This window comes from Methanoculleus sp. UBA208 (assembly GCF_002498065.1).
Taxonomy (GTDB): Archaea; Halobacteriota; Methanomicrobia; order Methanomicrobiales; family Methanoculleaceae; genus Methanoculleus.
Genome location: NZ_DAFZ01000059.1, coordinates 1 through 49,291 on the forward strand (window position 1 = coordinate 1; position 49,291 = coordinate 49,291).

Genomic DNA, 49,291 nt, shown 5'->3' on the forward strand with positions numbered 1-49,291 from the left:
TTAACGATGATTTTATCGTAGATCGGTAGGACCCGTGATCCGCCGGATAAACGGCCTACGGGGCCGCGACGTGCCTCCGCGCAGATCCCTACACGGTGAAGAGACCCCGTTCACCGGTTATCCTGAACAGGCCCGCCCGGACACCGGCATCGAGCCAGGCATACCCGTAGCTGAACCGTGCGAGGGCGCCGGCACGGTCGCCCGCATCAAGGTGTTCTACGCCTTCCGCGTACCAGGAATGCGCCGCCGAACGGAACCCCTCCGCCCCTGCATGGAGCGGGCTCGCCACGTCCGGGCCCGTCTCGACCATCGAAAGGGCAGAGTAGAGCGTCCGCCGGTAGCGGTGGGTCTTCTCGTCGAGATGGCCGCTCTGCGAGTCCGGTATGCACGCGTCCACCCGGTCGGGAGGGTGGTCGGCGAGCGGTTCGAGCAGCCCGAGGCGCGAGCCTGCATCCAGCCAGCCGAGCCCGTAGGCAAACGCGGCGAGCGCGTTCACCGGGTCGCCCGTCCGGATAAATACCGTCCCGTCGCTGTGGTACGCCGCAGCCATCTCGACCACCTCGCCGGCCACCCGGTAAAGGAGGGTCCCCTCCGGGACGGCGATCCGGGTCCGGGAAAGAGACTCGCCAAAGAGGGCACCGTACTCTTCGAGGGTCATAGGCCGGCAAACATCTCCAGGTACTCGCGCTCCATGGGGTGAAGCTCCGCCGGCACGACGAGGATATGGAGCGGGGGCCCGAACTCCGTCTCTTTGAGCTTCGCGCCGGCTCCGGCGGCAACCACCGGGTGCTCCGACCCCGCCCGGGCGATGCCGACGTAGAGGGCGGGCGGCTCGATGCCGCGCTTCTCCGCCATCTCCTCGAGGATGGCGATCGCCTCCGGGATGCACATGTAGCGGTCCTTCTGGATATCCAGGTAGACGAGCGTATGCAGGTTGAGCGCGAGGTTTGCCGCAACCGTCTCGACGGGGGCCGTCGGGAACCATCCCTTCGCGGGGAACGGCACCGAACAGGACTTCCCGAACCGGTAGTTCTGCAGGCCCGAGAGGCCCGAGACCGCGCTCGATATGGATGAGGCGTGGATGATGGACGTCTCGATCCCGGCGGCGGCGGCCCGCATCCGGAGATCGGCGTGCGTCGTCGAGACCATGGGGTCTCCCCCGGTGAGGAACGCCACCCGGCCCCTCGCGGCGCGATCGAGGATCTCGCGGGGATCCTGTTCGACATCCTCCCGCGCAAGCACCCGGACCTCCTTCTCAAAGAACGCCTCCATGCCGGAGACGTCCGTCCCCATCAGCCGCGATGTATACGCCTCGAGAAAGACGGCATCGGCATTACGGACACATTGGAGGCCTTTCACCGATATATCCCCGAGGTCGTAGAGTCCCAGGCCCACGAACGTCAGCATGGCCGGCTCACGCCCGGGGCAAACTCGAGGGTGGAGAGGCACGGCACCGGGGGTACGGCGCTGCCGGGATACAGTCGCAGAAATTTCATCATTATCTCTGTCGGTGTTCCATCATCGTAGAAGTAACGGATCAGGGGAGCCGCCTCTCCCTCCCCGGGCACCCCCTATCCCAGAAGATGGAACAGCAGGGTTCCGATAAGGAGTCCGAGGGCGACCGTGTATACCGTGATCGCGAGCGTGATCCTGGAGCCGACCTCGCGCAGGAGGACCGTGATCGTCGCGAGGCAGGGGACGAAGAGGACGGTCACGACCGCAAAGATGTAGAGCTGGAGGGACGAGAGCACCGCTCCGAGGTCGGCGGTGCCCGCGAGGATGGCGAGGGTCTCGAACGCCATCTCCTTCCTCAAAATCCCGAAGGTGAGCGCCGTCGCCGAGTACCCGGGAAGGCCGAGGAGCGCCATGGTGTAGGGTTCCACAATCGCCTCAAAGAGCGCCATGATGCCGAAGAACTCGAGCAGCCCGAGAACAACGCTCCCTGCAAGGAGGAGCGGCATCGCGATGAAGAGGAACTCCGAGAGACGCGACCATGCCTTCTTCATCACCAGTTTCGGGTCCGGCCAGCGGAGCGGCACCATCTCCATGATCATGCCGAACCGCTCGCCGGGCGCCACGCGGGAGAGGACGAGCCCTGTCGCGAGGATCAGGCCAAACACGATGGCGTATACGCTGAATGCCGCCCCGAGACCGACGAAACTCGCCACAATCCCGGCTATGATGACGGTCCGGGCCGAGCAGGGGACCATCGTGACCAGGAACGAGGCGATGATCCGCTCACGCCGGGAGTGCAGGAGCCGTATGCTCATGATGGCCGGCACGTTGCACCCGAACGCCAGGGTGAAGGGGATGACCGCTCCGCCGTGCATCCCGACCCGGTGCATCGCGTTGTCGGCGAGGAATGCCGCCCGGGTCATGTAGCCCGAGTCTTCGAGGACGGAGATGATGATGTAGAAGAGGAAGACGTACGGGAACGCTATCCCGAGGCCCGCCTGGAGCGCAAGCAGGACGGATCTCCCCAGTTCTTCGGCGAGCGGAGGCAGCCCGATCCCGAGGAACGGCTGCATCGCGAAGACTTCGAAGAACTCCACGATCAGCCCCTCGAGGAACGATCCCGCGATGAATACAAAGAGGAGCATCCCGATGAGGATGGAAAGAAGGATCGGCATTCCGGGGATGATCCGTGTCAGGATGCTGTCGGGGTCGGTCTGGCGGAGGAGCGCCTCTTCCTTTACGGTGAGGTCGGCGATCCGGTGAGCGAAGTTGTGCCGGTTGGCCGCGATGATCTGGGCGACCGTCATCCGGTGCCGGGACTCGATCTCGTCGGCGATCGTCCGTGCCGCCTCAAGCAACTCCGGGTTGTCGCCGAACCCGAGAAGCGCCCGGATGCTCTCCTTCCGGTCGGCATCGAACATCTTCCCGAGGCTCCGGACGGCTGCCTCTACGTGATGGTCGTACGGGATCTCGACCATCGACGGGCTGGAAGCGGCAAGAGCCGCCGGAATGATCCGGTCGATGTTCTTCCCCTGCGACGCCGCCGTCTGGACCACCTCGACGCCGAGGAGGTCGCGGATCGGGCCGGGGTCGATCTCAATCCCCCGTTTTGCGGCTTCGTCGGCCATGTTCAGCACGACGACCATAGGGAGGCCGTACTCCGCCACCTGGAGGAGCAGGTAGAGGTTGCGTTCCAGACGGGTGACGTTCACCACCACGATGATCGCATCGGTATCCTGCCGCTCCAGGAACCGGCGGACCAGGTCTTCCTCGTCCGAACTCCCTTCCAGCGAGTAGACGCCGGGCAGGTCCACGAGTTCGACCATCTCGCGCTGGAAACAGGTGTTGCCCCGCTGCAGCTCGACGGTGGTCCCGGGATAGTTGCTCACCTCCACCCCGAGGCCGGTGAGCTGGTTGAAGATCAGGGATTTGCCCACGCTGGGGTTGCCGATCAGCGCAAACCTCATGGTGGACACGACTCCACGACGATCGATGCCGCGATCTCGGGGCTGATGGCGATATCGCACCCTTTCACCCTGACGACGACCGACTTGTTCGGGAGTTTCCGCCGGATCTGCACCGTCTCACCGGGGAAGATGCCGAGGTCGAGCAGCCTCCGGTGCCGCCGGGGGCCACGCATCATCGCCACCCGGACGGTATCCCCTTCCTTGCAGTCGAGCAGCAGCGTGGAGGCGTCCCGTCCCCGGCCGCGTCCCATGCGCCCCGGCGGGGGTTGGGCGCCGTTCATATAGGAAGAGAGCCGGTCGATGGTCTCGTCGGAGATCCCGTGCTCGAGCGTGCAGGCCTCCTTGCTCGCCGCGTCCGCATCGACGCCGAGCATCTCCGTCAAAAAGCACTGGAGGACGCGGTGTTTCCGCGCCACCACTGACGCCACCGACGATCCCTTCTCGGTCAGCCTGACGGCGTCGCCGGTTGCCCGCTCCAGGTAGCCTTCCTCGACCAGAGCGGCGATGGTCGTCCCGGCGGTCTCCTTCCCGGTATCGAGGGCTGCCGCTATCTCTGCGAGCGTCGCCGACCGCCCGCCATTTTCCGTGATCGTGAGGATTGCTTCGAGATAATCCTCAAACGTGGAAGGAAGCATGCTACAATTTCTTTCACTTCCACAAGTTTATGGATTTGGGTCCTACCATCGAAATCAGAGTGCGATGAGGAGCGGATCCGCGCCACTTCATGACAGGGACCGAAATCCCGGCCGGCCGTAAGAACGGCGGGCTATAAGCTATCCAGTTCGGAATCCCGAGTGTTGGCAACGGATGCCCACACGACGAGAACAACCGTTAAGTACCAGGGATGGATTCAAGGGGTAGTGATGCTCCATGTCGGTGGAAGAGAATAAGGCAATTGTTCGCAGGTTTATCGAAGCCTATAACAGCCGAAACCTGGATCTGTTCGACGAACTGGTGGCGCCGGATTACGTTGACCACACCCATCACCAACAGGGCAGGGAGAGTTTCAAACAACTCTTTACGCTGGCTTTCGACGCTTTCCCCGACTGGCATGAACGTATCGGAGATATCATTGCCGAAGGGGACAGGGTGTGGGTTTGTGTCAAAGCTACGGGGACCCATACCGGCGAATGGAATCTTTCCGGAGTTCCGTTATCCCCTACCGGCAAGAAGGTAGCAATGACGATGGTCTTCATGTGGCGCATGGTTAACGGCAAGCTTGCAGAGGGGTGGGAAGTCGATGAGGACCGGGGTTTCCTCAAACAACTGGGCGCCATCGAATACACGGAAAAAGGAAAGAAACTCTTTCCGGAAGATGCCGGGTAGGGAATATACCTTCCATGCATGTTCCCTGCCGGGGCCTTCACCGGGGCCGCGGGCATTCCCCGGTCCCCCTGCCGGGGAGGAAAGCGTCCCCATCTCCCCGGAGACGAACCTTCCCGGCGGGCATCAACGGCTATATGGTTTCGCGGCCGATCGATGATCATGGGAGGCCCGGGGAGGCAGGTCACGAACAGGGATGTTGCCGAACGGCTCGCGTTCATGGCCCGTCTGCTTGAGATCGCAGGAGAGGACCGGTACCGGATCGCGGCCTACGAGCGGGCGGCGCGGCAGGTCGAGCGGCTCTCCTTCCCGGTTGCCGGACTCGACGAGGAAGAGCTTACCCGCATCCCGGGCATAGGAGTCCGGATAGCCGGACAGATCCGGGAGATCGCCGCCACCGGGACATTCCGGGAACTGCAGGACCTGGAGGCAACCATCCCCGGGTCGGTCGTCGAACTGCTCGGCGTTGCCGGGGTGGGGCCCCGGACCCTGCACACCCTCTACAAGAGGCTCGGTATCCAGTCCCTCGACGACCTGGAGCAGGCGGCAAAAGGCCACCGGCTCAGGGCGCTTCCGGGGTTCGGCGCGAAGAAGGAGGAGGCGATCAAAAAGGGAATCAGGCAGTTCCGCAGGAGATCGGACCGGATGACACGCCCGCAGGTCGACGCCGTCCTCGAAAGCGTTGCAGCGCTCTTTATGGGCGGGGATTACACGGTTGCAGGGAGTTACCGGCGCGGATCGAGCACCGTAGGGAGGATCGAGATCGTCGCCACCGGGGACCGCAAAACTCTCGTGAACCGCATACCCGCCGAAGCGGTCGCCGGCGAGGTCTCGATCTCGCTTGCCGGTGCCGGAGTGAACGTCCGGTTCACCGAACCCGGCCGGTGCGGCACCGCGCTCCTCTGCGCCACCGGTTCCCGCGGGTTTCTGGACAGGCTCGCCGAGGTGGCGCTCGCACAGGGCTACCGGCTCGGCCGGGACGGCCTCCTGGACTCTTCGGACGGCCGGCTGCACACGTTCGAGAGCGAGGGGGAGGTCTTTTCGTTCCTCGGGATGGAGGCTATCCCGCCGGAGTTGCGCGAGGACCGGGGCGAGATCGAACTCGCCCTCCGGCACGCCCTCCCCGATCTGGTCGACCTCCATGGGGTGCGGGGGGACCTACATGCCCATACCACCTGGAGCGACGGGCACCAGTCGCTCGATGACGTGGCGGAGGCAGGGGATGCCCGGGGCTACGAGTATATCGTGGTCACCGACCACTCCTCGCGGGTGAGCCCCGGGGCCCTTGCAAAGCAGCAGGCCGAGATCGAGCGGACCAACCGGCGGCACGCCTGCCAGCTCCTCTCCGGGACCGAGGTGGATATCAGGAGCGACGGCACGCTCGGGTACGAAAACAGGATCCTTGCCGACTTCGACCTTGTGATCGCCTCGGTCCACTCGGGGTTTGCCCAGGACCAGGATGTCCTGACCCGGCGCGTCCTCACCGCTATGGAGAACGAGCACGTCGATATCATCGGCCATCCCACCGGGCGCCTGCTCGGCCGCAGACCGCCGTATGCGATCGACCTTCTCCGCGTTATGAAGCATGCAGCGGAGACGGGAACCGCCCTCGAGATCAACGCGTCGCCCCACCGCCTCGACCTCGATGATATTTATATCTGGCACGCGAAGAAGGAAGGAGTGAAACTGGCTGCAGGAACCGATGCCCATAGAACTGGCGAATTTTCAAATATGCGCTATGGTATCATGCTGGCACGCCGGGGCTGGTGCGCCCCGGACGATATCGTAAATACCCTCTCGCTATCCGGGTTGCTGGAGTGGACGTCGTGATCTACCGGCTCTACGAAAAAATCCTCCTCCGGGACCTTCACACGCTCCCGGAACAGATCTGCTTCATGATCACCGAGCAGGACATGCTCGACGCTCCGGGCAACCTCTACCTTGCCGCCCAGTGGTGCCGCGACCTCGGGATCGCCAGCGCCATGTTCCATATCAGCACCGCCGACCCGGCCCGGCTGGAGCGGTGCCTCCCGATGATCCGCACGGTCTCCTCGATCGCACGCCTGACCCTGCACTACCGGGACGAAAAGGAGGTCCGCGGGGAAGGCATGGACGTGACGGTGGCTATCGGGAAGAGCGGCCGGGAAGAGATCGCCGGCTGCGTGAGAAGGATGGCCGAGGACGGTGTGGACCCGGCCTTGGTCGACGAAGACCTGCTGGAGTCGTACCTCACCTTCAACTACGAGCCGGACCTCGTCATCAAGACGGGCGGGGACCACCTGACCGACTTCCTCATCTGGCAATCGGTCTACTCCGAACTTTTTTTCCTCGACGTCAACTGGGCGCTGCTCAGGAAAGTGGATTTTCTCCGGGCACTCCGGGACTTCCAGTCCAGGGCGCGCCGGTTCGGGCGGTGACACCCCTTTACGGCTTCGCGCCTTCGCGTGAGGCCGTATCACTATCCCCACAATCAGCTCACGCGAAGCCGCGAAGGACGCGAAGAATGGTTGGTTGTTGGTGACAGGCCCCTTCGCACCTGACGGTGCTCGAACTCCGGCTCGAAGCCTGATGGCTTCTCAAGCTCCGGACGTTGTCCGTCGCACCCTTCGACCCGTCGTTCTTCGCGGCTTCGCGCTCTTCGCGTGAGGCTCCGTTATCACCCCTACTGCCGACTTACGCGAAGCAGGTGGGTTGCTGGCGCTCCCCTTCGCTTGAGATCAGACTGCATGAAAGGTGCCATCAGCCCTGCCGGTCTGTCCGCTCCTTAAGAAGCATGCGCTGGTCGTAGACCCGCATCGCCCGCAAAAGATCGATCTTCCGGAACGCCGGCCAGAACGGAGCGCAGAAGTAGACGGCCGACTCGTGGCCGTTCGCGAGCCAGGGGAGGAAGTTGGACGTCCGGTAGTCGTTGCCGGTACGGATGATCAGGTCGACGGGGGGTATGGGCGCTCCCCGGTTGAGATGGCTCTCGACGGTCGCGGGGTCGATAGCCGCAGGATCGACGGCACCCCGCTTGACCCCGTCGAGGATCGACCGGGCGGCGTGCACGATCTCGTTCCGGCCGCCGTAAGCAAGCGCGATGTTGATGGAGTAGTCGGTGTAGTGCAGCGTCGCCTTCTCCGCCGCTTCGATGGTTGCGAGGAGGTCGTCGGGGAGGAGGGATCTGTCCCCGATCATCCGCACCCGGATATGGTTTTTGTGCACCCGCTCGTCCTTCAGGATCGCGGCGAACTTCTCCCGAAAGAGTGCAAAGAGCGACGCGAGCTCGCTGCTGTCCCTCCGGAAGTTCTCGGTGGAGAAGGTGTAGAGCGTGATATGCCGCATGCCGAGTTCGCATGCCCAGTCGAGGACCTGCTCCGTGGCATCCGCTCCGAGTCGGTGGCCGACCGCCGTATCAAGCCCCTGCTCCCTGGCAAACCGGCGGTTTCCATCCTGGATCACCGCAACGTGCCGGGGAATGTGTTTCACCTGCCACTGCAGGTAACGCTCGTAGAGGGGCTCAATCTTTGATCGCAGCATCAGAGCGGCGTCACCTCGACCACCATGCCACCGTTCGGGTAGCGTTCGACGACGTACTTCCTGCCCGGCAACCCGGCACCGTGATCGGCAAGCACCCACCACGCCATCTCGATTCTTCCTTCGCAGACCACATAGTCATCCTCATCAAAGCCCTCCAGGAATTCGTCGACGGGGCCTGCCGCCTCAAGCACCCCGTACACGACCGTCCCGTCATCCGTCACCTCCTCAAACGGACGCGCAGTATTGGCAGCGATCCGCTTTAACCGTTCCCGTAACTGGACCGAGTCCTTGAAGGCCGACGAGCAGAAGTGCACTTTGGGGTCGGCCGAGAGTTTCTCCGCCCACTGGCGGGCGCCCAACACAGCGTTATGCAGCCCGTCCGCGGGCTCGAGCCCGCGTTCGCGCATGGCGCCAGCGCAGGTCTCCCCCCACTCCAGTTCGTTGATGTTGAGGAAATCGAGAAGCGGGAGGGCAGCGGCAAGGTCCTCGATTCCCGGGAGCGCCGGCACCTCGATGCCGATCAAAAAGCCCATCCGGCGGGCGAGGACGGCTGATTTGGCGAACTCGGTCTTCAGGATGCATGGCCAGACTTCATGGGGCGGGTGCAGCCGGATCTCGTCGACCAGCCCCTGCAGGCGCCGGAGCGCGGGCTCGTCCGGCGCAAGGCCGGTATAGAGGTGGATCTGGTGGTCCGGGCCGAAGTGCTCCTTGAGAAGCCTCGCGCACTCCACCACCCGGTCGAGTTCAAGCAGCGGTTCGCCGCCGGTGATACCGGTCCCAAGAGCGCTCATGCTCTCCGCCACTTCGATGATCTCGGACGGCGACGAGACTCTCCGTTCGTTTGCAAACACTACGTCCCGGCCTTTCCGCTCACGCGAGAGCGGGCAGTACCAGCACGTGCGGTGGCACCGGCCGGTCACGAAGAGGACCATCTTTGCTCCCTGGTGGCAGAGGACGCATCCCGGAGAGAGGAACCGCCCGCCGGGGGGTACTCCCGACTCCTGTGGCATATTGTAGTATATATGGGAGTGCGAAGAAGAAAAGGTTTGACGGTCATGGAGGGGGATTCCAGAGGGAACCGTTTTTTGGAATTCCGAAGTCACCGACTCATCCCGGGGAGCGTCACACCAGACCGTCGGGCCCCCTCACCCTCCCCTCGTCCACCAGCTCCGTATAGTCGTCGAACCAGTAAGCCTCCGGGTTGCTCTTATAGACCAGGAACCGCCCGCGATCCTCTGGGTTTGCCGCCTGGTTGTACTTGAAGTAGGTGTATCTGTCGGTCTTCCCCAGAACCTCAATCTTGCCGGTGGCATGGGAGATCACGAACCTGGCCCGTTTCGCAAGCCCCGAGCAGATCGTTCGGGCTTGCTCGAAGATCCGGTAGGACTCCTCCACCGGGACCGCAAACGTCCGGTTGCCGGTCGTGGGGCGGCACTGGAATACGTAGTAGGGATTGACACCGATGAACGAGAGTTTATTGAAGAGCCCGGCGAGCACCTCCGGGTCATCGTTGATGCCGCGGATCAGGGGCGTCTGGTTCATGACGATTGCTCCGGCTTCCTGCAGGAGAGCAACCGCACGACACGCGGTGTCGGTCAGCTCCCTCGGGTGGTTGAACTGCGCCATGATGTAAATGCGCTTCTCATCCAGGCTGTAGTCCCGGATCATATCCAGCAGCGCAGGGTCGTTCGTGATCCGGAAGGGATCGTATGCAGGCATCTTCGTGCCGATCCGGATGATCTCGACGTGATCGATATCCCGGAGCTGGCGGATTATGTCAAGCAGCCGATCGGTCTCGAGGATCAGGGGATCGCCCCCGGTGAGCAGAACGTTGTTGATCTCCGGATGATCCCGGATGTAGGCAAGCCCCCCGGAGACGTCCTTATTCACTTCGCGCGCATCCTCGATGAAGAGGCGCTTGCGGAAACAGTAGCGGCAGAGGCCGCCGCAGAGGTCGCTGACCAGCAGGAGAGCGGTCTCCCGGTACTTGTGCTGCAGCCCCGGCGCCCGGGTATACCGATGCTCCGATGACGGGTCAAGGTGTCCCCAGGGCTCAAGTTCTTCAACGGTCGGTATGATCAGCCGCCGGATAGGATCGGTCGGGTCGTCCCAGTCAATCAGCGAGAGGTAGTAATCGTTGGATCGGAACGCAAAGAGTTCCGTCACCTGCGCAAGGTCGGCGCACTTCTCTGCATCGATACCGGGGACCATATCGAGCGATGATATGTAGATCGGGTTTTTAATATCATTTATCGGGTTAACGGTATCGTCGATCGAGTTCCGGATATCATATGTCGTGTTCATTGGAATACCTCCTGAGCGACACTCTCCAGTGCAGGATACAATCCGCAACAGTCGGGGACAGCTGCATGAGAGCGGAGATCGAGAACGAGACGATCTGCGCAAAGGGTTCATGAGAGTTTCGCGCACTCATGCAGGAAACCGTCGCTCCGACGTGCGTCATTGAGTGTCGGATTACGTGTCGTATCCAAAAGGGTCCTCAGGATATTTATATCTTCGGTTAGGGGTGCGATGCTACAGGAGAATAGCCCGCCGCCCCCATCAAATGCGGTAGACGCCGTATTACTTCTTCTTCTTGACCATAGAGAGAATGTCCACCACGTATTTTCCTTCCTTTTCCAGTCCGACGACAACCTCGTCCGATCGGGCCAGTTTCTCGAGATTCAGTTCGTACGAACCGGGACTGAGGATACGGATGCTCTCGATCCGCTCGAAGACCTCGATCTCCTCTCTTCGTCGATCCCGCTGGACCTCAAGCACGTCCTCGCCCGTATCCCGGGCAATCTCGTCGATGGTCTTCTCCTTCAGCACGTCGTCGTGCCGTTCGGCCTCACGGATGTAGAGAAACTTCTTCCCGCCGCAGCTCGGGCATCCTTTCAGTATCCTCGTCGAACCGTCCTCGAACTCCCTGCCACATTGCGTACACTTGTGAGGCATATGTCACCCGTAATACCCGTTCATCTCGAGGAGGAGACCCATGCACTGATGAGATCCTTCTCCTTCTTGAGTGTCCTGAGCTGGTTTGCAGGCCCGATCACGGTCAGCCGGGTCTCGGAGCGCTTCCCCCCGAGGATTCTCCCCAGAAAACCGTTCGGGGCATCTCTGATGGGGTAGGTCTCCATCTCGATTCCGGAAAACCCGTCCGGCGCGATCTCCCGCATCGTGATCTCGATGAGTTTGCTCTGCTCATCCGGCGCGAGACCCTTCTCCAGGATAACGATGTTCCCTTCCATGACATCGTCGAGGATCAGGCGGATCTTCTCCATTCCGGTGAGCCGATCCAGACGTTCCGCCGAAATCAGGTCTATCTGTACACCCTGTATCATACCCATCACCCGAAATATGACGTCATATTCTCGTACAGCTCTTCCACGTTGGTCCCTTCAAGGCCGGATATGGCGATCACGGGGTGCTGGGGAAACGCACTCTTGATCCGCGCAGGGGAAGCGTCGGGGAGATCGTTCTTGTTCGCGACGATCAGGACCGGGAGCTTCCGGCTCTCGATGATCCCCACGAGCATGATGTTCACCTGCTGGAACGGGTCCAGCGTGGCATCAAGCATGTAGATGACGCCGTCGATATCCTCACGAAGCCAGTGCATCGCCTCAGCCACGCCCTCGGTTGCCTCCCGTGCCCGCTTGACCGCCTCCTCCTTATCGATGCCGTACTCGACGAACTCGTTATAGTCGATCTTGGTCGTCACGCCCGGCGTATCGACGATATCGATAGTGATCGAACTGCCGTTCTGGCCTGTGATAGTGATATTCTCTTTGCGCCGCACGCGGCGGGTCTCGTGAGGCACCTCGCTGACCGGCCCGACCGCATCACCGACCCAATCCCGCACAATCCTGTTCGCGAGCGTCGTCTTGCCGGCATTGGGAGGCCCATAGATCCCGATGCGGCAGGTCTGCTTCTTAAAGAGTGCCTTCAAGAACCCCGAGATCTTTTTTTTCGTACGAACTAAGAACGTCATTAAGTTCCCTCAGGTAGGCCAATTTTGCCTATACTTAAGTGAGTTGTGGCACTCACAAATAAATATAATTATATGTTCCGTCCGGCGCATCCTCCCTATTTTGGAGACAAACAGCAATCCCGGGGTGTGAGAATTCTTTTATACTGTTGAAACCTAGATAGACTTGCACCCGGAGAATTGGCTCAAATAACGGCCAGATTAGGAGAATCCCATGATGAATAATAGCGATGCCATCCGTTTTGAGACACGCATACCAGTCAGGGAGGTCATGCAGAGCCATCCAACGACCATCGATGTGGGGGAGACAGTCGCCCTGGCGGCGCAGACCATGTGCCGCGACGGGGTCGGCAGTTGTATTGTGCTGCAGAATAACCTGCCCACCGGGATCGTCACGGAAGAGGATATCAACTGCAAGGTTGTGGCAAAAGACTCAAAACCGAGCAGCGTCTCCGTCAGCGAGGTCATGAGCACCCCGCTGATCACGATCAGTGCCGACAAACTGGTCGGGGATGCCGCAGCAATGATGGTGAAGCACCGTGTCCGCAGGCTTCCTGTCGTTGAGGACCAGCTGGTTATCGGGATCGTGACGGTCAGGGATATCCTCACCGTCGCGGCCGAAGTGAACGAACTGCTGGCAGACCTCATCGAGATCAACCGCGAGGAAGAGTACGCCCTGGGAGTCTGCGACCGGTGCGGAAACATGTCAGACGATCTCTCGCGGGTCGACAACCTTATGCTCTGCCCCGTCTGTCGGGAGGAGGAGCAGTTGCTATGAAGGTGGCCGCAAACCTGATGGTGGAGATTCCCACCCTGCGCTACGACGACTACGTCACGAAAGCACGCAGCGTTCTGCGGGACGATGTCTTTCGTGAACTCTACATCGTGGACGAAAAAAATCGCCTGATGGGCTATCTCGACATATCCGACGTCCTGCGGGTTATGGACACCAAGTCGAACGTCACCGTCAAAGGTTTCATCAGGGAGGCCGCCCAGGTCGCCTCGAATACGCCCCTTGCGGAGGTCGGCCTCGCTATAATGAATGCCCGTACAAACAGCGCTGCGGTTGTCAATGAAGACGGTGCATACCAGGGAGGGGTGCTCTTCTCCGAACTCTTCCCCGTCCTGATCTCCCGTCGTGACATCCCCGGCAGGGTCGAGGACGTCATGTCGTGCCAACCCGTCACCTGCGCGCCGGACGACCCCATACACCGCATCTACAGCCTGATCGTTGCGAGCGGCTTTAATGCGTTCCCGGTGGTGCAGAAGAAGGAGGCCATCGGCATCGTCTCCCGCCGGGATCTCCTGCGCGCCGGAAATGTCCGCATATCGGTGAAAAATCAGGCTGATACCACCGTGGAGCGGGTGATGACGACACCCGTCATCTCGGTGACGCCGGATGATTCGCTGGCAACGGCGAGCCGGCTGATGGTCGACCACGACATCAGCATCCTCCCGGTCATCGACGAGAGAAAGAGGCTCGTCGGCGTTATCGACCGCCATGACGTCCTCGCTGGCCGCATCCCATGAGGACGTCTCCGGACACTGTAATTCCAGAGGAGTGAGACCATGCAACCGAACCCCAATAATTCAGATAAGAAACCGGCTGACAGGCTCCTGAAGATGCCGGGCAAACGCGACCGCGGACCGGTCGACTTCAAGACGAGAATCGCAGAGTATGAAGGCGAGATCATGGCGATCGCCACGAGGGACGTTGTTACGGCACAGCGGACCACAACGATCATCCAGGCGGTCGAGATCATGACCAGGGCAGGGTTCCGCAGGCTGCCGATCGTCGATGCGGGAACGCACCGCCTCCGGGGGATCGTGACCGTCAGCGACATCATCGACTTCATGGGTGGCGGCGACAAGTTCAACCTCGTACAGGTGAAGCATGGAGGGAACTTCCTCGCGGCCATCAACGAGGAACTCCGCGAGATCATGACCCCGCACCTGGTTACCATGCCCGTTGCCGGGAGCATCGCCGATGCGGTCGATATCATTGTCAACAAAAACGTCGGCGGGATCCCCATCATCGACCCCGAAGGAGAACTGAAGGGCATCGTGACCGAGCGTGACGTGATGAAGGTGCTCACCACCGAGCACTCGGGCCGCAGGGCGGAAGATATCATGAGGTCGCCGGTACGCGTCACCAGTCCCGACACCCCGATCGGCAACGTCTGCAAGGAAATGGTGAAGTGCAGGTTCAGGCGGCTTCCGGTCGTTGTCGACGACGTTCTCTGCGGCATCGTGACCGCCACCGATATCATGAGCTATCTCGGGAAAGGCAAGGCCTTCGAGCAGCTGACGACCGGGGACTCCGCCGAGGTTATGGGGGCGCCGGTACGGTCGCTTCTCTCCGGGGAACTTCACACCACCACAACGGACCGGAATATCCACGACATCGCCCTCGAGATGATCCAGCGGCATGTAGGGGCGTTCCCTGTCATAGAGGATTCACGCCTTGTCGGACTTGTGACGGAATACGACCTTGTGAAGGCATTTGCAGAGGGGTGAAAAGAGCATGCGTGCCATCGATGTGATGTCCGCTCCGGTGTATGTCGTTGCACCGGCCGATAACGTCGCCTATGCGCGAAACCTTATGCTGAAGCACCACGTGTCGAGACTCCCCGTCATGGAAGGGGACGAACTCCGGGGCATCCTTACCAAGAAAGATATCGCCTACCGGCTCAGGCAGACGGAACCGATGTGGCGACGGCGCCCGATCGACCGGATCCCGGTCAGTATCCTGATGGCACCAAAGCCGATCACCGTAAAACCGGAGACCAGCATCCGCGATATCGCAGCCATAATGCTTGATAGGGATATATCCGGACTGCCCGTGGTCGATAACGGCAAGATGACCGGCATCGTGACCAAACTGGATGTTATGCGTTCGGCCCGTGTACGCGGGCTCTCTGCCCGGGTCAGCGATATTATGGAGGATGCGGTCACGGTCAACCGGTACCACTCGCTGGACCATGTCATCGACACGATAAAGGGAAAAAACGATAAACTTATTGTCGTTAACGACAATGGAAGCCTTGCCGGCATCATTACGGAGAGTAACCTCGCATTTTATGAGTATCATGACGAGCGGATGAACCTGCCCAGAAAAGACGTTACACACCTTCGGAAAGAGGAGCCGGCAGGGCAGAAACGCTTCAGATACGTCGTCGAGGTATCGGCAGTTGCAGAGGACATCATGAGCCGCCCGGTCATTACCGTCCCCCCTGATGCATCACTCCAGGATGCTGTCGGGTTGATGCTCGCAAACCAGATCAACAGCCTCGTGGTCGTGGATGACGGTGATGTCCAGGGTATGCTCAAGAGAGATGATATCATCAAGGAAGTGGCAAAATGAGCGACAGATTTCAGGTACTCGTTAAAGACGTGATGGCAAAACCGATCACTATCGCGAAGTCCGCCTTTGTCAGCGAAGCGCTCGAAAAGATGCTCGGTGAAGGCGTCGACCCGCTCATCGTGACCAACAACGGCACGGTCATCGGCACGACATCCCGGGCAGCGATCGCCGAGACGCTCGGGAGCAGGAAGACCCACGCGCTGAAGGCCACATCCATCCATGTCGCGAACACGGTCGAGGAGAACTTCACCTCCGCATACCCGGACCAGAGCATCGATGTTCTGGTGCCGCTGCTCCAGCACTACAAGCTGGTCGTGGTCTTCGATGCCGAGCACCGCCTCATCGGACAGGTGACGGCAGGGGACATCCTGAAGGTGCTCCGGCCGGCGGGCGGCATCCTGGACGTCATGGAACCGGCACACACCATTCAGGGCGAGGAGCGGGCCGTCCACCTCCGCCGGAGGATGCTCGACGGCGAGATCGACCGGTTCATCGTCGAGGACGGGGACACCGTTCTCGGTATCGTCACGGAGACCGATGTCGCAAAGGCGCTTCACGCACTCAAGGATCTCGTGGAGGGGACCCACCAGGACTACCGGATCAGGAACCTCCTCGTGCGGGACATCATGAGCGCGCCCCTGATCTCGATGGACGCGGATACGGACGTCTCCGACGTCATCGACCTGATGCTCAGGAAGAACATCAGTTCCGTCCCGATCAGGCAGAACGGCAGGATTACGGGCGTCGTGACCCGGAACTCACTCGTCCAGGCCCTGTGAAGGGGCCAGATACTACTACCTTTTTTGCGGGCGGCGGGGCGGCCGCGGGTTAAATTCAGGAGTGTAAGGCTGCGGGAACTCGTTGAGGGGGGTTCTTTGGATGTCCTTCAGGCCATCGCCCATCGCGTACACGGATTCCCATCGGATATCGCCACGCACTGCCCCCGCCCCCTTGGGGCGGGGAACGACTGCCGGGAGCGTAGCGAACGGCAGGAGTTTGAGCACTGAAGGTGCGGAGTGCGACGGGCCGTAGGGCCGGAGCATGAGCACCGGAGGTGCAGAGGAGGAGCGCGAAGCGCGGGAGGGGTGGGGGCGAGGGGAACGGACCCTCAACCAGATCCAAAGCACCTAAGATGGGCACCGGAGACAGGGGAGGGGGGCGAGCCCCCCTCCCCGTCAGCCCCACCTCGCACCTTCGGTGCTCGAACTCCGCTCCTCGAAACCCTGCGGGTTTCTCGAACTCCGTCCTTTCAGGACGTCGTTCTCCGGAGCGTCGTTCCCCCAACGGCGATACCCCCACGGTCCAGTGCACGGGGCTTTGTCCTCGCATCTTGAGCACCCATGCTCCTGCAAGAAGACCATAGCCACCCCTCAACCCGGCCCCCGGAACAATCATCCTCTCGTACCCCCACCGCGACCCGCCCCTCCGAACCATCCCATAATGCTAGTGCCGAAACCTTCATCCGCCCCGCTCGCTCGCACCTGACGGTGCTCGAACTCCCGCCGTTCGTAGGCGCACCTCCGGTGCTCCTGCTCCGCTCCTCACGGAGCATCGCACTACGCTCCCGGCAGTCGTTCACCGAACCGGTGCCAATCATTAATACTTCACAGCCAGAAACGGGTAACAGGATTTTCCATGAAACCAACGCAGCCAGTCAAACCGAACAGGGATGTAACGGCCCTCCTTGAGTCCATGAGCAGGACCGGCTTCCAGGGAAGAAAACTCGGGGAGTCGCTCGGCATCTGGACCAGGATGGTCAGGGATCCGGACTGCACGATATTCATGGGACTATCGGGCGCGATGATCCCGGCAGGCATGCAGAATGTACTCATCGAACTCGTCAGGCACCGCTACATCGACGTCCTCGTCTCCACGGGTGCGAACATCTTCCACGACACCTGCGAGCACCTCGGCGTGCGGCATTACCTCGGCCACCACCACGCAGACGACACGGCGCTCTTTGCGGAGGGGATCGACCGCATCTACGACGTTTTCGCATATGAAGAGGAGTTCCGGGGCATCGACGCGGAAATCGCCCGGTTCGCCGACGGAATCGCACCGTTCCGGGGTTCGTCGCGGGAGTTCATCCGGCTCCTGGGGGAATGGCTCCGCGAGCACAGGCCGGAGGGACGGTCGCTCATCGCCACCTGTGCCGAGCACGGCGTCCCGATATTCATCCCCGCCCTCGGCGACTCATCCATCGGCATCGGCCTCGTGATGGCGCGCCGGCGCGGGGTCGAGATCGATATCGATCAGCTTGCCGACACCGACGAGATCACGCGTATGGTCGAAGAGTCGCAGAAGACCGGCGTCATCTACGTCGGCGGCGGCGTGCCGAAGAACTTCATCCAGCAGACCCAGGTCATCGCCTCGATCCACGAACAGCACCTCGGCGGGCACGCCTACGCCATCCAGTACACCACCGACGCCCCCCACTGGGGCGGACTCTCGGGGTGCACGTTTGAGGAGGCAATCAGCTGGGGCAAGGAAGCACCGGAGTCGCCACGTGTCCAGTGCTTCTGCGACGCCACGATCGCGCTGCCCATCGTCGCCTCGGGGCTGATCGGGAGCGGGGTCGAGCGGGCTCGCCGCTCTCCCTGAGCACCACAATTATTATTAGGCAATCATACCAAAATTAATAGGCACAAGTCATAGAATGCTGTGTCTGGAGCAGCACCTTGCGTGTTGCGAGTATCGAAAGATGCGAAGTTCTATGTTGAGGTAGCCAAGCCTGGTATGGCGCAGGTTTGCTAAACCTGTGTCCCCCTGGGACTCGAGGGTTCAAATCCCTCCCTCAGCGCTTTCACCGACAACGTCGATGATGAGGCGATCACATGGATGATGAAGAGATAAAGTACTTTGTTCGAGTCAGGAACACTGATCTCGACGGCACCAAGGCAGTGCACATCGCACTGACCGGGATCAAGGGCATCGGTCCGCACACGTCGCGCACCATCACCGCCCTTGCCGGCGTGGATCCTCATGCCGTGCTCGGCAAGCTGGATGACGAATCCGTCGGACGGATCGCAAACGCCGTCGACACGTACACCGAACAGGTGCCCGACTGGATGGTAAACCGCCCAAAAGACGTCTACACCGGAGAGGTCCGCCACCTCCTCGGAACCGATCTCACCATGATGAATGACGACGACGTCAACCGCATGAGAAAGATGCGCAGCTACCGCGGCATCAGGCACGAGACCGGGCAGAAGGTCCGCGGCCAGCGCACCAAGTCCACCGGAAGAACGGGCACGACCGTCGGCGTCAAGAGGAAGAAAGATTAAGCGGTGATTGAATGGGATATCCAGGAAAAAACCACAAGCAATACGCGACGCCCAAGCGGCGGTTCGAGAAGACCAGACTCGAGGACGAAAAGCGGCTCATCATCGATTACGGGCTGCGGAACAAGCGCGAACTCTGGAAGGCCCAGAGCGTACTGCGGAAATACCGTGCTGCCGCCCGCGAGCTGGTGGCACTGCGCTCAGGTGGCCTCAGCACGGAGGACTACCTGATGAAGAGAGACCAGCTCGTCAACCACCTGTACCGCTACGGTCTCGTCGGCGAGAACGCCGATGTCGGTGACGTCCTCGCGCTCAAAGTCGAGCAGCAGCTCGACCGCCGGCTTCAGACGCTGGTTCTCCGCAGGGGGTTCGCACGATCCCCCAAGCAGGCGCGCCAGTTCATCACCCACGGCCACATCGCGATCTCCGGTCGCCGGGTGACCGTGCCGAGCTACCGGGTCGCGAGAGCCGAAGAGCAGGAGATCAGTTACTACGGCCCCTCCCCGTTCATGAACGAGGTTCATCCCGAGAGAAGCCGCATCGCCCGCACAGGAATGAGGTAACATCATGGCAGAAGAGAAATGGGGCATTGCACACATCTATGCCTCCTTCAACAACACCATCATCACCGTCACCGACCTCTCCGGAGCGGAGACAGTCACCAAGAGCAGCGGCGGAATGGTCGTAAAACAGGACAGGAACGAGAGCTCCCCATATGCCGCCATGCAGATGGCAATCCAGGTCGCACAGAACGCACGCGACAAGGGGATCACCGGCGTCCACGTGAAGGTCCGCGCACCCGGCCGCGGCAAGCAGCGGAGCCCCGGGCCAGGCGCCCAGGCAGCGATCCGCGCCCTTGCCCGTGCAGGGATGAGGATCGGCCGCATCGAAGACGTCACCCCGGTGCCTCACGACAGCATCCGCGGCAAAGGCGGCCGGAGAGGAAGGAGAGTGTAATGGAGATAGCGTTTTCTCGACTGGACGAGAGAGTCGCCAAATTCACCCTGAGCGGCATTTCAACGTCGTTCGCCAATATGCTTCGGCGGGCGATGATCAGCGAAGTGCCGACGCTCGCCATCGAAGATGTCCGCATCTACGACAATACAAGCGTTCTCTTCGACGAGATGCTGACGCACCGCCTGGGGCTCATACCGCTCCGAACCGACCTGAAACGCTATAAGCCGCGCAGCGAGTGCACCTGCGAAGGCATCGGGTGCCCGGTCTGCACCGCGACCTATACGCTCTCCGTCGAGGGGCCCGGGACCGTCTACTCAAACGACCTGATACCCCAGGACCCCGACGCCGCACCGGCAGAGGAGAAGATCCCCATCATCGACCTCGACCGGGACCAGAAGGTCGTGCTCGAAGCATACGCCATCGTCGGCAGCGGAAACGAGCATGCCAAGTGGCAGGCGACGACCGCCTGCGGTTACAAGAACTACCCGGTGATCGCCATCGATGAACGGTGCGACGGGTGCGGCATGTGCATCGACGAATGTCCGAGGAACGTGCTTGAGACAGCACAGGGGAAAGTCCGGGTCATCGAAGAGCGCCAGGAACTCTGTTCCCTCTGCAGGCTCTGCGAGCGGGCATGCCTTGCCGGCGGGATCGGCGATGAGCCGGCCATCCATATCGGTACCGATGCGGAGAGATTCATCTTCGTGGTGGAAGGCGACGGCTCGATGCCCGTCCGCGAGATCATCGAGAGAGCGCTACAGTATATCCAGAAATCATCAGACGACCTGGTAGACGTGATGAACGAGATAACGGGAGAGGGGACTGAATGAAGAAGACAACCGAGAATAAATCGAACCCCCGGCTGACCGCCCTCATCGTGACGCTCAAAGATGCGTCACGCGCACATGAGGCGAACATCTGGCGCGAGATTGCAAAGAGGCTGGATGCACCCCGGAAGAACTATGCAGAGGTGAACCTCAGCAAGATCGACCGGTACGCGAACGAAGGCGAGACGATCCTGGTGCCGGGCAAGGTGCTCGGCAGCGGTGTGCTCAGCCTGCCGGTGACGATCGCCGCCCTGGATTTCTCCGAGGCTGCGATGAGCAAGATCACCGGTGCCAACGGAACGTGCATGACTATCGAGGACCTCGTTCGGGACAACCCGAAGGGGAGCAGGGTACGGATCCTCAGGTGAGGCGAATGGTTACAGTTATCGACGCAGACGGATTACTGCTCGGAAGAATGGCCAGCATCGTCGCGCAGCGTGCGCTCGCCGGCGAGGAGATTGCCATCGTGAACGTGGAAAAAGCAATCGTCTCCGGAAACCGGGCGCATGTGCTCGCGAACTACACCACAAAGCGCGAGCGCGGATCCCGCGAGGGGGGCCCGTTCTTCCCGCGCAGGCCCGACCATATCGTCAAGCGCACCATACGGGGCATGCTCCCGTACAAGCGCGAGCGCGGTATCGCCGCGTTCAAGCGGATCAAGACCTATGTCGGCGTTCCGGTGGAATTCTCCGGGATGGAGACCGAAACGCTGGAGAGCGCCCACATCGACCGGCTGAGCAGCCCAAGGTATATAACAATCGGGGCGATAAGCACCAACCTCGGAGCAAAATACTAAATGAGGTGATGGAATGGCAAAGATCATCAATACAAGCGGTAAGAGAAAGACGGCAATCGCCCGGGCGACCCTGAAACCCGGCAGCGGCCGGGTCCGCATCAACTCCGTACCCCTGGAGATCTACGGGAACGAGCTGATTCGCATGAAGATCGCCGAGCCGCTGCTGCTGGCTCCGAACTCACTCGACGGTGTCGATGCGGCGATCGATGTTTCCGGCGGCGGTACGATGGGGCAGGCCGAGGCGGTTCGGACGGCGCTTGCGCGCGGCATCGTGGAGTGGCACAACGACCCGCAGATTAAGGACGCTTTCCTCGCGTACGACCGGACTCTGCTCGTAAATGACTCGCGGCAGAAGGAAACCAAGAAACCGCACGGCTCCGGCGCACGGGCAAAGTTCCAGAAGTCTTACAGGTGAGGAAAAGAGATATAAGGAATACAGGACCATTATTATGATACCCGTACGATGTTTTACATGCGGTAAAGTCATCTCTACAGCCTGGAAGGAGTTCGAGGAGCGGCGGGATGCAGGCGAGGATCCAAAACGGATCCTCGACGATCTCGGCCTGGAACGTTACTGTTGCAGGCGGATGCTGCTGACGCACAAGGTAGTAGTGGAGGACCTGAATCCGTACCAATGAGGGGTCGTGGGGTAGCCTGGCCATCCTATGGCGTTCGGGATGCTGTGACCTGAGTTCAAATCTCAGCGACCCCATTTTATCATTAATGATTTTGAGGCTACACGATGGAATCGTATACCCGATATGAACGAGCGCGAATTATAGGGGCTCGTGCTCTTCAGATATCGATGGGTGCACCGGTTTTGGTCAAAACGCCAAAAACAGAGCCGCTCGAGATCGCACTTGAAGAGTTCGAGCGAGACGTGATCCCTATAACGGTGAAGAGAAAGTAGTGATCTGATGACGACCATCGAACAGATTATCTTAAGAACAATCCTCGATAGCCGTGGAAACGAGACCGTCGAGGCTGAAATCCACACGGATTGCGGCTTCGGGCGGGCTTGCGCCCCGAGCGGCGCCAGCACCGGAACCTATGAAGCGAAGGTGCGGCCGCCGCGCGAAGCTGTCGAGGACGCACGGAAAAACCTGATTCCATCGCTCATCGGTGAAGACACCCGCGATCAGATCACATTCGACGCACTACTCAGAGAGAACGACGGAACACCCGACTTCAGTTCAATCGGTGCAAACGTCGCCGTAGCACTCTCGCTTGCGTGTGCAAAAGCGGCTGCATCGTCTCTCGATCTGGAACTCTTCCGCTACCTTGGCGGTGCATTCGCCGGCGAGACGCCCCTGCCGCTCGGCAACGTCATCGGCGGAGGCGCGCACGCCCCGAATGCCACATCCATCCAGGAATTCCTGGTGGTTCCCACCGGGGCTTCCGGCGCAACGGAGGGGGTCTTCGTTAACGCTGCCGTCCACGGTGCGGTGAAGAAGATCCTGCAGAAGCAGGGCAGACTCTCCGGTAAAGGGGATGAAGGCGCCTGGGCTCCTGCCATAACCGACATTGAGGCGTTCGAGATCATCGGCGAAGCAATCGGCACCGTCTCCGACGAGATGAACGTCGAGATCCGGATGGGCATCGACGTGGCGGCAAGCGAACTCTGGGACGGCGAGCGGTATCGCTACAAGGGCGCCGCACGGACCCGGGAAGAGCAGATCGCCTACATGGCGGATCTGGTCGACCGCTACAACCTCATCTACATCGAGGATCCTCTCTTCGAGGAAGACTTCGACGCGTTCGCCGACCTCACCGGACAGGTCGGGGATCGCTGCCTGATCTGTGGAGACGACCTCTTCGTGACCAACGTCGAACGGATCACGAAAGGCACCGAGACGAACGCGGCAAACTGCGCTCTGATCAAACCCAACCAGATCGGAACGCTCACCGACACCTTCGAGGCGATACACCTCGCCCGGGAGAACGGAATGGAGACCGTCATGAGCCACCGGTCCGGAGAGACCACCGACGCGACGATCGCGCACCTTGCGACCGCGTTTGAGTGCATCTTCCTTAAGACCGGCGCGGTCGGCGGAGAACGGATAGCTAAACTGAACGAACTGATTCGCATAGAGGAGCTGATCTAACTTGACAGGAAACGAACTTGGCATAGAACTGAAAGAACCGCTGATACCCGTTGAGGAGTACCTCGCGGCAGGCGTGCATATCGGCACCCAGCAGAAGAGCAAGGACATGATGAAGTTCATCTACCGCGTCCGCGGAGATGGGCTGTACATTCTGGACATCCAGGCAACCGACGAGCGGGTCAAGGTCGCTGCGCAGTTCCTTTCGCAGTTTGAACCCGCGAAGATCCTGGTGGTCACCTCCCGGCAGTACGGCCAGTACCCGGCAAAGAAGTTCGCCGACGCCATCGGCGGCATGGCCGTCATCGGCCGTTTCATCCCCGGGATGCTCACCAACCAGCGCCTGAACAAGTACATCGAGCCCGACGTGGTTGTGGTGACCGACCCCATCGGGGACTCCCAGGCGATCACCGAGGCTGTCCAGGCCGGTATCCCGATCGTCGCTCTCTGCGACACCAACAACATGACGAAGTACGTCGATGTGGTCATCCCGACGAACAACAAGGGCAGAAAGGCACTCTCGGTGATCTACTACCTCCTGACAAAGGAGCTGCTCCGCCTGCGCGGTGTGACCACGTCACTCACTCCCGAAGACTTTGAGACAGAGTTATAAGATCCGAAGCACAAGAGCTCAACCTTGATGGATATGCGCCCATGCAGTGTAGCGGGAATGTTCTATCCTGCCGAGCCCAGGCATCTGGAGCAACTGCTGGAAACATTCTTCCGGAAGAGAGCCCCGGACCTTGATGCCCGGGGCATCGTTTCTCCCCATGCGGGCTACGTATACTCGGGGGAGACCGGAGCCTGTGCTTACTCTACCATACCGCCTGATTTTGACGGCACGTTTCTGGTCATCGGTCCGAGCCATCGGGGATACATGACCTGTGTCTCGGCCTTACCGTGGGAGACGCCTCTTGGAATCGTCGACGTCGATACGGAGTTTGTCGACGCACTGGATATCGAGACGGATGAGGTATCGCACCGGAGCGAGCACTCCATAGAGGTGCAGATGCCATTCATCAAATACCGGTTCCCGAGAGCAAGGGCTGCACCCGTCCTCATGGGGGAACAGAGTTATGAGGCGGCAATAAGCCTTGCGGAGCATCTGCTCCAGGCGATCGAGCACACGGGACGAAACGTGCGGATCGTCGCCTCAAGCGACTTCTCCCATTACGTCCCGGACGAGGTGGCCCGGCGGCATGACCTCTTCGTAATCGATGCGCTCAAAACCCTGGACATACCGGAATTTTATCGCCGGCTCAGGGAAACCGGTGCCACGGTCTGCGGCTACGGCCCGATCGCCGCCATGTGCATCGCATGCCAATCTCTCGGTGCAGAGAGAGGGGAACTCCTGCGGTATACGACCAGCGGCGACGTGACGGAAGATTTCAATCAGGTTGTGGGGTATGCGGCGATAGCGGTGGTGTAATTTGGCAACGTGGAGCGCGCCGGGCAAGATATTCCTGTTCGGCGAGCATGCAGTGGTTTATGGAAAGCCGGGAGTCGCGATGGCGATCAAGCCCCGTGTCTTCGTCACGGTGAGGAAATCCCGCAACCCGACACGCCCCAAGTCGCCCTACATCGACGAGTGTTTCAGGATGATGGGGGTCCGGGGGAGTGTCTACGTCCACTCGCAACTCCAGAGTTCGTCCGGCCTCGGGTCGTCGGCCGCGGTGACAGTGGCGACGCTCTCTGCGATCAACGACGAGTTCGGTCTCGGGCGCACCCGCGAGTATATCGCCGATGCCGCGTTCGCCATAGAAAAGAAGGTCCAGAAAGGGAGGGCAAGCCCCACGGACACCTACGTCTGTGCAAACGGGGGGATGGTGCTCATCACGGGAAACTCCAAGCGAAGACTTCCCCCCGAGAGCCTGCAGGTCGTCGTGGGTAATACCCTGGTGCCGCACAGCACCACGAAGATGGTGGAACAGGTCGGGAACCTGCAAAAGAAGCACCCCGAAATCGCAAACCCGATACTGGACGCAATCGGGGCCGTGACGCTTGCCGCCCTCCATAACATCGGCAATCCAAAGGAACTCGGGCAGTACATGGACATGAACAACGCCCTCCTGGAAGCCCTCGGCGTGGGACACCCGGTAAGCAGCAAACTAGTCCTTGCGGCAAGGGCAAGCGGCGCGTACGGTGCGAAGATCACCGGGGCGGGCGGCGGCGGGTGCATCATCGCCCTCTGCCCCCGGCGGGCAAAGAGCCGGGTTGCCGGGGCCATCGAGGCCTGCGAAGGAAAAGCAATCATCACCACCATAGACACAGACGGCGCGAGAAAAGAGAAGCATGACTGAGACCGTGGTACTGAAACTGGGAGGGAGCGTGATCACCGACAAGTCGGGAGAATGCGCTATCGATCACGCTTGCCTGCACGAGGTTGCGGAAGAGCTCGCCGTACGGAGAGATTCCGCACTCGTGCTCGTCCACGGTGCAGGGTCATGCGGACACCCGGAGGCCCGGCGCTACCGCATCAACGACGGCCTCACGAGAGAAAACGTCCCCGGTGTCTATGAGACGCATGCAGCCGTCTCAGGCCTGAACGCCGCGGTCGTCGATGCCCTGCGGGATGCGGGCGTCGAAGCGATCGGCATCCACCCCCTCGATCTGGCGCTCGCACAAGACGGACGCCTGGTATCGTTCGAGACCCGCCATATCGCCGAGATGACGGAACACGGCATTGTGCCCGTGCTGCACGGCGACGTGGTGATGGACCGTCTGCGGGGGTCCTGCATCGTATCGGGCGACCAGCTGGTGACCCGCCTTGCCGGCGCTCTCGGGGGGCGGCGCGTGGGCCTCGCAACGGACGTAGCCGGCGTGCTGCAGAACGGCATGGTCGTCCCGCGCATCGACCGGAGCGTCGCGGCGACGCTCGATGTCGGCGGATCGGGAAACACCGACGTGACCGGGGGCATGCAGGGCAAGATTGCAGAGCTCCTGGCGCTGGCCGATACCGGCATCGATTCGCATATCTTCCATGTTTCGAAGATCGGCCAATTCCTGGCCGGCACCGGGCATGGCGGAACAACGATAACCACAAAGGAGTAACCCATGACAAAAGAGACCGTCACATCCTCGCGAAAACGGGATCACCTGCTCATCTGTTGCGAACAGCCCGTCGAAGCAGGCGACGCCGGATTCGGGGACGTGCGGCTGGTCCATAACGCTCTTCCCGAGTGCAACATGGATGCGATCAAGACCGGGACCCGGTTCCTCGGTAGAGCACTCGGCTCCCCCCTCTTCATTGCAGCGATGACCGGAGGACACCCGGACACCCTCGAGGTAAACCGGCGGCTCGCACGTGCCGCCGAGCGGTATAACCTCGGCATGGGCGTCGGTTCTCAGCGAGCGGCACTGGAAAAGCCCGAACTGGAGGAGAGTTTCACCGTCGTGCGCGAGGAGGCACCGCGTGCCTTCCTCTGTGCGAACCTCGGAATCATCCAGCTCCGCGACCATGGCATCGAGTGGGCGGAACGGGCTGTCGAGATGATCGATGCACAGGCGATCGCCATCCACATCAATTCGCTACAGGAAGCGATTCAGCCGGAAGGCGATCATAACGCAGAGGGGTGCATCGAAGCGCTGCGCAACCTCTGCGAAGAGTTCTCCTACCCGGTCATCGTGAAGGAGACGGGTTCCGGCATATCAGCCGGGACCGCAAGGGTTATCCGGGGGGCAGGAGCGAGCGCCATCGATATCGGCGGCTACGGAGGCACGTCGTGGGCGAAGATCGAACGCCTGCGGGCGAACGACTCCAGGCTCGCCGATCTCGGGGAAGCGTTCCTCTCCTGGGGCATACCGACGGTGGTAAGCCTCTGTGAGGTCCGGACGGGAGGAGGCCCGATCATCGCAACGGGCGGACTCCGAACAGGTGTCGATATCGCGAAAGCCGTTGCACTCGGAGCGGATCTCGGGGGCATGGCGCTCCCTCTCTTGAAACCGGCCATGGAGAGCGAGGAAACCCTCTTTGCAGCCGTCGAGGCGATGCACCGCGAACTTCGCGTGGCGATGTTCCTGACGGGATCCCGGTCGATACGGGATCTCCGGCACGTCCGGACGTATATAACCGGCCTGACCCGGCAAATGATTGGAAACAGCGACTAACAACGAAAAAACATCCCTACAAGGAGGCTACATGGATATTGAGATCATAGCAGTGGGCGGATATAACGAAGTCGGCAGAAATATGACCGCCGTCCGCTGCGGAAAAGAGATTGTCATCTTTGATATGGGCCTGCGTCTCGACCAGGTGATGATCCACGAGGATGCTGATATCGAGAATATGCATTCCCTGGACCTGATCGAGATGAAGGCCATTCCTGATGATACCATCATGAATGCGGTAGAGGGGAGTGTCAAGGCGATCGTCTGTTCGCACGGACACCTGGACCACATCGGTGCGATACCGAAACTGGCGCACCGCTACAACGCCCCGATCATCAGCACTCCCTATACCTCGGAACTGATCAGGCAGCAGATCGCAGGCGAACAGAAGTTCGGGGTGAACAACAAGCTCTTTGCCCTGAAAGCCGGGCAGCGCTACACCATCTCCCCGCACCTGACCCTCGAGTTCGTACGTGCCCAGCACTCGATCATCGACACGGTCTTCCCGGTCCTGCATACGCCGCGGGGCGCGGTCGTCTACGCAAACGACTTCAAACTGGACCGGACGCCGGTGCTCGGCGAGCCGCCGGACTTCGCCCGGTTGCGGCAGATCGGGAAGGAGGGCGTCATCGCCCTCATCACGGAGAGCGTCAACATTGCCGACAAGGGCCGTTGCCCGAGCGAGCGGATCGCGCGGGACCTTGTCAGGGACACCATCACCAGCTATGAGGACGACAAGAACGCTCTCTTTGTCTCGACGTTCTCCTCGCACATATCCCGTGTCAAGGCCATCGCCGAATGCGCCCACGAGATCGGCAGAAAACCGGTCCTGCTCGGGCGGTCGATGGAGCGCTACAGCTCGGTGGCCGAACAACTCAAACTGGTCGGGTTCCCCGAGTCCCTCTCCATGTTCGGCAACCGCCGGACCGTGGACCGGACGCTGCGGCGGATCATGAAGACCGGGAAGGACAAGTTCCTCCCGATAGTCACCGGCCACCAGGGGGAGACGGGCGCCATCCTGACGAGGATCGTGATGGGGGATACCCCCTACAAACTGGAGAAGGGCGACAAGATCCTCTTCTCGGCGAAGGTGATCCCGAACCCGATGAATTACGGGCAGCGCTACCTGGTCGAGGCCCGGGCGAAGATGGCGGGCGTGCGGATCTTCGACGAACTGCACGTCTCGGGCCACGCCTACCGGGAGGACCACTACGAGTTCCTGCACCTCTTAAACCCGCAGCACGTCATCCCGTCGCACGGCGACATCGGGATGACCGGCGAGTACGCGAAGTTCGCGGAGGAGATCGGGTATACGCTCGGAAACGACCTCCACGTTCTCCGGAACGGGAAGAACGTCCTGATAAAGTAAGGAGACTGCGCATGACGACGCTTGAAGACTACCTGGAGAAGAATGCCGACCTGATCGACAGGGTGATCCACCGCTACTTCGGAGACGTCCACGGCGACCTCTTCCGGGCGAGCGCCCACCTGCTGCTTGCGGGGGGCAAACGGCTCCGCCCGGCGGTCGTCATACTCGCTGCCGATGCGGTGAGGAAAGGGAGCTCCGACGACCTGATCCCGGCGGCGCTCGCGCTTGAACTGACCCACAACTTCACCCTCATCCACGACGACATCATGGACGGCGACGCCGCCCGGCGCGGCGTCCCGACGGTGCACACGGTCTGGGACGAGTCGACGGCCATTCTTGCGGGAGACATGCTGTATGCGAAGGCGTTCGAGTTCATCTGCCTCTCCGACGCCTCCGACCCCGCCAAAATCCGGGCGGTGAAGATGCTTGCCCGGACGTGCACGGATATCTGCGACGGGCAGAGCATGGACATGGCATTCGAGAAGCGGGACGACGTTTCGGAGCTCGAGTACCTGGAGATGGTCGGCAAGAAGACCGGCGTGCTCTACGGCGCGTCCGCCGCCATCGGCGGGATCCTTGCGGGCGCGACCCCGGTCCAGGCCGACGCCCTCTATCAGTTCGGGGTGAACAGCGGCGTTGCCTTCCAGATACAGGACGACCTCATCGACCTTCTTGCAAGCACCGAGAAGAGCGGCAAGGACCGGGCCTCGGACATCCGGGAAGGGAAGCAGACCCTGATAGCGATCAGGGCACGCGAGAAGGGGATCGACCTCGCCCCGTACCGGAGGGCACTCACCGGCGCCGAGATCGACGATCTCATCGCCCGGCTTCAGGATGCAGGCATCGTCGAAGAAGTGCGTGCCGTCGCCCTCGAACGGGCGGGCGTCGCAAAACAGGCGCTCTCGGTCCTCCCGGACTCGGAGGAGAAGCGGCTTCTTGCGGAGATTGCCGATTTCTTCATCGCCCGGGGCAATTGATACCATGGATTCCGATATCGAGCACCTGCTCTTTATCTACGCCCTGCAGAACGCCGTGAAGCACGACGCGCCCCCGAAGAGCGGGACGGTCATTGGCACGGTGCTCGGCAAGCACCCCGAGTTCCGGAGCCGGGCCCGGGAGATCGGCCCTCTCGCAGGGAAGGCGGTCGCGGAGGTGGCGAAGATGAGCCCGGCCGAGCGCAAAAGCCATCTATCGGAGATCGCGCCCGAACTCCTCGCCGAACTCACCGAGACCCGCGAGCACTCAAGGGATCTCCCTGCCCTCGAAGGCGCCGAGAACGGCGTGGTGATGCGGTTCGCACCGAACCCGAGCGGGCCGCTGCACCTCGGGCATGCCCGGGCCTCCATCTTAAATGACTACTATGTCAGGAGATACGGGGGCCGGTATGTCCTCCGCGTCGAGGACACCGACCCGAAAAGGGTCGACCCCGAGGCATACGCGATGGTGCTCGAGGACGTCGAGTGGCTGGGGCTCGGGATCACCGATATCGTCTACCAGAGCGACAGGCTCGATATCTACTACGACTGGTGCAGGAAACTCATCGAACTCGGCGGCGCCTACGTCTGTCTCTGTGAAGGAGAACGCTTCAGGGAACTCAAACTCAAGGGGAAGGCGTGCCCCTGCCGGGAGCTGACGGTGGAGGAGAACCTGGACCTCTGGCAGCAGATGCTTGACGGGGAGTTCTACGAGGGCGACGTGACCGTCCGGGTGAAGACGGACCTCGCCCACCCCGACCCGGCGATGCGCGACTACTCAGCGATGCGGATCGTGAACGCGCCCCTCCACCCGAGGGTGGACGCCACGGTCTTCCCGCTGATGAACTTCTCGGTCGCGGTGGACGACCACCTGCTCGGGATCACCCACGTGATCCGCGGGAAGGACCATATCGCAAACACACGGAGACAGCGCTACATCTTCGATTACTTCGGCTGGAAACCGCCGGTCTACCGCCATTACGGCCGGATGGGGATATCGGGCGTCGTCCTCTCGACGTCGGGGATGCGCGAGGGGATCAACAGCGGCATCTACACGGGCTGGGACGACATCCACCTGGGGACGATGCGGGCGATCGCACGCCGTGGTATCGAGCCCGAAGCGGTCCGGAACGCCATGGTCGATATCGGTATCGGGGAGACCGATATATCGTTCTCGTGGGAGAACCTGTACTCCCGGAACAAGGAGCTCGTCGACCCGAAGGCGAACCGGTACTTCTTCGTGCCCGATCCGATCGAAGTCGTCGTGGAGGGCGCCCCACGCCACGAGGCGCATGCTGCGCTCCATCCGAACGATCCCTCCCGGGGTGTCCGCACCCTCGTCACCGAGGGAAAAGTGCTCCTCCCCCGGGCGGACATCGAAGGGAAGAGCATGGTCCGGTTGAAAGACCTCTACAACATGAAGATCGAGTGGGACGCCGATGAGCCGCGGCTCTCCTACGCGGGGGACTCGCTCGAGGAGGCCCGGCGCGAGAAGGCGCCGATCATCCAGTGGCTGCCGGCGGACGCGAAACTCCCCTGCACCCTTCTGCGGCAGGACGGGAGCCTCGAGGGGTTCTGCGAACCGCTGGTCGCCGGAGAAGTGGACAACGTCGTCCAGTTCGAGCGGATCGGGTTTGCCCGGATCGACTCGGTTGACAACGGCCGGGTGAGCGCGTACTTCGCGCACCGGTAACGGTACACACTCTTTTTCCCGCTACGAGGACCGTGCATGACGAGGCCGGCGGTCGATCGATAGGGCGAACAGGCCTTGCGGCACGGCGCTCCGATCCGCTGCCCTTCGTGCGAGAGAGACACCTCGATGCTGCCTGTTTTATCCGAAGGAACGGAAATAGCCGGGCCGCTTACGCGACATCCGCAGATCGATATGCTTATCTCGCATTGTAGTATGATCCTGTATTATTAATCTATACAAACGTAAGACTTGCCGGAGATCTTTCATGAGCGGAATCTATGTGCTGGCGTCTCTCCCCGGCGCCGGAAAGACGACCACGGCGCTGCTCCTCGAGCGCCACTTCCTCGGGCAGGACCTGCGGGTGGCCTGCCTGCAGCAGAGCAAGGGGCAGGGCGACGTGCACACCTACCTCTCGGCCGGCTGCCACCACTACACCGTGCCGCTCGAAGCGACGAAGAGCAGGGAGGCCTTCGAGCGGTGGGCGCCCCGGGGATACGACGTCCTCATCATGGAGGTCACATGCCCGTACACGCCTTTCGGAGCCCCTTACCTCACCCCCTTCGATGCCTTCAACGAGGTTGTCCCGTTCGAAGCGCGTGCGGACTGGAAGAGTTTTGTCTTCACCCAGACGCTAGAGTACTGGAAAAATTACCTCTCCACTGCTGACTTCGACCCGACCGAACTGTGGGACACCGTCCACGACAGGACCGTGCAGACGGTCGTCACCAGGGCTCCCTCGTCGCTCGACGGGCCCTGCGTCGATACCGGATTGGTCCTCCATCATCCGGAGAGGTTTGTCTGCGACACCGTCGAGCCGCGGATGATACTCCCCCGGAGCGAACGGACCGCCATCGCCGTGGGGGCGTTTCCCGGGGAGTACCGGGAGATCTTTCCGAACCTGACGTGGTACCGGTTCGATTACGCATCCTTTCTGCAGGAATTCCGGGCGGGGACCTGCGACGTCGCGATCATCGGTATGTGCCTGAACGAGAACCTTAAATTCCGCGACCGGCCGGAACAGCCGTCGATCATCTGTTATCAGCCCTCCGTCTACTGCGATCTCAAGAAACATCCCAAAAATTTGCCCTTGAAGGATAGCTTCGGCAGTATACTCTCAGCCATCCGCGAGCGGGCCGTGGGCGAGCCGATCGCCTCCGATGGAGGCGCCTATTCCAGTTACAACAACCGGTTCTGGACCTACCGGCATTATCCCGACAGCGAGATGGTCTGGCGGGAGGAGAACGTTATTTTCTGCAACGGCTGGGTCCTGCCGCAGTACCTGATCCGCGATGGATTTCTGGAGGTGGCGTGAATGGGAGGAGGAGGCAACCCGCCGGTAGTGACCCTGATCGAGCCGGAAGATCCGGACGTCGGCGATCCTGTCGGGGCGGAGCGAATGTTTACGGCCGAGTGCGACCAGCCAGCGACGTTGACGTTCTACTTGAACGGCGACCCGGTGCACACGAGCGATCCGGGCGTCCAGCAGGCATCATACACCTTCCCGAGCGCTCCGCTGGGGCAGCACATGGTCCGGGTGGTCGCGGCGAACGAGAACGGGACGGGGGAGAATTACTGGACCTGGAACGTGTTCGACGCTGATACACCAATTGGTTCATGCGGTCCGGCTCAGGAGGTTAAGCCGAATGCCGTGGCAAAACTCAATTCGGCAGAATTGTATCAAAGAAGCAATGGCACCCGTTATGTTACAGTAGGTTGGTATGTAGGTGGATGTTATGCGTACAGTAAGGAGTTCACTGCTACGAGATGCGAACTCAGTACAACGATCAAAGTGAGTTGGTCTGGCGGTTCGAATGAGATCGTAAAGCCTGTCTATACTGATTATTGCATACAATCTGGTACAGACAACATAGAGGTCTCTTCTTCAGCTTCCTCTTATTCTGTCGAAGTGAAAATGCACACTGAATGCTGGGTCTGGGTCGTCGTATGGACAAACATTGGCAGGGAGGACGCTTCTGCTTCCTGCGTCATCCACGTATGATAGGTATGAAAGGTGTCGGATGGACCTGAAGGTAATATGCCTCTGTCAGTTGCTCTTGATCGCCGCCATCCCTCCGGCGACGGCGGCAACGATCATCCAGGTGACGAACGATTCGTCAATCGATTCGTACCCGTTCTGGTCGCCGGACGGGAGATACATCGCATTTACCTCATATAGCAGCGACGGCGTGGCCGTCCTCCGGGTGACGGAGCCAGATGGACGGGACACGGAACAGACGAGAGAAGATCGTGCGTGGGAGTTTGCGCCGTTCGACCCCTGGTCCCCAGACGGGAAAACTCTCCTTTTTCTCTCCGCCGACGCGAACCTCTGGAGAATGAACCCGGACGGGACCGAAAGGATGCGCCTAACCGAAGGGGGTCGGATCGTTCCTGGCCTGCCGCTCGCGGGGTATGGGGCCGACTGGAGCGACGACGGGAGGCAGATTGTCTACACCTCCTGCCTCTTCGACAATTCGGCTGTCTGGAAGACATTTGTGGCAACCGCCGCGGAAGGGTCGCCTGCAGTGAACTACTCGGATATCCGGAAAGACGCCGACATCTGGATCATGGATGCGGACGGCAGCAATAAGAGCCAGCTGACGACCGGCGGGGATGCACGGCTCCCCCTCTGGCAGCCCCACGGTGACCTGATCGCATACCTTTCGACGAAATCCGGGAGCCAAGAGGTCTGGGCAATGGACCGCAACGGGAGAGCGGAGCAGATAACGTTCTTCGAAGGGGATGTAACCGGGTATGCCTGGTCGCCGGACGGGAGTGCGATCGCCTGCGTTGTCGCTTCTCTGTCGGGAGTATGGGAATCTTCTCTATGGATTGTCCCCCTCGACGGATCGGGTGCACAACAGTTGACCTCCGGGAGCCTTGATCAGTCCCCGGTCTGGTCGCCCGACGGGGGCAGAATCGCATTTGGATCGATGTCGCGGAACCAGTCGGCGCTCTGGGTGATGAAGAGCGACGGTTCGGACCTCGAGCCGCTCACTCCCGGCAACTCCATAATGCACCAGTGGTCGCCCGACGGCCGGATGATTGCCGCCAGCGACGGCGACGATATCTCTATCATCGTGCTTGACGACCGGACGGCGCCCACATCCCCGGGGTTCGGGGTTACAGGAGCGCTGGCGGCGCTCGTTCTCCTCCCGATACTCGGCCGGAGATCCGGGAGGCGGTCATGAGCGATGCCGAACGGTTTGGAAACTCTGGTCAACCTTCCACCTCCCTCGAAGTGGCACGCAGCAAGAAAACTTCGAACAATGGGCGCCGACAGGCTGCGATCTCAAGACGAGGGAGAAGAAGTTATCTGGGAAGATTAAGGGCCTTCTCATGGGCTGTTCAGGGGATATACCCCTGTAGCAGTTTGGGTGGCAGTTGTTGGGCGGAATGCTGCTTTAGCACGGGTCCTATAAGCATTCCTCAACAATTCCAGGTAACAGTGTGCTTAAAATTGAATGGCAGAGTGTACATGTCGGTAGGGGGGTTGAAGCATCCCTTAAAGTTTCCGTTGAAATTCCTACATTAAATATGAGCGAAACCATATTCGAAGAAGACTTATGCCAGCAGCACGGCGGTCTGTTACCAGAAATTGACGAAAAAGTATGGAACCATGAAACAATTTATCGCTCTACTTCTGTCTATGATATCGGAGGTGGATCGCATCGAGTGAAGGTCAGGGTGAGAGGACGAGCAGAGACCACTACCGAGAACACGTGTGTCGCATCTGAATTTAACGAAGATTTCAATGGGGATGGCTACGTCGAAATAATTGGAGTCTATGTAAAGGAGTGCTAACGTGTCGATCAATGAAATGCCAGGACATCTCTTCAAAAATCTCCTCAAACTGCTGTTCCACCCGATTCAATTCTTCGAGAGCATGCCGGAGCATCCGCGCCTCCTGCCGCCGCTGCTCCTCATACTGGGCATCTGTTTGATCCAGACGGCATGGTATTTCCAGGTAATCTTGGCTGGAATAGAGCAGCTGCTCGGAGGAGCGGGAATTTTTCCTACAAAAGGATATATTTTCTGGTCAATTATACAAATCATGCTCGGTCCTGTCTTTCACTGGGCTACCTTTACCGCCATTATTTTCGTGATATCAGCTCTGCTTCGCGGTAAAGGGTCTTTCTCCCGGCTTTTTGCGTACACAGCGTATGGTATCCTTGTGGGATATATGATCAGTCTTATTCAGGCAATCTTCAGTATTCTCACCGGGCGACAGATCATGCATGAAGTGTCTCGTTTGATGATGGGCTCTGGCTACCTCTCTTTCCCAAATATTTCAACCGATCCCACAATAGCGGCATTCTGGATGGTTTTCTGGTTAATAGGCACCATCGGCTTTGTATGGACGTTCATTGTCTATGTCGCAGCCACCCAGTATGGCAGATATATCCCTCGAATCCATGCACTTCTCACCGTTATTCTGGCGTTCGTCTGTATGTATGGCGTAGTATGGATGCAGGTACTATTCGTTCGACATCTGATAATATGATTGTACCGAGGTGCCCGGTCAGGAGTGCTTGAGGATATGAAGGGGCAGGAGAGATATGAGACTGAGGGGGGAGAGCCCCCGGTGATGACACTGGTCGACCCTGTGAAAGACGGCACGGACCTTCACGGCATTGTGCAACCAGCCCGTCACGCTGACATCTCCCTAGAGAGTGATCCACGCTGCGCCCACAATCCACCCAGCACACTGTTTTTCCAGCACGAAGAAGAGGTCGGACGATGAGAGCCCCTCACACCATTCACCGGGGTAACCCATTAATAACAAAATGTTCAAGATCGTATACAACGGCTGCAATATGAAGCGAAATACATTCTATCTCCTGGCCGGCATCGTTGCGCTTGCCGAGGTTGGCATCTTCTGGCTATCGGTGGAGATCGAGAGGCCGATCCTGATCCAGATTGCGTTCGTCCTCGGGGTTCTCCTGATCTACGGGGCGCGAAGGATGGTCGAAGACAGGGTCGAGGACGAGCGGACGGCAATGATTACTCAGAAGGCGGCGCTCCGGACGCTGGAGGTCTTCTGGGTGGTCTTCTTTATGCTCAGCCTCGGGAGTGCGGTCGCTGCGTTTTCGAGGCCGCTCGGGCTGCGTCCTCCCCCTCCACCGGACCCTAACACTACACATACTCTGATAATGCGGATAACGGAGCCCGACGTCCTGCCGTTCGATCTCTTCGGCAGGTTTGCCGTAGGCCAGCTGGTCCTCCTCTGCCTGATGATCTTCCTGTACGTCGGATTCCGGGTATACTACGCCCGCAAGTACGGAGAATGGGATACCGATGAAGAACAGGATTAAGGTCTACCGGGCGATGCACGACCTGACCCAGGAGGGGCTCGCAAACGAGCTCGGGGTCACCCGGCAGACCGTCCTCGCTATCGAGAAGGGGAAGTACGACCCGTCGCTCGACCTCGCCTTCAAGATCGCCAGGTTCTTCGGCGTCACGATCGAGGACATCTTCCTCTACGGCGATACGGCAGAGCAGAAATAGCCCCGGGGATCCCTCCCGAAGAACGGGGGCCGCTGCCGCTATCGTTTCTTAACGGCCCTGACGACGGAGCGGAACAGTAGATCTGCACCCTCTCCTCACCCTTTGCGCAAGGAAACTGCCGCAAAACCAGTTTTCGTTTTTAGAGCCGGTCTTTCGGAAGGACTCCTGAGGGCATGCCGCCCCCTACAGGCCATGCAGAAACAGCGGCAATAGGTAACATTTTAATAACAAAATGTATAATATACTTTACGTGGCGTGTCGGTCCCGCCGTCCCCCGCGGCGGGGCCACCGCCCGGAGCAGAATGGAGGTACACACGTGAAAGGAAGCCCTGTCACATCATGAGTCGCACCGTGCCCTGCACCCGCGCACTCCTGCTCGAGGGACGGGGCTCCGACATGACCGAGATGCAAACCCTGTGGAGGACGGCGAAACAGAAGCCGCCCGCACCCAGTCCGTGAGCGGTTCGGCGAGGAGCATCAGGACATGCTCCCGGATAGGGGTGCTAAAACTGCTGAGTAAGGAAAACCGTCACGTCAGGATACCGGCAGAGGAGGAAGGGGAGATTCCGTCACCGCTTCTCCGACGGCGACGAACGAGGAGAATTATCGGGCAGCAGCATGGTAAATATCACCCGCTCAGCGCCCGGGAGTCGACTGTGCGATACACACCGCCTGAACGATCAAACTCACCATAATTCATAAAACGTCCTGCCGCCCGGCCATCACCTCCCCTCTTCTATCCTTTCCCGGGGCACGGCGCAGGCGATCTCGCCTGCGTGTCGTTTGATTACAAACCCTGCACAACCCCCGACCGGCGCACGATCCGGGGACGCCGACGGTTCAGCAGGAGGAACCGGAACGTACCCGTAAGCCGGAACCCTCTTGCGCGAGATGTCAGGCCCACCCACCATTATGTTCAAGTATCTGGGCAATAAGTAACCTATAAATAACAATATGTAAAACGTAGCTTACATTGTCGGCAGCTCTCCCCGCACATTCCGGGAAGGACGCGACATCAGAGCAGCAGATTCACAGCGAGTGAACAGACCATGAAAACTGCCAGAACGATACCAGAGCAGCACCGATGCCGTGCAGGAACCGCCATGCGCCGGAGGCAGAGCCGATGAAACGTAACCTCTGCATCCTGCTCCTCCTCCTGTCGGCAATCGTGGGTGCTGCGGCGGCGGCCGAAACGTCGTCGGCGGAGGAACAGATCACGGTCACCGGGGTCACCGTCAATCCCGACGCGTTCATGCGCGGGGATACGGGCACGGTGACGGTCGAGATCAAGAACACCGGGGAGACGGGCGTTGCCATCAGCAGGGCCGAACTGTATCCCAACGGGATCGCCGTCGTCAACGACAAGACCTACGATTCGGTGGGCATCATCGGCCCCGGGAACACCATGTCGTTCACGTTCACCGTGAGGGCCGATACCACGGACGGCATATACTATCCGGTCTTCTACCTGGACCTCCGGGACAGCGGGAGCGTCCGCTACTCCGTTCCGGTGACGGTTGAGAGCACCGAGATCCGGGTCAATGTCGTCGACGCCCCGGAGACCTACCCGGCAAACAGCGAAGACACCATCGTTCTCTCTATCGGGAACCCCCGCGAGAACAGCGTGAACGGCGTAACCGTCACCCCGACCGGCGAAGGCATCAGGTCCACCCAGACGGCCGTCTTCCTTGGAGCCCTCTCGCCGGACGAGGAGAAGAACGCCTCGTTCCGGATCCTGGCGTCGCAGTCGACCGAACTCACCTTCGACGTCTCCTACCGGAACGGGATCAACGAGCACCACGCCACCCTGACCGTCCCCGTTGAGATCGGCCAAAGAGTGGTCGAGCCCGACATGGTAGTCAACAACATCGAGGTCGCCCGGAGCGGCAGCACGGTCACGCTGACCGGCGACGTGACCAACGCCGGCCTGAAAGACGCCTACTCAGTCAAGGTCACCGTCGATGACCCGGCAACCGCAACCGACCCCTACCCGGTCTACGTCGTCGGGGGGTTGGAACCCGATGACTTCTCGAGTTTCGAGGTCACGTGCAGCGCACAGGGCGCGTCTTCCATCCCGCTCGTCGTCCAGTACCGGGATGAGGACGGCAAAACCTTCACGGAGACCGTGACAGTCTCCCTCTCATCCGCAGGACAGACATCGGAGCCGGGTACGGGCGACGAGATCCAGGCCGGCGTCAGCGGCGGCCCCCAGGGTGGAAGAGGAGGTATGGGCATGTTCGGATCGTTCGGCAACGGGTTTGCTCAGATCCCGGTAGTCGAGATCCTCCTCGTGATCGTGGGGGGCGTGGCTGTCGCCGTCGCATGGCGGAAGGGGTACTTAGGGAAGATCCGTGACCGGTTCCGCAAATAATCCGGAGGACGAAGACGCATGAGCAGTCCGGTTATCGAACTCGACGACGTCACGAAGGTCTATCCCCTCCCTGCGGGCGACGTTGTGGCGCTGAACGGGATATCCCTCAGCATCGACGAGGGGGAGTTCGTCGCCATCATGGGGCCGTCGGGGTCGGGGAAATCAACCCTCCTCAACCAGATCGGGTGCCTTGACCGTCCCACGTCCGGCAACTTCTTCCTCGACGGGAAGAACATCAGGGAGATGGACGACCGGGAACTGACCGATCTCCGGCTCTCTTCCATAGGCTACATCTTCCAGAAGTTCAATCTCATCCCGCTTCTCTCCGCCTACGAGAACGTCGAGTACCCCTACATCATGAAATACCGCAAAAACGACGATACCGGGAGAGTGCGGGACCTCCTCGCGCTGGTCGGGATCGACGAAAGCCTCTCGACCCATAAACCGAACGAACTCTCGGGCGGTCAGCAGCAGCGGATCGCGATCGCCCGGGCGCTCGTGAACGACCCGGCGATCCTCCTCTGCGACGAACCGACCGGAAACCTGGACACTCAGACCGGCGCCCAGATCATGGAGGTGCTCTCAGATCTCCACAGAAAAGGCCGTACGGTCATCATGGTAACTCACGAATCCGAGATCGCGGCATATGCAGAACGGACGATCGTAATCCGGGACGGGAGGGTGGCATGATCGGGAACGACATCATCCTCGCGCTCTCGGCGCGGAGCGTCCGGCTCCACTTTCTCAGGTCGGTCCTTGCCGCTCTCGGCATCGTGATCGGCGTCGTCTCCATCGCCTCGATCGGGATGATGGGGGCAAACATGACGCTTTCCGTCACGGAGGAACTCTCCGATATGGCAAACAAACTCACCGTCACCTCGTACACCGGGGGCGGTGGCGGCATGATGGCGGGACCGGGGGGAGGCGGAGGCGGCAGCGACTCCGACGACGATGAAGACGTGATCACCGAGGACGAGTTCAAGGACATCCAGCGTATCGTCGCGAAGTACGGGACTGCCTATACCGTCAGGTCCGAATCCGACCAGATCGAGGTCGGATCGGAAGAAGGGAGGGCGACCATCTACGGCCTCGACCCCGATATCATCCGCGAGATCCTCACCGTCGAGGAAGGAGAGTACCCGAAGAGCACGGCCTCGGTGGTCGTCGGGCCGACGCTTGCCGAGCGGCTCGACCTCAAGATCGGGAGCAAGATCGATATCGGCGATCCCGACGAAGGGTCCACCACGACCGTCCGGGTCGTCGGCATCCTCGAAGAGCGCGGCATGACGATGGACCTCTCCACGGATATGGCGATCATCGGCACCGACAAGCTCTTCACCGGCATCTACGGCGGCGAGGGCGAGTACAACCAGGTCAACGTCGTCGTGGACGACTTAGACAACATCGATACGGTCGAGACGGCGATCGAGGACGAACTCAACAAGAAAGAGGATACCGTCACCGTCCAGGACAGCAGCCGCATGACGGAGAGCATCACCGAGACGGTCTCCACGATGACGACGTTCGTGATGGCGATTGCAGGGATCTCGCTCCTCGTTGCCGCAGTCTCGATCTTCAACGTGATGATGATGTCGGTGAACGAACGGATACGGGAGATCGGGATCCTCCGCTCCATCGGGACGCAGCGGGCCGAGATCCTGCGGATGTTCATCTACGAGGCGGGGATCCTCGGCCTCGTCGGAGCAGTCATCGGTGCCGTCGCGAGCCTCATCATCGGCTACGTCGTCGTGCTCGGCATGGTCGGCACCACTGAGTACTTCTTCGCGGCCGGGAGTCTCATCTACGTCCCGGAGGCCATGGTCATCGGCGCCGCGATCTGCATCGTCACCGGAGTCTACCCGGCATGGCGGGCATCGAACCTCGACCCGATCGAGGCGCTGCGGGCCGAATAAGAGTGTGAAGGAGGATGAGTCCCATCCTCCCCCATCGGGAGCGCTCACGGCTGCCGAACCGCCGGCCTCTCCGCCTGTCCGGCGAGTTCCCGGAGTACTGCCCGCGCGAGATCGACGTTGCCGTAGTCCCGCTCCGCGACCACGTCCCGGATGCAGGCCGGCACCTCGACAAACCGCTCCGCCTCCCGGATCTCGGAAGCGAGCGCCTCAAGGCTCCTCTTCTCCCGCATCCGGTCCCGGTGCCAGGCCGCTGACCCCCGCTCCGGGTCGATTGCGAGGACCGCCTCGTAGCAGTCCGCCGCCTCATCATACCGGCACATGACCCCGAGCACCCACCCCCTGCTCTGCCAGGCGAGGATATGCTGCGGGTCCAGCGCGAGCGCCCGATCACAGCAGGCGATGGCGTCGTTGTGCTCCCCCAGACGTGCGAGAGCGTATCCCTTTCTCTGCCAGGCCGTCGCATCCCCCGGATCGAGAGAGAGAGCCCGGTCAAAGCAGGCGGCCGCCTCGTCGTAGCGGCCGGCTTTGATGAGGACAAAACCTTTCCGCCTCCATAGAACCGGGTCGTCGGGGGAGAATTCAAGGGCCTTATCGTAACAGACGACCGCCTGGTTGTAGTTCCTGGTGCTGCAGAGAGCCTGACCTCTGTGGTACCATGCTCCGGCACCCTCTTCTCTAGTCGCCATCGGGTCCCTTGGGGAGACCAACCCATAAGAACCTAACCCGTACTCCCGCAACGAATAAGACCGGTCGAACGAGAGATACCTGTATTATGGCAGACAGGATTCTTGTTGCCTATGCCACCCGCTACGGCTCGACCGCAGAGGTGGCGGAGGCGATCGGCGACGAACTCCGCAAATCCGGCGTTGAGGTCGATGTCAGGCCGGTGGATGAAGTCCGGGATCTCTCTTTGTACCGGGCGGCCGTCATCGGAAGCCCGATCTACATGGGGAAATGGCTCCCGGAGCCGCAGGTATTCATCGAGAAAAACCAGCAATACCTGCGCACCATCCCGGTCGCCTACTTTGCCGTGGGGCTCACGGTCGCAGAGGGAGGGGGCGAGATCCTCAGGAAAGCGGAAGCATCGATGGACCCGGTCAGGATGCTCGTTAACCCCGTAGATGTCGGCGTCTTTCCAGGCAAACTGGTGAGCGGCAACCTATCCTTCACCGACCGCACCATAATCAAGCTTATCAGGGCAAAAACCGGAGACTTCCGCGACTGGGAATCCGTATGCTCCTGGGCGGGGGCGGTGCGCTCGAAGATCGTGCCGGCGTGACCTCCGCCGCCATCCCATTTTTTCCAGAACGAGGGGGAGCGGGCATACCTTCCCACAAAAAGAGGGGCGTTGCGGTACCCGCAGGGGGCAGACGAGGATGACGACGACAGAGTAAGAATAAAAACGGTATCTAACCAGGTGTCGCCACGGAGAAACCTATAAGTAACACCATTCCATATCACTGCACACCATGACCCAGAGAGGGGCTTATTCAAGCCCTCTATTCAAAAATAGCCATTTAAAGCGCTCAAAACCGCCGGGGCGCCGGGAGATCCAGACGATCCTGGCATGTCTCATCACGCTCTGTCTCATCACCGGAACGGGGCAGGCGTACAACCAGAACAACACTACCGGTACGTCACAGGACGGGATACAGATCGGGACAAAACTCTATCTTTACACCGGAGACGGGACTGGAACAAGTTCCTCAGGAGGATCCAATGGAGGTGGGGCGCATACCGCCGTCCTGCTCTGGACTTACACGTTTCCGGCCGCCGTAACGGCGATAGATATGCCGACCGACGGATCCGCCGTGGTGGTCGGCACCGCCGGCGGGAATGTCACCCTCTTAAACAGCAGCGGCACGGCGCTCTGGACCTGGCGATCCGGTGCTCCGGTCACCGGGGTTGGAATCTCCGCCGGGGGGGACGCCGTTGCAGCCGGAACCGGCGAGCGGCTCGCGATGCTTGATGCGGGCGGCCGGGCCCTCTGGACGATGGAAACAGGGAGCAGGGTGCTCGGGGCGGACATCTCTCCGGACGGAGACTACTGCGTTGCAGGAACCACCGCAGGGGACGTCCTCCTGACCGGAAACCGGGGAGGACTCCTCCGGAAGATGGCGCTTGAAAGCGCCGTTACTGCCGTCGCAATCGGTTCGAACGGTACGCTCACGGCGGCCGGAACCGAGAACGGCACGATCGGGCTCCTGAATGACACCGGAACCGTGCTCTGGACGTACGATGCGGGCAGCGCTGTGCAGAGCGTCTCGATGACCGACGGATGGGATGCCGTCGCCGCCGGAACCGCGGGATCTACAGTCCTCCTGCTGGGCGGCGGGGGCAGAGGGGAGCCGGTATGGACGGGTGACGGGGGGATCAACGCGGTCCGTCTCGACCCCCACGATAGCATGATCGGCGCCGGGACAGGTGACGGGCATGCATACCTCCTGACCGACGCCGGGGTCCGGACCTGGGACTACGGCAGAGTCCGGAGCCCGGAGGGAGAGGACCGCGCCGTCACCGGGATTGCGTTCTCATCACCGGCAGATTACCTGGCCGTCGGCTCCGATAACGGGAACGTCTACTATTTCGCCTTCACCTCGCAAGCCCCCCCGACCGTGACCCTGGAACCGGAGACGGCAACCTCCAACCCCGATCATTCGGCAGCGCTTTTCGCCGGGATGCAGGCTGCCCCTGATTCGGGATCCAAAACGAACCCCACGGACGATCCGGCTCCGCAGGGGGCCCCGGGGTTCTGCGCCGCCGCAGGTCTCGGTGCCGTGGCGGTTGCTGCCGCTTTGCGGCGCAAAGGCCGGTAACGGCGTTCAAGGATCCCGAAACCCTTTTCCCGCCCGGGTCCTTCGAACCACAAGAAAAAGGCGCTTATAGGGTGGCCGCTCACTTATAAAAATCACAAGGTGAACCGGGTGAATAAGTATTCTTTTGTCGCCAGAATGCCCGACAAACCGGGCGCGCTGCACCGTGCGGCCGAGATCGTCAAGTCCTATTCGGGCAACATCATCCGCATCCAGTACGACCGCAGGATCGATCCCGCCACGGTCTTTTTTGAGGTGGCCGCCACACCGGAGAGTTACTCCCGGATGAAGAAAGACCTCCACGCAATCGGCTACCTCTAGGAATCCCTGCCCACGCTCGGGTTCCTCAAGTTCTCCGTATACGTTCCTCACGAGCCCGGATCCCTCTTCGAACTCCTCACCTACATCACCGAAGCGGGGGCAAACATCGCCTACATCGACTTCGACGACCGCCGGCACGACCCAGGTAGAGTCACCATCAGCCTGAACGTCGAAGAGACCGCGATCGTCGAGAGCCTGCTCGACCGGCTGAAATCCCGCTACCGGCTCGAAATCCTCGAGTACGACACCACCGGCGAGAAACTCGACGACACGGTCTTCTACGTCAGGTTCGCCCAGGCGGTGCGGGGGCTGATCGGGACGGCCGAGGACGAGTTCCTGCTCTCACTCCTGCAGGACGTCAACCACATCGTCCAGGAACTCAACAGCCTCGGCCAGAACCCGAAGGAGGTCTTCGAGTGTATCCTGCTCACGGGCCGAACGCTCCGGGACACCACCGGCGACCGGTTTTACGCGGACGTCCAGCGCATCAGCCTCGCCGACGACGTCGAGGTCTTCTGCTTCCAGATGCCCGGCGGCGGGAACATCTTCCTGCTCCGTTCCCCGGACGAGACCGTGATGATCGATACCGGATACGGGATATACCATGAGGACGCCGTGCGGATGTTCCGGCACTACGGCCTCGGGGATCCCGGGAAGATCCGGAGGATCTATATCACCCATGCCGATGCCGACCACTGCGGGGCGGGGGGGCTCTTCGATGCGAAAGCGTATACGCACACCGGGTCGCTCGAGATCATCCGCCGGGCGAACCGGGCATACGGGTCGCGCAGCGAGTCCTCGATCCTCGAGGAGGTCTACACGACCGTCATCAACCTCTTCTCGCACTTCACTCCGCCCGGGGATCCCGAGACCTTCCCGGCGGAGAAGATCGGCACACGCTCGATCTTTCCCGTCATCGCACGCTTTGCGATCCACGACCTCGAGTTCGAGGTTCTCGAGTCCCTGGGCGGGCACATGCACGGCCAGGTCTACTTCTTCTGTCCCGGGCACGGGATCATCTTCACCGCCGATACCCTGATCAACTTCGGGAGTCTCGACGAAGACCGGAAACGCTACAACTCGCTGGCCGACTTCCTGGTGACGTCGGTCAACGTCGACAGCGACTGCGCACGCCGGGAGCGCAGGGCGCTGATCGAGCTGATCAGGGACCTTGACGAGGAACTCGCCCCGACCGGCCGCCGGTGTCTGGTCGCATGTGGCCACGGCGCCGTCTCAGTTCTCAAAGACGGAAAACTGGAAGCCGTCGGACCGGTCGAGCACTACCGGGCAAAAGAGTCGAGAGAGCGTTAGGCGGCAGCCGGCCGCCGCTCCCCCGCCAGTGCAATCCCCGCACCGAGAACGACCAGGAGCCCGCCGACCAGCAGCACCAGGGAGTCCAGCTGGACCAGGAGGAAGAGGCTTGAGATGATGCCGACGACCGGAATGATCGGCAGGAACCCGATACTCCCCGGTATCCGGAAGGGCCGGACCACATCCGGCGCACGGTACCGGAGCAGGATCACGGATGCGTTGATGACGACGAATGTCACGAAGAGCGTGAAGTTCGTGACGTTCGCAACGAAATCGATCTCGCCGGCAAAGAGGAAGACCATGGAGGCGAGTGCAACCGCGACGATGGCCGTCCAGGGCGTCCGCGTCCGGTGGTGCACCCGGCCGAGGAACGCCGGGAGCGAGAAGGATGAGGCCATGCCGTAGATGATCCGGGACGACGCCATCATCATCAGGAGCGCGGTGTTTGCCGTGGCGAAGAGGGCGATGACGGAGATGATGGTGAACGCCGCAGGGCCGAGAGCGACGGACGCGACGTCGGCGAAGGGCGCCCTCGAGGCGGCGAGCTGCTCGGAGCCGACGACCGAGACGGCGGCGAGGGAGACCAGGATATAGAGGAGGACGGAGATGGCAAGCGCGATAATCAGGGCGATGGGGATGGTCCGCTCCGGGTTTCTGGTCTCCTCGGAGAGTTTCACCATCTCCTCAAACCCCATGTAGGCAAAAAAGACGAGTGCGGACGCCTGCAGGAGGCCAGGGACCCCGAGAGGCATATCGAGGTAGTCCACCCGCCCAAGGTGCGGGAGGCCGATCAGGATGACCATGACGATGCCCCCGACCTCGATGAGGGTCAGGGCGATGGCGACCCGGGCGGTCTCCTTGATACCGGAGAACAGGATTCCGGCGAGGAAGAGGATGATCAGGATCGCGGAGGGGATGACCGGAAAGCCGACGAGGTCCGAGAAGTAGCCGGCGAACCCGAGCGAGACGGTTGCGGCGCCGAGGATGCCGGAGAAGATGATCAGCCACCCGATGACGAACGCAAGCTTCCTGCCGAAGGCGTTCGAGACGTACTCGAACTCGGCGCTCGCACGGGGATACATCGACGAGAGCTCGGCATAGGCGAGGGCGCTGAACGCGGCGATGGTGGCGGCGATGGCGAACGTCAGCCAGACGGCGTTGCCGGCCATGCCGGCCGCTTCCCCCAGCAGGGCGTAGATACCGGCCCCGAGGATGATCCCCACACCCGAGAGGGTGACCGCAGGCAGCCCGAGTTCGCGCCGGAGTTTCGTGCCGGGATCCGGGGCGTCCGATTCCTCTTTTAGCATACGTACAATCCTATGTTTCTGCACCATTTATGGGTATCCGGGGACGGTCGCCGGGTCCGCACCGGGAACGGAACGGCCTTTCGGGAGGGGCGTGCAGAAAGCGGATGATGCACCGGCGACCGGTCCGGGGGGTAACGTGGAGGCCCCCCCTGCGGCCGTCCAGGTGATTCCCGCGGTCTCCCGGGCGGATGCAGTGATAAAGGGGCTACGGTCAGGATTCCGAATCCGGGCGCAATCCATATATATCCGACCCGCCCATGCGGCCCTCCCTGCAGAGTAGGGGGGAGTGATCGGATGGCACAGAACGTTATCGATATCCTGAAACAGGAGCACGAAATGGTGCTCTCGCAGCTCTCGGAACTCTCGAACAAGGGCACGAGCAACCGGGAGCAGAAGTACAACTCGTTGAAAGAGAAACTCATGCCGCACATGATCGGGGAGGAGCAGACCGTATACCCGAAACTCATGGAGTCAGGGATGCAGGAGATGGCCCTTGAGTCGATCGAAGAGCACAACGCGGTCAAGACGCTGCTTTCCCAGCTCGACAGCGCGTCCATGTCGGAGGAGGACGTCTGGGTGGCGAAACTGACGGTGATCCAGGAGAACGTGAAGCACCACATCAGCGAGGAGGAGCATATCTTCCCCGAGATGCAGCAGAAGATGGGCAGCGACGAACTCTCGAACCTCGGCAACCGGTACGAGGAAGCAAAGAGAAGCGCGATGCCGGTTGCGGCGCGCTGAACGATCGGGCGCTATCGATGCGGGCGGGTGTGCAAGCATCGAAGCCCCTATTTTTTGGCCGGTTAGAATCCGGCGAAATCGTTAAGTACCGCATCCTCTATTCTTCATTCGGATGGAGGACACGTATGCCGCAGATTCTTGAATTAATCAGGGACGACCACGACTTTATCAGGGGTCTCTTCGATGAGCTCGCGGGCAACCCCGAGACCAGGGATGTCCGGTGCATTACGCTCCACCGCGAGCTGCCGGGGCACGTATACGCGGAAGAGGCCACACTCTATGCGCGGCTCCGGGACATGGTGCCGGAAGAGATCCGGCAGTCGATTGAGGAGCATATCGACATTCGCGAAACGCTCGCCCGGTTCGAGGTGATCCCCCTCAGGGACGACGCATGGATGCCGGCGCTCGTCGATCTCCGGGAACGGGTCGAGGCGCACTTCGCCTCGGAGGAAGGGGATGTCTTCACCCGGGCAGAGCACCATCTCAGCCCGGCGGAACTCTTCGGTTTGGGGGAGATGTTCGAAGAGGAAAAACAGAGAGCGGCACAGTTCGTTGTAGTATAACCGCAGGTATCGAAGAGACACGGACAGGAACAGGCCCGGTGGAGGCGAAAACAACGACACCTCTCTCTACCGGAACAAAACAGGAGGTATATCAAAGAAACGTGCGTTACTCAAAAACTGACGACAAGAAACAGCGAACGCTCGCATAATAACGACTCAGAAAAGCAATCTTTCAGTGTAAAGGGAGGTAATAGCAGCGAGTTGCGCTTCCCGAGGGCTCGCGCACCTCAGTACCACACATCACGTGAGAGGGCTTAACTTCTGGGTTCGGAATGGGTCCAGGTGTTTCCCCTCTGCTATGGCCGCTATTACCACGTGATCGAACATCCTGACGGATGCCCGACCGGGTCGAAAATCCTTGCGGATTTTCTCCTCGATCGGTCGCTAGTGCGACCGACCGAAAGCCAAGGCCCGGACTTGAACCGGGGTGTAGTTGATCTGCAGTCAACCGCGTGGCCGCTCCGCCACCTTGGCAAGCTGTGTTACCTCACTATATTGTCGCCCAATCTATTTAAGGGTTACACCCTTACCAGATTCGGCCATGAGGGCTTTTTGGGTGCGTACTCCGGATTTCGTCTGAGTTCAGCGGAAGGCATCGGACGTTAGTACCTGCGGACTGAACATGTCGTTGCCTTCATGCTTACATCCCAGGCCTATCAAGCGGGTCTTTTACCCGTGTCCTCAACGGAGTCTCTTTTTAGGTCAGGTTTCAAGCTTAGAT

Annotated in this window: 55 protein-coding genes, 3 tRNA genes and 2 rRNA genes; 45 read left to right on the forward strand and 15 right to left on the reverse strand. The window is 60.8% G+C overall.

Going from position 1 to position 49,291, the window contains the following annotated elements; all coding sequences use genetic code 11:
• Positions 1-88: 88 nt before the first annotated feature.
• The 4 genes from BRA62_RS06390 to BRA62_RS06405 form a co-directional block, all read right to left on the reverse strand.
• The gene (locus tag BRA62_RS06390; protein ID WP_292365745.1) at positions 89-658 is read right to left on the reverse strand and encodes a DUF357 domain-containing protein; all 570 of its coding nucleotides are present in this window, start codon (positions 656-658) and stop codon (positions 89-91) included.
• Positions 655-1,407 carry a diphthine synthase gene (gene dph5, locus BRA62_RS06395; protein WP_292365746.1) on the reverse strand — a complete coding sequence of 251 codons (753 nt, stop codon included), beginning with the start codon at positions 1,405-1,407 and terminating at the stop codon, positions 655-657. Before dph5 ends, BRA62_RS06390 begins: the two co-directional genes overlap by 4 nt.
• Positions 1,408-1,571: 164 nt before the next feature.
• Positions 1,572-3,422, reverse strand: a complete 1,851-nt coding sequence (gene feoB / locus BRA62_RS06400) for a ferrous iron transport protein B (protein ID WP_292365747.1) — start codon at positions 3,420-3,422, stop codon at positions 1,572-1,574.
• Complete coding sequence (locus BRA62_RS06405) at positions 3,419-4,057, reverse strand: DtxR family transcriptional regulator (protein ID WP_292365748.1); 639 nt, start codon at positions 4,055-4,057, stop codon at positions 3,419-3,421. Before BRA62_RS06405 ends, feoB begins: the two co-directional genes overlap by 4 nt.
• Positions 4,058-4,292: 235 nt before the next feature.
• Here BRA62_RS06405 and BRA62_RS06410 point away from each other — a divergent pair, with 235 nt between their 5' ends.
• The 3 genes from BRA62_RS06410 (at position 4,293) to BRA62_RS06420 (ending at position 7,162) form a co-directional block, all read left to right on the forward strand.
• Positions 4,293-4,748: an ester cyclase gene (locus BRA62_RS06410; protein ID WP_292365749.1), complete on the forward strand. Its 456-nt coding sequence runs from the start codon at positions 4,293-4,295 to the stop codon at positions 4,746-4,748.
• 159 nt (positions 4,749-4,907) lie between these two features.
• Entirely contained in the window at positions 4,908-6,575 is a 1,668-nt protein-coding gene (locus BRA62_RS06415) for a helix-hairpin-helix domain-containing protein (RefSeq protein WP_292365750.1), read from the forward strand.
• A complete protein-coding gene (locus BRA62_RS06420) occupies positions 6,572-7,162 on the forward strand; it encodes an undecaprenyl diphosphate synthase family protein (protein WP_292365795.1) in 591 nt (196 codons plus the stop codon). Before BRA62_RS06415 ends, BRA62_RS06420 begins: the two co-directional genes overlap by 4 nt.
• A 322-nt stretch (positions 7,163-7,484) precedes the next feature.
• Here BRA62_RS06420 and uppS read toward each other — a convergent pair whose 3' ends face one another.
• From uppS to BRA62_RS06450, 6 genes are all read right to left on the reverse strand, one after another.
• Complete coding sequence (uppS, locus tag BRA62_RS06425) at positions 7,485-8,264, reverse strand: polyprenyl diphosphate synthase (protein ID WP_292365751.1); 780 nt, start codon at positions 8,262-8,264, stop codon at positions 7,485-7,487.
• Positions 8,264-9,274, reverse strand: coding sequence for a radical SAM protein (locus BRA62_RS06430; RefSeq protein WP_292365752.1), 1,011 nt, complete (start codon positions 9,272-9,274; stop codon positions 8,264-8,266). The genes uppS and BRA62_RS06430 overlap by 1 nt, the downstream gene beginning before the upstream one ends.
• A gap of 112 nt (positions 9,275-9,386) precedes the next feature.
• Positions 9,387-10,568, reverse strand: a complete 1,182-nt coding sequence (locus tag BRA62_RS06435; protein WP_292365753.1) for a KamA family radical SAM protein — start codon at positions 10,566-10,568, stop codon at positions 9,387-9,389.
• Positions 10,569-10,847: 279 nt separating this feature from the next.
• Positions 10,848-11,222 carry a Zn-ribbon domain-containing protein gene (locus BRA62_RS06440; protein ID WP_292365754.1) on the reverse strand — a complete coding sequence of 125 codons (375 nt, stop codon included), beginning with the start codon at positions 11,220-11,222 and terminating at the stop codon, positions 10,848-10,850.
• Between the two features lie 20 nt (positions 11,223-11,242).
• Positions 11,243-11,611 carry a DUF2073 domain-containing protein gene (locus tag BRA62_RS06445; protein WP_292365755.1) on the reverse strand — a complete coding sequence of 123 codons (369 nt, stop codon included), beginning with the start codon at positions 11,609-11,611 and terminating at the stop codon, positions 11,243-11,245.
• Positions 11,612-11,616: 5 nt separating this feature from the next.
• Positions 11,617-12,258: an Era-like GTP-binding protein gene (locus BRA62_RS06450; RefSeq protein WP_292365756.1), complete on the reverse strand. Its 642-nt coding sequence runs from the start codon at positions 12,256-12,258 to the stop codon at positions 11,617-11,619.
• Positions 12,259-12,469: 211 nt separating this feature from the next.
• Between BRA62_RS06450 and BRA62_RS06455 the strand changes: the two genes are divergently transcribed.
• The 36 genes from BRA62_RS06455 (at position 12,470) to BRA62_RS06630 (ending at position 41,514) form a co-directional block, all read left to right on the forward strand.
• Positions 12,470-13,033 carry a cyclic nucleotide-binding/CBS domain-containing protein gene (locus BRA62_RS06455; protein ID WP_292365757.1) on the forward strand — a complete coding sequence of 188 codons (564 nt, stop codon included), beginning with the start codon at positions 12,470-12,472 and terminating at the stop codon, positions 13,031-13,033.
• Entirely contained in the window at positions 13,030-13,785 is a 756-nt protein-coding gene (locus BRA62_RS06460; RefSeq protein WP_292365758.1) for a CBS domain-containing protein, read from the forward strand. The genes BRA62_RS06455 and BRA62_RS06460 overlap by 4 nt, the downstream gene beginning before the upstream one ends.
• Positions 13,786-13,824: 39 nt before the next feature.
• Positions 13,825-14,772, forward strand: coding sequence for a CBS domain-containing protein (locus BRA62_RS06465; RefSeq protein WP_292365759.1), 948 nt, complete (start codon positions 13,825-13,827; stop codon positions 14,770-14,772).
• A 7-nt stretch (positions 14,773-14,779) separates the two neighbouring features.
• Positions 14,780-15,619 carry a CBS domain-containing protein gene (locus tag BRA62_RS06470; protein WP_292365760.1) on the forward strand — a complete coding sequence of 280 codons (840 nt, stop codon included), beginning with the start codon at positions 14,780-14,782 and terminating at the stop codon, positions 15,617-15,619.
• Positions 15,616-16,398, forward strand: a complete 783-nt coding sequence (locus BRA62_RS06475) for an HPP family protein (RefSeq protein WP_292365761.1) — start codon at positions 15,616-15,618, stop codon at positions 16,396-16,398. The genes BRA62_RS06470 and BRA62_RS06475 overlap by 4 nt, the downstream gene beginning before the upstream one ends.
• Positions 16,399-17,254: 856 nt before the next feature.
• Complete coding sequence (locus tag BRA62_RS06480; protein WP_292365762.1) at positions 17,255-18,220, forward strand: deoxyhypusine synthase; 966 nt, start codon at positions 17,255-17,257, stop codon at positions 18,218-18,220.
• Between the two features lie 114 nt (positions 18,221-18,334).
• Positions 18,335-18,419: transfer RNA gene (locus BRA62_RS06485), tRNA-Ser, on the forward strand.
• A 34-nt stretch (positions 18,420-18,453) separates the two neighbouring features.
• The gene (locus BRA62_RS06490) at positions 18,454-18,903 is read left to right on the forward strand and encodes a 30S ribosomal protein S13 (protein ID WP_292365763.1); all 450 of its coding nucleotides are present in this window, start codon (positions 18,454-18,456) and stop codon (positions 18,901-18,903) included.
• An 11-nt stretch (positions 18,904-18,914) separates the two neighbouring features.
• A complete protein-coding gene (locus tag BRA62_RS06495; protein ID WP_292365764.1) occupies positions 18,915-19,463 on the forward strand; it encodes a 30S ribosomal protein S4 in 549 nt (182 codons plus the stop codon).
• A 4-nt stretch (positions 19,464-19,467) separates the two neighbouring features.
• Positions 19,468-19,857 carry a 30S ribosomal protein S11 gene (locus BRA62_RS06500; RefSeq protein WP_292365765.1) on the forward strand — a complete coding sequence of 130 codons (390 nt, stop codon included), beginning with the start codon at positions 19,468-19,470 and terminating at the stop codon, positions 19,855-19,857.
• Positions 19,857-20,687 carry a DNA-directed RNA polymerase subunit D gene (locus tag BRA62_RS06505; RefSeq protein ID WP_292365766.1) on the forward strand — a complete coding sequence of 277 codons (831 nt, stop codon included), beginning with the start codon at positions 19,857-19,859 and terminating at the stop codon, positions 20,685-20,687. The genes BRA62_RS06500 and BRA62_RS06505 overlap by 1 nt, the downstream gene beginning before the upstream one ends.
• Positions 20,684-21,052, forward strand: a complete 369-nt coding sequence (locus BRA62_RS06510) for a 50S ribosomal protein L18e (RefSeq protein ID WP_292365767.1) — start codon at positions 20,684-20,686, stop codon at positions 21,050-21,052. Before BRA62_RS06505 ends, BRA62_RS06510 begins: the two co-directional genes overlap by 4 nt.
• A gap of 5 nt (positions 21,053-21,057) precedes the next feature.
• The gene (locus BRA62_RS06515) at positions 21,058-21,480 is read left to right on the forward strand and encodes a 50S ribosomal protein L13 (RefSeq protein ID WP_292365768.1); all 423 of its coding nucleotides are present in this window, start codon (positions 21,058-21,060) and stop codon (positions 21,478-21,480) included.
• Between the two features lie 13 nt (positions 21,481-21,493).
• Positions 21,494-21,895: a 30S ribosomal protein S9 gene (locus BRA62_RS06520; protein WP_292365769.1), complete on the forward strand. Its 402-nt coding sequence runs from the start codon at positions 21,494-21,496 to the stop codon at positions 21,893-21,895.
• A 34-nt stretch (positions 21,896-21,929) separates the two neighbouring features.
• Positions 21,930-22,118: a DNA-directed RNA polymerase subunit N gene (locus BRA62_RS06525; protein WP_214020726.1), complete on the forward strand. Its 189-nt coding sequence runs from the start codon at positions 21,930-21,932 to the stop codon at positions 22,116-22,118.
• Positions 22,119-22,192: transfer RNA gene (locus BRA62_RS06530), tRNA-Pro, on the forward strand.
• Between the two features lie 30 nt (positions 22,193-22,222).
• Positions 22,223-22,390, forward strand: coding sequence for a DNA-directed RNA polymerase subunit K (locus tag BRA62_RS06535; RefSeq protein WP_214020727.1), 168 nt, complete (start codon positions 22,223-22,225; stop codon positions 22,388-22,390).
• Between the two features lie 7 nt (positions 22,391-22,397).
• Positions 22,398-23,585 (forward strand): phosphopyruvate hydratase, encoded by a 1,188-nt coding sequence (gene eno, locus BRA62_RS06540; RefSeq protein ID WP_292365770.1) that lies wholly within the window; start codon positions 22,398-22,400, stop codon positions 23,583-23,585.
• A gap of 1 nt (position 23,586) precedes the next feature.
• Complete coding sequence (rpsB, locus tag BRA62_RS06545; RefSeq protein WP_292365771.1) at positions 23,587-24,195, forward strand: 30S ribosomal protein S2; 609 nt, start codon at positions 23,587-23,589, stop codon at positions 24,193-24,195.
• 27 nt (positions 24,196-24,222) lie between these two features.
• Entirely contained in the window at positions 24,223-25,011 is a 789-nt protein-coding gene (gene amrB / locus BRA62_RS06550; RefSeq protein ID WP_292365772.1) for an AmmeMemoRadiSam system protein B, read from the forward strand.
• Between the two features lies 1 nt (position 25,012).
• Positions 25,013-25,882, forward strand: coding sequence for a mevalonate kinase (gene mvk / locus BRA62_RS06555; RefSeq protein ID WP_292365773.1), 870 nt, complete (start codon positions 25,013-25,015; stop codon positions 25,880-25,882).
• Positions 25,875-26,633 (forward strand): isopentenyl phosphate kinase, encoded by a 759-nt coding sequence (locus BRA62_RS06560; RefSeq protein ID WP_292365774.1) that lies wholly within the window; start codon positions 25,875-25,877, stop codon positions 26,631-26,633. Before mvk ends, BRA62_RS06560 begins: the two co-directional genes overlap by 8 nt.
• 3 nt (positions 26,634-26,636) lie before the next feature.
• Positions 26,637-27,689 (forward strand): type 2 isopentenyl-diphosphate Delta-isomerase, encoded by a 1,053-nt coding sequence (gene fni, locus BRA62_RS06565; RefSeq protein WP_292365775.1) that lies wholly within the window; start codon positions 26,637-26,639, stop codon positions 27,687-27,689.
• A 31-nt stretch (positions 27,690-27,720) separates the two neighbouring features.
• Positions 27,721-29,058, forward strand: coding sequence for an RNase J family beta-CASP ribonuclease (locus tag BRA62_RS06570; RefSeq protein ID WP_292365776.1), 1,338 nt, complete (start codon positions 27,721-27,723; stop codon positions 29,056-29,058).
• Between the two features lie 11 nt (positions 29,059-29,069).
• A complete protein-coding gene (locus BRA62_RS06575) occupies positions 29,070-30,035 on the forward strand; it encodes a polyprenyl synthetase family protein (RefSeq protein ID WP_292365777.1) in 966 nt (321 codons plus the stop codon).
• Positions 30,036-30,039: 4 nt separating this feature from the next.
• Positions 30,040-31,725: a glutamate--tRNA ligase gene (locus tag BRA62_RS06580; RefSeq protein WP_292365778.1), complete on the forward strand. Its 1,686-nt coding sequence runs from the start codon at positions 30,040-30,042 to the stop codon at positions 31,723-31,725.
• A gap of 265 nt (positions 31,726-31,990) precedes the next feature.
• Positions 31,991-33,037 (forward strand): hypothetical protein, encoded by a 1,047-nt coding sequence (locus BRA62_RS06585; protein ID WP_292365779.1) that lies wholly within the window; start codon positions 31,991-31,993, stop codon positions 33,035-33,037.
• A 27-nt stretch (positions 33,038-33,064) separates the two neighbouring features.
• Positions 33,065-33,724 carry a hypothetical protein gene (locus BRA62_RS06590; protein WP_292365780.1) on the forward strand — a complete coding sequence of 220 codons (660 nt, stop codon included), beginning with the start codon at positions 33,065-33,067 and terminating at the stop codon, positions 33,722-33,724.
• A gap of 19 nt (positions 33,725-33,743) precedes the next feature.
• Entirely contained in the window at positions 33,744-34,913 is a 1,170-nt protein-coding gene (locus tag BRA62_RS06595; RefSeq protein WP_292365781.1) for a peptidase S9, read from the forward strand.
• 259 nt (positions 34,914-35,172) lie between these two features.
• Complete coding sequence (locus BRA62_RS06600; protein WP_292365782.1) at positions 35,173-35,526, forward strand: hypothetical protein; 354 nt, start codon at positions 35,173-35,175, stop codon at positions 35,524-35,526.
• 1 nt (position 35,527) lies between these two features.
• Entirely contained in the window at positions 35,528-36,226 is a 699-nt protein-coding gene (locus BRA62_RS06605) for a YIP1 family protein (protein WP_292365783.1), read from the forward strand.
• Between the two features lie 313 nt (positions 36,227-36,539).
• Complete coding sequence (locus BRA62_RS06610) at positions 36,540-37,037, forward strand: DUF2178 domain-containing protein (RefSeq protein ID WP_292365784.1); 498 nt, start codon at positions 36,540-36,542, stop codon at positions 37,035-37,037.
• The gene (locus BRA62_RS06615; protein ID WP_292365785.1) at positions 37,021-37,230 is read left to right on the forward strand and encodes a helix-turn-helix transcriptional regulator; all 210 of its coding nucleotides are present in this window, start codon (positions 37,021-37,023) and stop codon (positions 37,228-37,230) included. The genes BRA62_RS06610 and BRA62_RS06615 overlap by 17 nt, the downstream gene beginning before the upstream one ends.
• Positions 37,231-38,353: 1,123 nt before the next feature.
• The gene (locus tag BRA62_RS06620; RefSeq protein WP_292365786.1) at positions 38,354-39,601 is read left to right on the forward strand and encodes a COG1361 S-layer family protein; all 1,248 of its coding nucleotides are present in this window, start codon (positions 38,354-38,356) and stop codon (positions 39,599-39,601) included.
• Positions 39,602-39,619: 18 nt separating this feature from the next.
• Positions 39,620-40,291 (forward strand): ABC transporter ATP-binding protein, encoded by a 672-nt coding sequence (locus BRA62_RS06625; RefSeq protein WP_292365787.1) that lies wholly within the window; start codon positions 39,620-39,622, stop codon positions 40,289-40,291.
• Positions 40,288-41,514 (forward strand): ABC transporter permease, encoded by a 1,227-nt coding sequence (locus BRA62_RS06630; RefSeq protein ID WP_292365788.1) that lies wholly within the window; start codon positions 40,288-40,290, stop codon positions 41,512-41,514. The genes BRA62_RS06625 and BRA62_RS06630 overlap by 4 nt, the downstream gene beginning before the upstream one ends.
• 44 nt (positions 41,515-41,558) lie before the next feature.
• On the opposite strand, the gene BRA62_RS06635 is transcribed toward BRA62_RS06630, so the two are convergent.
• Positions 41,559-42,200 carry a tetratricopeptide repeat protein gene (locus tag BRA62_RS06635; protein ID WP_292365789.1) on the reverse strand — a complete coding sequence of 214 codons (642 nt, stop codon included), beginning with the start codon at positions 42,198-42,200 and terminating at the stop codon, positions 41,559-41,561.
• A gap of 86 nt (positions 42,201-42,286) precedes the next feature.
• Between BRA62_RS06635 and BRA62_RS06640 the strand changes: the two genes are divergently transcribed.
• The 4 genes from BRA62_RS06640 (at position 42,287) to BRA62_RS06650 (ending at position 45,959) form a co-directional block, all read left to right on the forward strand.
• On the forward strand, positions 42,287-42,793 hold the full coding sequence (locus BRA62_RS06640) for a flavodoxin domain-containing protein (RefSeq protein ID WP_292365790.1): 507 nt from the start codon (positions 42,287-42,289) through the stop codon (positions 42,791-42,793).
• A 190-nt stretch (positions 42,794-42,983) separates the two neighbouring features.
• Positions 42,984-44,330, forward strand: a complete 1,347-nt coding sequence (locus BRA62_RS06645; protein ID WP_292365791.1) for a WD40 repeat domain-containing protein — start codon at positions 42,984-42,986, stop codon at positions 44,328-44,330.
• Positions 44,331-44,438: 108 nt separating this feature from the next.
• On the forward strand, positions 44,439-44,648 hold the full coding sequence (locus tag BRA62_RS12745) for a hypothetical protein (RefSeq protein ID WP_331519895.1): 210 nt from the start codon (positions 44,439-44,441) through the stop codon (positions 44,646-44,648).
• A 300-nt stretch (positions 44,649-44,948) separates the two neighbouring features.
• On the forward strand, positions 44,949-45,959 hold the full coding sequence (locus tag BRA62_RS06650; protein WP_331519893.1) for an MBL fold metallo-hydrolase: 1,011 nt from the start codon (positions 44,949-44,951) through the stop codon (positions 45,957-45,959).
• Here the strand turns inward: BRA62_RS06650 and BRA62_RS06655 are convergent.
• Positions 45,956-47,266: an APC family permease gene (locus BRA62_RS06655; protein WP_292365792.1), complete on the reverse strand. Its 1,311-nt coding sequence runs from the start codon at positions 47,264-47,266 to the stop codon at positions 45,956-45,958. The two genes, BRA62_RS06650 and BRA62_RS06655, sit on opposite strands and share 4 nt — an antisense overlap.
• A gap of 294 nt (positions 47,267-47,560) precedes the next feature.
• Here BRA62_RS06655 and BRA62_RS06660 point away from each other — a divergent pair, with 294 nt between their 5' ends.
• The gene (locus BRA62_RS06660; RefSeq protein WP_292365793.1) at positions 47,561-48,007 is read left to right on the forward strand and encodes a hemerythrin domain-containing protein; all 447 of its coding nucleotides are present in this window, start codon (positions 47,561-47,563) and stop codon (positions 48,005-48,007) included.
• A gap of 125 nt (positions 48,008-48,132) precedes the next feature.
• Entirely contained in the window at positions 48,133-48,570 is a 438-nt protein-coding gene (locus tag BRA62_RS06665; protein ID WP_292365794.1) for a hemerythrin domain-containing protein, read from the forward strand.
• Between the two features lie 188 nt (positions 48,571-48,758).
• Here BRA62_RS06665 and rrf read toward each other — a convergent pair.
• From rrf to BRA62_RS06680, 3 genes are all read right to left on the reverse strand, one after another.
• A 5S ribosomal RNA gene (rrf, locus tag BRA62_RS06670) occupies positions 48,759-48,880 on the reverse strand.
• Positions 48,881-48,972: 92 nt separating this feature from the next.
• Positions 48,973-49,044 (reverse strand) — tRNA-Cys (locus tag BRA62_RS06675).
• Positions 49,045-49,153: 109 nt separating this feature from the next.
• Positions 49,154-49,291 (reverse strand): 23S ribosomal RNA (locus BRA62_RS06680); the annotation flags it as partial.

Bases quoted from the DNA above. Each gene is read 5' to 3' on its own strand.
- BRA62_RS06390 (WP_292365745.1), bottom strand. From the start codon at position 658: ATGACCCTCGAAGAGTACGGTGCCCTCTTTGGCGAGTCTCTTTCCCGG.
- dph5 (WP_292365746.1), bottom strand. From the start codon at position 1,407: ATGCTGACGTTCGTGGGCCTGGGACTCTACGACCTCGGGGATATATCG.
- feoB (WP_292365747.1), bottom strand. From the start codon at position 3,422: ATGAGGTTTGCGCTGATCGGCAACCCCAGCGTGGGCAAATCCCTGATC.
- BRA62_RS06405 (WP_292365748.1), bottom strand. From the start codon at position 4,057: ATGCTTCCTTCCACGTTTGAGGATTATCTCGAAGCAATCCTCACGATC.
- BRA62_RS06410 (WP_292365749.1), top strand. From the start codon at position 4,293: ATGTCGGTGGAAGAGAATAAGGCAATTGTTCGCAGGTTTATCGAAGCC.
- BRA62_RS06415 (WP_292365750.1), top strand. From the start codon at position 4,908: ATGGGAGGCCCGGGGAGGCAGGTCACGAACAGGGATGTTGCCGAACGG.
- uppS (WP_292365751.1), bottom strand. From the start codon at position 8,264: ATGCTGCGATCAAAGATTGAGCCCCTCTACGAGCGTTACCTGCAGTGG.
- BRA62_RS06430 (WP_292365752.1), bottom strand. From the start codon at position 9,274: ATGCCACAGGAGTCGGGAGTACCCCCCGGCGGGCGGTTCCTCTCTCCG.
- BRA62_RS06435 (WP_292365753.1), bottom strand. From the start codon at position 10,568: ATGAACACGACATATGATATCCGGAACTCGATCGACGATACCGTTAAC.
- BRA62_RS06440 (WP_292365754.1), bottom strand. From the start codon at position 11,222: ATGCCTCACAAGTGTACGCAATGTGGCAGGGAGTTCGAGGACGGTTCG.
- BRA62_RS06445 (WP_292365755.1), bottom strand. From the start codon at position 11,611: ATGATACAGGGTGTACAGATAGACCTGATTTCGGCGGAACGTCTGGAT.
- BRA62_RS06450 (WP_292365756.1), bottom strand. From the start codon at position 12,258: ATGACGTTCTTAGTTCGTACGAAAAAAAAGATCTCGGGGTTCTTGAAG.
- BRA62_RS06455 (WP_292365757.1), top strand. From the start codon at position 12,470: ATGATGAATAATAGCGATGCCATCCGTTTTGAGACACGCATACCAGTC.
- BRA62_RS06460 (WP_292365758.1), top strand. From the start codon at position 13,030: ATGAAGGTGGCCGCAAACCTGATGGTGGAGATTCCCACCCTGCGCTAC.
- BRA62_RS06465 (WP_292365759.1), top strand. From the start codon at position 13,825: ATGCAACCGAACCCCAATAATTCAGATAAGAAACCGGCTGACAGGCTC.
- BRA62_RS06470 (WP_292365760.1), top strand. From the start codon at position 14,780: ATGCGTGCCATCGATGTGATGTCCGCTCCGGTGTATGTCGTTGCACCG.
- BRA62_RS06475 (WP_292365761.1), top strand. From the start codon at position 15,616: ATGAGCGACAGATTTCAGGTACTCGTTAAAGACGTGATGGCAAAACCG.
- BRA62_RS06480 (WP_292365762.1), top strand. From the start codon at position 17,255: ATGAAACCAACGCAGCCAGTCAAACCGAACAGGGATGTAACGGCCCTC.
- BRA62_RS06490 (WP_292365763.1), top strand. From the start codon at position 18,454: ATGGATGATGAAGAGATAAAGTACTTTGTTCGAGTCAGGAACACTGAT.
- BRA62_RS06495 (WP_292365764.1), top strand. From the start codon at position 18,915: ATGGGATATCCAGGAAAAAACCACAAGCAATACGCGACGCCCAAGCGG.
- BRA62_RS06500 (WP_292365765.1), top strand. From the start codon at position 19,468: ATGGCAGAAGAGAAATGGGGCATTGCACACATCTATGCCTCCTTCAAC.
- BRA62_RS06505 (WP_292365766.1), top strand. From the start codon at position 19,857: ATGGAGATAGCGTTTTCTCGACTGGACGAGAGAGTCGCCAAATTCACC.
- BRA62_RS06510 (WP_292365767.1), top strand. From the start codon at position 20,684: ATGAAGAAGACAACCGAGAATAAATCGAACCCCCGGCTGACCGCCCTC.
- BRA62_RS06515 (WP_292365768.1), top strand. From the start codon at position 21,058: ATGGTTACAGTTATCGACGCAGACGGATTACTGCTCGGAAGAATGGCC.
- BRA62_RS06520 (WP_292365769.1), top strand. From the start codon at position 21,494: ATGGCAAAGATCATCAATACAAGCGGTAAGAGAAAGACGGCAATCGCC.
- BRA62_RS06525 (WP_214020726.1), top strand. From the start codon at position 21,930: ATGATACCCGTACGATGTTTTACATGCGGTAAAGTCATCTCTACAGCC.
- BRA62_RS06535 (WP_214020727.1), top strand. From the start codon at position 22,223: ATGGAATCGTATACCCGATATGAACGAGCGCGAATTATAGGGGCTCGT.
- eno (WP_292365770.1), top strand. From the start codon at position 22,398: ATGACGACCATCGAACAGATTATCTTAAGAACAATCCTCGATAGCCGT.
- amrB (WP_292365772.1), top strand. From the start codon at position 24,223: ATGGATATGCGCCCATGCAGTGTAGCGGGAATGTTCTATCCTGCCGAG.
- BRA62_RS06560 (WP_292365774.1), top strand. From the start codon at position 25,875: ATGACTGAGACCGTGGTACTGAAACTGGGAGGGAGCGTGATCACCGAC.
- fni (WP_292365775.1), top strand. From the start codon at position 26,637: ATGACAAAAGAGACCGTCACATCCTCGCGAAAACGGGATCACCTGCTC.
- BRA62_RS06570 (WP_292365776.1), top strand. From the start codon at position 27,721: ATGGATATTGAGATCATAGCAGTGGGCGGATATAACGAAGTCGGCAGA.
- BRA62_RS06575 (WP_292365777.1), top strand. From the start codon at position 29,070: ATGACGACGCTTGAAGACTACCTGGAGAAGAATGCCGACCTGATCGAC.
- BRA62_RS06580 (WP_292365778.1), top strand. From the start codon at position 30,040: ATGGATTCCGATATCGAGCACCTGCTCTTTATCTACGCCCTGCAGAAC.
- BRA62_RS06585 (WP_292365779.1), top strand. From the start codon at position 31,991: ATGAGCGGAATCTATGTGCTGGCGTCTCTCCCCGGCGCCGGAAAGACG.
- BRA62_RS06595 (WP_292365781.1), top strand. From the start codon at position 33,744: ATGGACCTGAAGGTAATATGCCTCTGTCAGTTGCTCTTGATCGCCGCC.
- BRA62_RS06610 (WP_292365784.1), top strand. From the start codon at position 36,540: ATGAAGCGAAATACATTCTATCTCCTGGCCGGCATCGTTGCGCTTGCC.
- BRA62_RS06615 (WP_292365785.1), top strand. From the start codon at position 37,021: ATGAAGAACAGGATTAAGGTCTACCGGGCGATGCACGACCTGACCCAG.
- BRA62_RS06620 (WP_292365786.1), top strand. From the start codon at position 38,354: ATGAAACGTAACCTCTGCATCCTGCTCCTCCTCCTGTCGGCAATCGTG.
- BRA62_RS06625 (WP_292365787.1), top strand. From the start codon at position 39,620: ATGAGCAGTCCGGTTATCGAACTCGACGACGTCACGAAGGTCTATCCC.
- BRA62_RS06630 (WP_292365788.1), top strand. From the start codon at position 40,288: ATGATCGGGAACGACATCATCCTCGCGCTCTCGGCGCGGAGCGTCCGG.
- BRA62_RS06635 (WP_292365789.1), bottom strand. From the start codon at position 42,200: ATGGCGACTAGAGAAGAGGGTGCCGGAGCATGGTACCACAGAGGTCAG.
- BRA62_RS06640 (WP_292365790.1), top strand. From the start codon at position 42,287: ATGGCAGACAGGATTCTTGTTGCCTATGCCACCCGCTACGGCTCGACC.
- BRA62_RS06645 (WP_292365791.1), top strand. From the start codon at position 42,984: ATGACCCAGAGAGGGGCTTATTCAAGCCCTCTATTCAAAAATAGCCAT.
- BRA62_RS06655 (WP_292365792.1), bottom strand. From the start codon at position 47,266: ATGCTAAAAGAGGAATCGGACGCCCCGGATCCCGGCACGAAACTCCGG.
- BRA62_RS06660 (WP_292365793.1), top strand. From the start codon at position 47,561: ATGGCACAGAACGTTATCGATATCCTGAAACAGGAGCACGAAATGGTG.
- BRA62_RS06665 (WP_292365794.1), top strand. From the start codon at position 48,133: ATGCCGCAGATTCTTGAATTAATCAGGGACGACCACGACTTTATCAGG.